Source organism: Cupriavidus yeoncheonensis, from assembly GCF_905397275.1.
GTDB lineage: Bacteria > Pseudomonadota > Gammaproteobacteria > Burkholderiales > Burkholderiaceae > Cupriavidus > Cupriavidus yeoncheonensis.
The window spans coordinates 1-55,518 of record NZ_CAJPUY010000030.1; the positions used below are offsets into that span (position 1 = coordinate 1).

At 60.2% G+C, this 55,518-nt stretch carries 52 protein-coding genes and 4 pseudogenes; 22 read left to right on the forward strand and 34 right to left on the reverse strand.

The window, feature by feature from the left end:
- Positions 1-569 precede the first annotated feature (569 nt).
- Both KHO22_RS28715 and KHO22_RS28720 read right to left on the reverse strand, forming a co-directional pair.
- Positions 570-830, reverse strand: coding sequence for a hypothetical protein (locus tag KHO22_RS28715; protein WP_211950577.1), 261 nt, complete (start codon positions 828-830; stop codon positions 570-572).
- A gap of 85 nt (positions 831-915) precedes the next feature.
- The gene (locus tag KHO22_RS28720) at positions 916-1,128 is read right to left on the reverse strand and encodes a hypothetical protein (RefSeq protein WP_211950578.1); all 213 of its coding nucleotides are present in this window, start codon (positions 1,126-1,128) and stop codon (positions 916-918) included.
- On the opposite strand from KHO22_RS28720, the gene KHO22_RS28725 reads away from it, so the two are divergent.
- The 3 genes from KHO22_RS28725 to KHO22_RS28735 all read left to right on the forward strand — a co-directional run bounded on the left by KHO22_RS28725 (position 1,127) and on the right by KHO22_RS28735 (position 3,568).
- On the forward strand, positions 1,127-2,125 hold the full coding sequence (locus tag KHO22_RS28725; protein WP_211950579.1) for a tyrosine-type recombinase/integrase: 999 nt from the start codon (positions 1,127-1,129) through the stop codon (positions 2,123-2,125). The two genes, KHO22_RS28720 and KHO22_RS28725, sit on opposite strands and share 2 nt — an antisense overlap.
- A 63-nt stretch (positions 2,126-2,188) precedes the next feature.
- Positions 2,189-2,542 carry a hypothetical protein gene (locus tag KHO22_RS28730; RefSeq protein ID WP_211950580.1) on the forward strand — a complete coding sequence of 118 codons (354 nt, stop codon included), beginning with the start codon at positions 2,189-2,191 and terminating at the stop codon, positions 2,540-2,542.
- A gap of 468 nt (positions 2,543-3,010) precedes the next feature.
- On the forward strand, positions 3,011-3,568 hold the full coding sequence (locus KHO22_RS28735; protein ID WP_211950581.1) for a hypothetical protein: 558 nt from the start codon (positions 3,011-3,013) through the stop codon (positions 3,566-3,568).
- A gap of 115 nt (positions 3,569-3,683) precedes the next feature.
- Here the strand turns inward: KHO22_RS28735 and KHO22_RS28740 are convergent, their stop codons facing one another.
- The 5 genes from KHO22_RS28740 to KHO22_RS28760 all read right to left on the reverse strand — a co-directional run bounded on the left by KHO22_RS28740 (position 3,684) and on the right by KHO22_RS28760 (position 8,398).
- Positions 3,684-4,292, reverse strand: coding sequence for a hypothetical protein (locus KHO22_RS28740; protein WP_211950582.1), 609 nt, complete (start codon positions 4,290-4,292; stop codon positions 3,684-3,686).
- A gap of 59 nt (positions 4,293-4,351) precedes the next feature.
- Positions 4,352-4,753: a hypothetical protein gene (locus tag KHO22_RS28745; protein ID WP_211950583.1), complete on the reverse strand. Its 402-nt coding sequence runs from the start codon at positions 4,751-4,753 to the stop codon at positions 4,352-4,354.
- Between the two features lie 856 nt (positions 4,754-5,609).
- Positions 5,610-6,362 carry an SDR family oxidoreductase gene (locus tag KHO22_RS28750; RefSeq protein WP_211950584.1) on the reverse strand — a complete coding sequence of 251 codons (753 nt, stop codon included), beginning with the start codon at positions 6,360-6,362 and terminating at the stop codon, positions 5,610-5,612.
- A 143-nt stretch (positions 6,363-6,505) separates the two neighbouring features.
- Positions 6,506-7,846 carry an MFS transporter gene (locus KHO22_RS28755; RefSeq protein ID WP_211950627.1) on the reverse strand — a complete coding sequence of 447 codons (1,341 nt, stop codon included), beginning with the start codon at positions 7,844-7,846 and terminating at the stop codon, positions 6,506-6,508.
- Between the two features lie 180 nt (positions 7,847-8,026).
- Positions 8,027-8,398: a tautomerase family protein gene (locus KHO22_RS28760; protein ID WP_211950585.1), complete on the reverse strand. Its 372-nt coding sequence runs from the start codon at positions 8,396-8,398 to the stop codon at positions 8,027-8,029.
- Between the two features lie 695 nt (positions 8,399-9,093).
- Here KHO22_RS28760 and KHO22_RS28765 point away from each other — a divergent pair.
- From KHO22_RS28765 to KHO22_RS28795, 7 genes and pseudogenes are all read left to right on the forward strand, one after another.
- A pseudogene (locus tag KHO22_RS28765) lies at positions 9,094-9,201 on the forward strand (short-chain dehydrogenase); the annotation flags it as partial.
- Between the two features lie 137 nt (positions 9,202-9,338).
- Positions 9,339-9,539 (forward strand): hypothetical protein, encoded by a 201-nt coding sequence (locus KHO22_RS28770; RefSeq protein ID WP_211950586.1) that lies wholly within the window; start codon positions 9,339-9,341, stop codon positions 9,537-9,539.
- A gap of 106 nt (positions 9,540-9,645) precedes the next feature.
- Positions 9,646-10,632: a tripartite tricarboxylate transporter substrate binding protein gene (locus KHO22_RS28775; RefSeq protein ID WP_211950587.1), complete on the forward strand. Its 987-nt coding sequence runs from the start codon at positions 9,646-9,648 to the stop codon at positions 10,630-10,632.
- Positions 10,633-10,659: 27 nt separating this feature from the next.
- Positions 10,660-11,316 (forward strand): flavin reductase family protein, encoded by a 657-nt coding sequence (locus tag KHO22_RS28780; RefSeq protein ID WP_211950588.1) that lies wholly within the window; start codon positions 10,660-10,662, stop codon positions 11,314-11,316.
- A 321-nt stretch (positions 11,317-11,637) separates the two neighbouring features.
- Positions 11,638-12,372: pseudogene (locus tag KHO22_RS28785) on the forward strand (SDR family oxidoreductase).
- Positions 12,373-12,408: 36 nt separating this feature from the next.
- Positions 12,409-13,416 (forward strand): NAD(P)H-dependent flavin oxidoreductase, encoded by a 1,008-nt coding sequence (locus KHO22_RS28790; RefSeq protein ID WP_211950589.1) that lies wholly within the window; start codon positions 12,409-12,411, stop codon positions 13,414-13,416.
- A 49-nt stretch (positions 13,417-13,465) separates the two neighbouring features.
- Positions 13,466-14,068, forward strand: coding sequence for a 2-hydroxychromene-2-carboxylate isomerase (locus tag KHO22_RS28795; protein WP_211950590.1), 603 nt, complete (start codon positions 13,466-13,468; stop codon positions 14,066-14,068).
- A gap of 499 nt (positions 14,069-14,567) precedes the next feature.
- Here KHO22_RS28795 and KHO22_RS32685 read toward each other — a convergent pair.
- The 10 genes and pseudogenes from KHO22_RS32685 to KHO22_RS28845 form a co-directional block, all read right to left on the reverse strand.
- Positions 14,568-14,751, reverse strand: a pseudogene (locus tag KHO22_RS32685) (IS110 family transposase); the annotation flags it as partial.
- Positions 14,752-14,761: 10 nt separating this feature from the next.
- Entirely contained in the window at positions 14,762-16,309 is a 1,548-nt protein-coding gene (locus tag KHO22_RS28805; RefSeq protein WP_211950591.1) for an AMP-binding protein, read from the reverse strand.
- Between the two features lie 8 nt (positions 16,310-16,317).
- Positions 16,318-16,878 carry a Clp protease/crotonase-like domain-containing protein gene (locus KHO22_RS28810; RefSeq protein ID WP_211950592.1) on the reverse strand — a complete coding sequence of 187 codons (561 nt, stop codon included), beginning with the start codon at positions 16,876-16,878 and terminating at the stop codon, positions 16,318-16,320.
- A gap of 310 nt (positions 16,879-17,188) precedes the next feature.
- Positions 17,189-18,658: an NAD(P)(+) transhydrogenase (Re/Si-specific) subunit beta gene (locus KHO22_RS28815; RefSeq protein ID WP_211950593.1), complete on the reverse strand. Its 1,470-nt coding sequence runs from the start codon at positions 18,656-18,658 to the stop codon at positions 17,189-17,191.
- Positions 18,655-19,011, reverse strand: a complete 357-nt coding sequence (locus KHO22_RS28820; protein WP_211950594.1) for an NAD(P) transhydrogenase subunit alpha part 2 — start codon at positions 19,009-19,011, stop codon at positions 18,655-18,657. Before KHO22_RS28820 ends, KHO22_RS28815 begins: the two co-directional genes overlap by 4 nt.
- A gap of 10 nt (positions 19,012-19,021) precedes the next feature.
- Positions 19,022-20,140 carry a Re/Si-specific NAD(P)(+) transhydrogenase subunit alpha gene (locus KHO22_RS28825; RefSeq protein WP_211950595.1) on the reverse strand — a complete coding sequence of 373 codons (1,119 nt, stop codon included), beginning with the start codon at positions 20,138-20,140 and terminating at the stop codon, positions 19,022-19,024.
- A gap of 154 nt (positions 20,141-20,294) precedes the next feature.
- Complete coding sequence (locus KHO22_RS28830; RefSeq protein WP_211950596.1) at positions 20,295-20,918, reverse strand: 2-hydroxychromene-2-carboxylate isomerase; 624 nt, start codon at positions 20,916-20,918, stop codon at positions 20,295-20,297.
- Between the two features lie 435 nt (positions 20,919-21,353).
- Positions 21,354-22,538 (reverse strand): acetyl-CoA C-acyltransferase, encoded by a 1,185-nt coding sequence (locus KHO22_RS28835; RefSeq protein WP_211950597.1) that lies wholly within the window; start codon positions 22,536-22,538, stop codon positions 21,354-21,356.
- 169 nt (positions 22,539-22,707) lie between these two features.
- Positions 22,708-23,442, reverse strand: a complete 735-nt coding sequence (locus tag KHO22_RS28840) for an SDR family oxidoreductase (RefSeq protein WP_211950598.1) — start codon at positions 23,440-23,442, stop codon at positions 22,708-22,710.
- 377 nt (positions 23,443-23,819) lie between these two features.
- On the reverse strand, positions 23,820-24,398 hold the full coding sequence (locus KHO22_RS28845) for a TetR/AcrR family transcriptional regulator (RefSeq protein WP_011295832.1): 579 nt from the start codon (positions 24,396-24,398) through the stop codon (positions 23,820-23,822).
- A gap of 555 nt (positions 24,399-24,953) precedes the next feature.
- On the opposite strand from KHO22_RS28845, the gene KHO22_RS28850 reads away from it, so the two are divergent.
- The 3 genes from KHO22_RS28850 to KHO22_RS28860 all read left to right on the forward strand — a co-directional run bounded on the left by KHO22_RS28850 (position 24,954) and on the right by KHO22_RS28860 (position 29,716).
- The gene (locus tag KHO22_RS28850; protein ID WP_211950599.1) at positions 24,954-26,633 is read left to right on the forward strand and encodes an AMP-binding protein; all 1,680 of its coding nucleotides are present in this window, start codon (positions 24,954-24,956) and stop codon (positions 26,631-26,633) included.
- A gap of 66 nt (positions 26,634-26,699) precedes the next feature.
- Positions 26,700-28,469 (forward strand): acyl-CoA dehydrogenase C-terminal domain-containing protein, encoded by a 1,770-nt coding sequence (locus KHO22_RS28855; RefSeq protein ID WP_211950600.1) that lies wholly within the window; start codon positions 26,700-26,702, stop codon positions 28,467-28,469.
- 377 nt (positions 28,470-28,846) lie between these two features.
- On the forward strand, positions 28,847-29,716 hold the full coding sequence (locus KHO22_RS28860; protein ID WP_211950601.1) for an SDR family oxidoreductase: 870 nt from the start codon (positions 28,847-28,849) through the stop codon (positions 29,714-29,716).
- A 224-nt stretch (positions 29,717-29,940) separates the two neighbouring features.
- Here KHO22_RS28860 and KHO22_RS28865 read toward each other — a convergent pair whose 3' ends face one another.
- From KHO22_RS28865 to KHO22_RS28880, 4 genes are all read right to left on the reverse strand, one after another.
- The gene (locus KHO22_RS28865) at positions 29,941-30,804 is read right to left on the reverse strand and encodes an AraC family transcriptional regulator (RefSeq protein ID WP_011295836.1); all 864 of its coding nucleotides are present in this window, start codon (positions 30,802-30,804) and stop codon (positions 29,941-29,943) included.
- Positions 30,805-31,210: 406 nt separating this feature from the next.
- Positions 31,211-32,134, reverse strand: coding sequence for a 3,5-dioxohexanoate:acetyl-CoA acetone transferase (gene kce, locus KHO22_RS28870; protein ID WP_011295837.1), 924 nt, complete (start codon positions 32,132-32,134; stop codon positions 31,211-31,213).
- Between the two features lie 395 nt (positions 32,135-32,529).
- Positions 32,530-32,901 carry a tautomerase family protein gene (locus KHO22_RS28875; protein WP_041680734.1) on the reverse strand — a complete coding sequence of 124 codons (372 nt, stop codon included), beginning with the start codon at positions 32,899-32,901 and terminating at the stop codon, positions 32,530-32,532.
- Between the two features lie 1,000 nt (positions 32,902-33,901).
- Complete coding sequence (locus tag KHO22_RS28880) at positions 33,902-34,483, reverse strand: TetR/AcrR family transcriptional regulator (RefSeq protein WP_211950602.1); 582 nt, start codon at positions 34,481-34,483, stop codon at positions 33,902-33,904.
- A gap of 152 nt (positions 34,484-34,635) precedes the next feature.
- Here KHO22_RS28880 and KHO22_RS28885 point away from each other — a divergent pair, with 152 nt between their 5' ends.
- The 4 genes from KHO22_RS28885 to KHO22_RS28900 all read left to right on the forward strand — a co-directional run bounded on the left by KHO22_RS28885 (position 34,636) and on the right by KHO22_RS28900 (position 38,755).
- Positions 34,636-35,730, forward strand: a complete 1,095-nt coding sequence (locus tag KHO22_RS28885) for an alkene reductase (RefSeq protein WP_211950603.1) — start codon at positions 34,636-34,638, stop codon at positions 35,728-35,730.
- Positions 35,731-35,832: 102 nt separating this feature from the next.
- The gene (locus KHO22_RS28890) at positions 35,833-36,621 is read left to right on the forward strand and encodes an SDR family NAD(P)-dependent oxidoreductase (RefSeq protein ID WP_211950604.1); all 789 of its coding nucleotides are present in this window, start codon (positions 35,833-35,835) and stop codon (positions 36,619-36,621) included.
- Between the two features lie 104 nt (positions 36,622-36,725).
- Positions 36,726-37,589 (forward strand): alpha/beta fold hydrolase, encoded by an 864-nt coding sequence (locus KHO22_RS28895; protein ID WP_211950605.1) that lies wholly within the window; start codon positions 36,726-36,728, stop codon positions 37,587-37,589.
- Between the two features lie 164 nt (positions 37,590-37,753).
- Positions 37,754-38,755 carry an NADP-dependent oxidoreductase gene (locus KHO22_RS28900; RefSeq protein WP_211950606.1) on the forward strand — a complete coding sequence of 334 codons (1,002 nt, stop codon included), beginning with the start codon at positions 37,754-37,756 and terminating at the stop codon, positions 38,753-38,755.
- A 700-nt stretch (positions 38,756-39,455) separates the two neighbouring features.
- Here KHO22_RS28900 and KHO22_RS28905 read toward each other — a convergent pair.
- Positions 39,456-41,177, reverse strand: a complete 1,722-nt coding sequence (locus KHO22_RS28905) for a tannase/feruloyl esterase family alpha/beta hydrolase (protein WP_211950607.1) — start codon at positions 41,175-41,177, stop codon at positions 39,456-39,458.
- Positions 41,178-41,991: 814 nt separating this feature from the next.
- On the opposite strand from KHO22_RS28905, the gene KHO22_RS28910 reads away from it, so the two are divergent.
- The 3 genes from KHO22_RS28910 to KHO22_RS28920 all read left to right on the forward strand — a co-directional run bounded on the left by KHO22_RS28910 (position 41,992) and on the right by KHO22_RS28920 (position 45,416).
- Positions 41,992-42,642, forward strand: a complete 651-nt coding sequence (locus KHO22_RS28910) for a TetR/AcrR family transcriptional regulator (protein ID WP_211950608.1) — start codon at positions 41,992-41,994, stop codon at positions 42,640-42,642.
- Between the two features lie 240 nt (positions 42,643-42,882).
- The gene (locus KHO22_RS28915; RefSeq protein WP_211950609.1) at positions 42,883-44,631 is read left to right on the forward strand and encodes an AMP-binding protein; all 1,749 of its coding nucleotides are present in this window, start codon (positions 42,883-42,885) and stop codon (positions 44,629-44,631) included.
- Between the two features lie 35 nt (positions 44,632-44,666).
- Complete coding sequence (locus KHO22_RS28920) at positions 44,667-45,416, forward strand: Crp/Fnr family transcriptional regulator (RefSeq protein ID WP_230427076.1); 750 nt, start codon at positions 44,667-44,669, stop codon at positions 45,414-45,416.
- A 67-nt stretch (positions 45,417-45,483) separates the two neighbouring features.
- Here the strand turns inward: KHO22_RS28920 and KHO22_RS28925 are convergent, their stop codons facing one another.
- From KHO22_RS28925 to KHO22_RS28940, 4 genes are read right to left on the reverse strand one after another with little or no spacing between them, the layout of a single operon-like run.
- Positions 45,484-46,686 carry an acetyl-CoA C-acyltransferase gene (locus tag KHO22_RS28925; RefSeq protein WP_211950610.1) on the reverse strand — a complete coding sequence of 401 codons (1,203 nt, stop codon included), beginning with the start codon at positions 46,684-46,686 and terminating at the stop codon, positions 45,484-45,486.
- A gap of 7 nt (positions 46,687-46,693) precedes the next feature.
- Positions 46,694-47,452 (reverse strand): SDR family NAD(P)-dependent oxidoreductase, encoded by a 759-nt coding sequence (locus KHO22_RS28930; RefSeq protein WP_211950611.1) that lies wholly within the window; start codon positions 47,450-47,452, stop codon positions 46,694-46,696.
- Between the two features lie 19 nt (positions 47,453-47,471).
- Entirely contained in the window at positions 47,472-48,842 is a 1,371-nt protein-coding gene (locus KHO22_RS28935) for an MFS transporter (RefSeq protein ID WP_211950612.1), read from the reverse strand.
- Between the two features lie 44 nt (positions 48,843-48,886).
- Positions 48,887-49,609, reverse strand: coding sequence for a nitroreductase (locus tag KHO22_RS28940; protein WP_211950628.1), 723 nt, complete (start codon positions 49,607-49,609; stop codon positions 48,887-48,889).
- Positions 49,610-49,845: 236 nt separating this feature from the next.
- Here KHO22_RS28940 and KHO22_RS28945 point away from each other — a divergent pair, with 236 nt between their 5' ends.
- Positions 49,846-51,504 carry an AMP-binding protein gene (locus tag KHO22_RS28945; RefSeq protein WP_211950613.1) on the forward strand — a complete coding sequence of 553 codons (1,659 nt, stop codon included), beginning with the start codon at positions 49,846-49,848 and terminating at the stop codon, positions 51,502-51,504.
- A 21-nt stretch (positions 51,505-51,525) separates the two neighbouring features.
- Positions 51,526-52,293: an enoyl-CoA hydratase gene (locus KHO22_RS28950; protein ID WP_211950614.1), complete on the forward strand. Its 768-nt coding sequence runs from the start codon at positions 51,526-51,528 to the stop codon at positions 52,291-52,293.
- A gap of 374 nt (positions 52,294-52,667) precedes the next feature.
- On the opposite strand, the pseudogene KHO22_RS32920 reads toward KHO22_RS28950, so the two are convergent.
- The 8 genes and pseudogenes from KHO22_RS32920 to KHO22_RS28985 all read right to left on the reverse strand — a co-directional run.
- Positions 52,668-52,811: pseudogene (locus tag KHO22_RS32920) on the reverse strand (type II toxin-antitoxin system PrlF family antitoxin); the annotation flags it as partial.
- Between the two features lies 1 nt (position 52,812).
- The gene (locus KHO22_RS28955; protein ID WP_211950615.1) at positions 52,813-53,058 is read right to left on the reverse strand and encodes a hypothetical protein; all 246 of its coding nucleotides are present in this window, start codon (positions 53,056-53,058) and stop codon (positions 52,813-52,815) included.
- Positions 53,055-53,489 (reverse strand): hypothetical protein, encoded by a 435-nt coding sequence (locus KHO22_RS28960; RefSeq protein WP_211950616.1) that lies wholly within the window; start codon positions 53,487-53,489, stop codon positions 53,055-53,057. Before KHO22_RS28960 ends, KHO22_RS28955 begins: the two co-directional genes overlap by 4 nt.
- Before the next feature lie 21 nt (positions 53,490-53,510).
- Positions 53,511-53,858: a hypothetical protein gene (locus KHO22_RS28965; protein ID WP_211950617.1), complete on the reverse strand. Its 348-nt coding sequence runs from the start codon at positions 53,856-53,858 to the stop codon at positions 53,511-53,513.
- Positions 53,858-54,193: a hypothetical protein gene (locus tag KHO22_RS28970; protein ID WP_211950618.1), complete on the reverse strand. Its 336-nt coding sequence runs from the start codon at positions 54,191-54,193 to the stop codon at positions 53,858-53,860. Before KHO22_RS28970 ends, KHO22_RS28965 begins: the two co-directional genes overlap by 1 nt.
- A gap of 12 nt (positions 54,194-54,205) precedes the next feature.
- The gene (locus KHO22_RS28975; RefSeq protein ID WP_211950619.1) at positions 54,206-54,658 is read right to left on the reverse strand and encodes a hypothetical protein; all 453 of its coding nucleotides are present in this window, start codon (positions 54,656-54,658) and stop codon (positions 54,206-54,208) included.
- Between the two features lie 18 nt (positions 54,659-54,676).
- Complete coding sequence (locus tag KHO22_RS28980; protein WP_211950620.1) at positions 54,677-55,045, reverse strand: hypothetical protein; 369 nt, start codon at positions 55,043-55,045, stop codon at positions 54,677-54,679.
- Between the two features lie 34 nt (positions 55,046-55,079).
- A complete protein-coding gene (locus KHO22_RS28985; RefSeq protein WP_211950621.1) occupies positions 55,080-55,481 on the reverse strand; it encodes a hypothetical protein in 402 nt (133 codons plus the stop codon).
- Between the last annotated feature and the right edge of the window lie 37 nt (positions 55,482-55,518).

Below are 55,518 nucleotides of genomic sequence, written 5' to 3' on the forward strand. Positions count from 1 at the left end.
CAACCCGGTGCGCTTGCACTCAACCCTGGGGTATCTGACGCCCACTGCCTACGAGGCGAAATCGTCAGTGAAAGAACCTATCTGCCTGTCCGAAATTACTTGACCACTACATTACCGACAAAAGAACTCAAATACCTCGTGCCTCCCCGTAGGCCAATGATCAAGCGCGTGGCAGACGGTTACTCGCAAGAGGTTAGGACTGTCGAGCGTGCCGATGAAGCCTCTAGGGCGGCACGTCGTCACATTGAGCGCAGCCCCCACATCCCGCGAGCACGGTGCGCTGCATTCAGGCACCGGATGGCCAAGATGGTCCGAATCTGGAGCCCGGATTGATCCCGTCGGCACGGTCGCCACTTGATCGCGACTGACGCCTGGACATCCGCGTCGCCACCAGGCCCCGCCGCCCCGCTAACGGCGCCGATGCCGCCCCGGAAAAATATCGACGAATTTAGCTTTCAGGAGCGCCAAGGCCAAGGGCGTGCACGGCGCGCCTTGCAGCGCCGCGGCCACTCGATCCGCCGATGGCCTCCCCCCAACGCCGATTCATAGCGACACATGGCTCGGTCATCTCAAGGCGAGACCGCCTCCATCGCATCGCAGATGCGCTTGCTGACTTCCAACTGCAACGTCGCTGCAAGCCAGTCGACGAAGGCGGAGCAGACATGTAGGGTCTCGCTGACAAGCAACCGGGCCGCCGCCCCGATGCGCCAGCGGCATTGGTCTGAGAGCCGGCTTACAGGACCGGCAATGATCCCGAACGAACGCGCTGTGCCAATTCGCCCGCGGGAAGTCCCCAACACCCCCGCGGCGTAAATCCTTGCCTTGTCCATGTTCCCCTCCTTGGCGCCGCCGTTCCCAACGCTCCGTTGTCAACGTCAACTGACACTTACCAGTTGGGGTTCACCGCCCTCACGCCTAGCGACTAGTCTCGACTACAAGCTCAAACACCAGGGCAAAGGTCCCGAGGAGTTTCGCGTCGGCACCAGCGTGCGGATCCTCTTCCCAGCGCGAAAGGCGTGGGAAGCCAAGGCATTGGTCATCGAGGACGGTCTCGGCGACTGCGGCGCCGTCTGCAAGCGGTGACACCCCCATTGCTTGAGTCGAAACCGTCAGTTGGAGGATCATCATGACTGCACTGTCCGGTCCGCATTGCCCGTCGACGTTGAGGCAACTCCTCGATACCACCTGTGTCGATCAGGCATTCGAGCACAGCAAATTTTGGCCGGAGCGCGTCCGGCGCTTCCAGGTTGAGGCCGCCGCCCTCCTTGACACGCCGCTTGAAGCGTTCAATCCCTCGGTGATCGAGGCCTGGCGACAATCCAGTCTTGCTGACGGCCTGACGCCACGGGCGCTCAACGGCCATGTTTCCCTGCTTCGGGTAGCCCTCCACCTTGCCGAGCGAAAGCATTGGATCCCGGAAAATCCGGCACGCCACATACGCCCGCTCACCACGCCTCCGCCAGTGGCGCCGCACGAGCAGCCGCCCGATATCCATGCGCGACTGGAAGCGGCGATCGCTGAGCGTAACGAAAGCCTACGAAGCCACCGCGATCAAACGAACACCGAACGGCTGCAGCGTCACCAACCCCTGATGCCAGACCTGCGTGCCGCCCCATATGTGAATCATCTCGAACCAATGTATCTGGTGATGCGGGATAGCGGCCTTACCATGGCTGAGTGTGCCAAGCTCGAGCGGGATGACCTCGATCTGGCATCGGGCCTTCTCCGGAGACCCTGCAAACGCGGTGGCCATCGCCAAGTGCCGCTCTCCGATCTGGCGCTGGACGTTTTCCATCGCTGGCAACCCCAGTGCGCCCCCGTCACCATTGAACCGAGCCGACGCAAGCCGAGCACATTGATCTTTCCCGGGCAATACCCCGGCACGCCGCTGAACATCTCGCATTCCTGGAAACACTTGGTCCAGTGCGCGGGCGTTCCGGACCTGACCTTGTTTGATCTCCGGCAGGACTTCATGATGCGCCTGATCAAGCAAGGTGCAAGCCCGTCGGACCTGCTTTATCTGGTGGGCCGCGCACCGGCACGAGGGTGGAGTTGGGACTGGACCAACATGGGCGCATTGCGAACGCTGATCAACAAGGCAAGCCAAGCCTTGCGACGGTCCTAGCGATGTCACTGCAACGCCCGTCTTTGATCGTACCGCCCACGGTTTGCCTTCAGGAGCCCGGACATGCGCCAGCCAATGACCCCGGCTCAATTGATTCAAGCCTGGGATACCCAGCGTCCACCCGCTCACCGTCATGAGCAGGTGACACGGGATGTCGTGCGCCAACTCGCCTCCGCGGTCGGCCCGGCGTTGCGGCTGCCGATGTTCGCGGCGGATGCCCTTTCTAGGAGGCGTTCTATGAGCACGTACCAGGAGCTGCTCGCGCGCCGGGAGGCGCTCGATGCCCAAATCGAGGCCTGCGTCGCCGGACGTGCGGCAGCCATTCAACAGATCCGTGACCTGCTGAACGACTATGGTCTGACGATCCAGGAGGTCATGGCGGAGCCCGCCGTCCGCCAGCCAGGAAGAGCGGCTTGACCTTGAAGGTTCCCACCGCGTGGCCGAAGAAGCTCGCCACGCTCGCTTTTCGTTTCGATTCACAGGCGCTCAGCTACCCCTTTCCCGCGCGGGTGATCCCCTTGCGGACGACTGGCCGAGTACCCAAGGTTGAGCGCAACCCGTCTGTTCGAGGAGATCAGGGCGGCTGGCTACGAGAATGGCTATACAGCCCCTTGCCTTGGCTCGACGCGCCAGAGACCCCGATGCATGTGCCCGCCATTGACTCAGCACCCTCGAAAGGTAAGTTTCCAAGTAAAACGGGCATCTCGTGTTTCCAAATGGAAACCCCCATCCCGCGCAGAGACGCGAGGATCAGCGACACGAGCGCCCTCTACGCAAAGCCGACTGCGCGTATTCATTCCAGAGCCCATGATGCCCTGCTCACACGCTGAACAACCGACCCCACGGCTTTTGCCGGTGGCGGCCTCCCCCAACGAGGTCTGGATCTTGCACCGCGTCGAGCTGGTCGACCGGTCCAATGGTCTCCTTGGACCTGTCCGGGTCGCGCTGATCGCCGACGGCTTCACCCAGCACGTCATCGCTGCGGGCGTCCAATCATGCGGGTACGTGTGCTGGCCCAGGGTGCTGCTGCACCGAACGATCGGCCAGCATGGCACCCCTACGCATCTCTTCACCACGGCGTTCCGCATCGATGTGCCGGCGGGCTGCGTGTCCGTGCGCCACCTCAGCCCACGCTTGGCCCCGGCTTTCCTGAGCGAGATCGACGCGTCGCTGCGCTGCCTTTGGCAGCCCTTCGAGCCACTAGGTCCGTGGGACGGCGCCGTCCTGCGGTTCCGAGCCAGGCTGGCGCAGTGGGTCGCCGACGGCTTACGGCAGGATCAGGGGCCGGTCCTCAGCAATACCGCGCCATCTCCGGACGGCGGGCCGCCCACCCCGGCGGACTGGCCTGCGGTCCGGTTTGACGCCCGCTCGCCATCGACACAGGATTTCGCCCTCGACGCCAGTCTGAAAAAATGGCGAATCCCCGCGCGAAATGGAAGCTGATTTGGTTGAAAGACACATTGGCAGCACCGGGCATATACGCTACTGCGCGGCTCACCCATGGCGTCCATGCGGCCTGCGGTGTCCTGTATTAATTTCTGAACGCCTTCGCGGCGCCTCACGCGGCCGGGATAGTCGGTTGTAAGCCAGCATTTTCTCGGTTGCCGAAGAATCCGCGCACCCAAGCCTCGGTCACTCGATATCGGCGGCCGATGCCCGCACTCCGCCAACCTCTGAGGCTCGTCATGCAGGATACCCCGCCACCTTCCGTGACAAGGTTGCGAACGTCAGGTGCGGGGACACAAAACAGCACGAAGTCCCCTTCCTCGTCATCCCGACGCTTGAGGAAGACGTCTCTTTCTCCCAGTAGAAACAGATATTCGTAGTTCTTGGGTCGAACCCGACCGCCCTGGAGGTTGCTCCATTGCCATTTGCGAGACGCGCTATATCGATCGGCGAGATTGGACTTGCTGGCCTTAACCTCAACTCGATGCCCACTAGCAGTGAGGATGTCAAAGGGCGCCTTGTTGTGCTGGATGACGCCGGCGGTCAATTCGGCGACCAATTCTTCACCGACTCGCCCGATATAGCGCTTTTGCATACTCGCCAGCGCTCGCCTTGCCTCGGCTAACTCCGCCGCCAGAATGCGCAGCTCACCTTTCAGGGACTTCGCCTCGTTCCGGCTGGTGGCTAGCAGCGACCTCACCCGCGGGTAGTCCTGCTGCATTTGCTCTGCCGTCATCGCTCCGACCGGGAGCAGTCGAGTCGACCGCCGTATGAGAATGCTCATTGGAAGCCTTTCCGTTGCTCGACGTAGTCGAGAACCAGGGTCCATGAGAACCCATGAATACGCGCCTCTAGCGTCTTGCGCATAACCGCGATCTCGGTCTGATCCATGCCGCGGGCGATCCAATCGGAGAGGATCCCCTCCGGCGACATGTCTGCCGACTTGTACCGCTCCGAATGAAATGGCCAACCCGCACGGTTGTGCCATTGGCTGGCCCAACTCCACCATGCCTCCTGGTCAGCAATCGTCATGACGTCCGACGGAAAGAGACCGATCTCGAGGTTCACCCTTCCGCAATCCCAAAGCAACACGGCATCCTCACGCGTGACTTTTCCGTCGATCAGTCGCTCTTTCGCCTGGCTCATGTCGAGGGCCGGACAACTATCAAAACTCTTATACATGCGCACTCCCTGGACTTGAAATGAGCATAACTATGACGGGGTGCCTGTATCCTTACAACCGCCTCGGCGTGCCTGATACGACGCCCCGCGCAATTGATTGCACTGGATTTGCCGTTTTTCATCAGGAATCGGAGGGTTTCTTTTGGAAATCAAAGAGCCCACTGGCGAGAAAAATATTTTCGCCATGTCGAACGTGAGCAACGAGTGCAACTTCCCGACAACGTATGCGCTGTTGCGCGGGCTTGGTGGCCGTCCAGCCAGGCGCATGGCCGCAGTGGCATACGGGTCCATAACGAAGTTACCGACCGCTTCCACCTAAATCCGGTGACACGAGCCGACATCTCTCGACGCGCCCGCGGGCAAATCCAATGACGACCTCCACCCTCCCTCTCCGTTGACCGGGTTCGGCCATCTTCCGACGTTGGCCAACGGCATCAAGCGGACATTCCAGAGTCTTGTGCGCCCCAGATAACGGACCTTGGTGCCGCTGGCAATTCCTGCGATCCTGTAATAGCCAGCACTCTTCAGCGGCGGTCGCTAACGGAGGCAGAACGAAGCCTACCTAGTTGGCTTCGTGCGTCGAGGTACGCGATCATCCGCATCGGCCGCTACGCCGCATCGTCCCCACCGACGTCGGATAGCAATTCTGCCATCTCCTAGCCTTATCTATTATGCTTGTGGTCAGTTGGCCAGCTCCGGCTGAGGGCCCTCAGGCGAACGCTACTCTCCAGATACGCAAGTGAAGCTGGTCTCTGCATTGGGATCACTAGTTCCGTTGTACTTGGGATACTGGGGATACTTCAAAGAGGGAATCAAGAATCTGCATCAGGGCCAGCTTCGCCCGACATAGGGATACTCAGATCTGGGCCTTACCACCGTCGACGAAAAGTTCAATACCGTTGACAAAGCTCGAATCGTTGGAGGCAAGAAAGACCGCCGCCTTGGCAATTTCGTCCGGATCGCCGACGCGGCCCATTGGGATCTGCGAGGCCAGAGCGTCGAGTATTCCCTGCTGCCGTGCGGCATCGGGACCGACTAGGTTAAACAAGCCTGGCGTCTTGGTTGGTCCGGGGCTGAGCGTATTGACCCGGATGCCGCGACCCTGCAGATCAAGAATCCAGTTACGGGCGAATGAACGTACTGCGGCCTTTGAGGCGGCATAGACACTGAATGCCTTGGTGCCGCCGCTGGCGGCGGTGGAGCCCGTCAAGATGACAGATGCACCGTCCGCTAGCAATGGTAGAGCCTTCTGTACAGTAAACAGTACGCCCTTGACGTTTCGGCAAAAGGTGTCGTCATACTGCTCCTCAGTAATATTCCCGAGCGGCAGCAGCGAACCGCCGCCGGCGTTGACGAACAGTACGTCGATCCGACCCTTTTCCGACTTCACCCGATCAAACAGCGCATCCAGTTCGGTCATGTTCGATGAGTCGACCCGGATGCCGGTAGCGTTACCGATCGCGGACACCGCGGCGTCGAGTTCGGCCTGTCGGCGACCGGTGACAATGACATGCGCTCCTTCGCTAGCGAACCGCTTAGCGGTAGCCAGCCCGATACCGGTGGACCCACCGGTAACGATTGCGATCTTACCTTCAAGTTTGCGAGACATGGAAGTTTCCTTGGTAGGTTGTGAGTCGGAGCAAGAACCTCGACTTCGTCCTCTGGCGCCCGGAGGCACGCGCTCGCTCTTCACAGCAGGCAGGTCGGCGAAAGGGCTCTCCACCAACTCGTACGCTCGCAAGGGGTCGGGCATCAAGGTCGCTGCCCGACCGCACTCGCGTCGTGGCTGTGCGAAGAGGCCGACGACCTGTGCTTGATCAGAGCAACCGCGACACCGCCGATCACCGCGGCCATTGCAATGGCGAGGAAGTTCTGGACGAGCGGAAGCTTCATCGAGACCAGCAGCCCGATCACGATTGGTGCCGCGATCGCGCCGATGCGCCCGATCCCCGAGGCAAAGCCGAGTCCCGTCGAACGGATCGACGTCGGGTAGAACTGCCCGGCATACGCGTACAGCAGGATTTGCGTGCCCAGCGTCGACGCGCCGACGACGGCAACGATGAGGAACAGCGGCTGCGCACCGTAGCCGAGCAGCGTTAGCGAGACTGCGGCGACCGAGAAGAATGCGGTCGTCACCCACTTGATGTTCAGCTTGTCGGCGAGCCATCCGCCACCGACGGCGCCGACGACCGCACCGGCGTTGTAGGCGAGCAGGAAGTTCAGCGCCGAACCGAGGCTGTAGCCGGCCATGCCCATCAGCTTGACCAGCCACGAACTGAGCGCATAGAGCATGAACAGGCACGTCATGTAGGCGACCCAGAACATCACCGAGCTGAAGCCGCGGCCGTCCAGGAACAGCCTGCCTACGGTCGGACCTTCCGCCTTGTCCTCGGCAGGAACGAGGAACTCCTCGTGAGCCTCCAGCCGCATGTCCGGTCGGATCTTCCGGACCACTTCGCGTAGATGCGTGTGGTCGTGCTGCTTGATCAGGAATGGCAGCGACTCAGGCATGTACTTCAGGATGAACGGGATCAGCACCACTGCGGCGCCAGCGGCGATGAACACAGATTGCCAACCATAGGTCTCAATGAACTGCTTGCCGAGCAGCGCGGCGAGGATGCTGCCGACCGCGTAGCCGCAGCACATCAGCGTGACCATCACGCTGCGCACCTTCTTCGGTGAGTATTCGGTCATCTGCGCGGCCGCATTTGGGATCGCGCCGCCGATGCCGAGCCCGGCGAGGAAGCGCAGCACGCTGAACGTGATAGGGTCGTTGGTAAACCCGGCGGCGGCGGTGAAGGCGCTGAACAGGAACACGCAGATCGAGATCGCCCAGCGGCGGCCGATCTTGTCGGCCAGCGCGCCGAGCGCGATCGCTCCGAACATCATGCCGAACAGCGCCGAACTTGCCATGAAGCCCGCGGTCGAGGCCTCGACATTCATCGCCTTCATGATCGACGGAAGCGCGGTGCCGGCGACCGCCAGGTCGTAGCCGTCGAGCACTAGGATCACGAAACACCAAATCAGCACGGACCAGTGAAAGCTGTTGAACTTGGCCTCGTCGGCCAGTTTGTGAACATCGAGCCGGTGCATGCTTGAATGTGCAGGTGCCAGCTCAGGGCCGACTGGTTTCATAGCCTTGTCTCCATTTATCATCGGTTTGAGGTTCAGCATGCGGCGCAGTAACCACATTCGGAGCCGGGACCTCACGGTCAACGCCCGCCCTTGCATAGAAAAGGGCGGTCCCCTCAGTCCGAGCAGGCCGCACCACCCTCAAACGCGAGGGGCTTCGGGCAGACGTTCACCGCCGCGCACGACGTATTTGGCGGGATACAGTGTGACGAGAACCTCGACTTCGTCTTCCGTTGCCCCGGTGCACGCGCTCCAAATCGCGCTCACCTTTTTGGCCAGCGATAGTATGGCGCCGTCACTACGCCCATCACGGATGTGGCAGAAGATCAGCGTTTCGGAAGTGGGCTCTCCCGAACGGTAGAGGTTGTCGGGCGTGGCTTCATGGAATACGACGCTAATCAAGTCGAGCGGCGAAAGGATGATCTCCCTGATCGCGCTCGTGAGCTCGCTGGCGATCCTGGCCTTGACGCCAGCTTCGATTCCGACCTTGCATTCGCAAACAATGATGGGCATGTTGTGTCTCCTTGAAGATAGGGCTGCTGAAGCCCCAGTCTCTCGGAACGTCACCGCCTGCGATTGCATCGGGGTGCCACCACTTGCTTGGAAGTGCCATGACATGGCGTCGTGCCCCGCCAATCCAGGCCAAGCTCGTTTTCGGTGCCCCGGTGCCGGCCAGTGCGACGCATGTAGTGCCGCAAACATTGCCAACGCGTTGGGCACCTGCCAGATTGCACGTTGAGCGAGTCGGCCCTGGCGGAGTCCACCTCCGCGGTCGAGCAACTCACAGGCCACGCGCCCGCTGCGCTGACGCAGTGTCTGAACAGCCAGCCACAGGGACGCGCCGATCTGGCGCGTGAAGGCCGGCGCCACCTTCAACAGTCCGGGTAAGGGACGGTATCGGTGGAGAGTTCAGGCCAGAAAAGTCATATCGGTCAACGAAGAAAAGGCTACCTGCTCAGCAAGACATACGCGGCCGATTTGGCCTTTCGTGCAGAAAGTTCTTTCAGCGAGCACTGATGACCCCGATCCCCGGGGTCGCGGAAAGAATCGACGGGAATGCACGGCGACTCACACTCAAGAATGGATGGAGGAAACCCTTGTTGACAGGGGACTGACGGTAACATACGCTTCTTTTGCTAAACGTTCGTTTATTAAAAGCACCTCAGGTGCGGCCACGCGCCCTCTTACTCATCCATGGAGCAATTCACATGGCAGACAAGAAAGCCATTCTGGTGATTGGAGCCGGCGACGCTACCGGCGGCGCCATCGCCAAGCGCTTTGCCAAAGAAGGCTACATCGCATACGTTACCCGCCGCACTGTGACAAGCTGGGCCTTGATGTCGCGCAATGCCATGGGCGCGCTTCGCGTGAGCAAGCTGCCGACGCAGATTCCTTTTCTCTCGCGCGACGTGGAATTGTTCCCCGGCGTGCCCAAGACTGGGGCCTGGACTTCATGATCAACGAGAGTGCGGCGCTCACCGGCCGCAGTGCCGGTAGCCTGGCCTGGGCGGGACTGGCCAATACGAACTTCTGGATCGACCCCACCCTGAACATCGCAGGCCTGGCCATGATGCAGTCGCTGCCGTCCGTGGACCCGAGAACTGTGGACGTGTTCTACGGTTTTGAGAAAAGCGTTTACGCCTCGCTGAGCTGATCCCTGAAGGGCGGTCACCGCCCTTCAGGATCGAGGGCGTAGGGTCTATGACATGACTCCTTCCTTCACAACACTTTACCGGATTGACCGGCGCACGGAGACAAACATGAAAACACTAATTCGCAGACTCTTTGATGCGACTGTTGTAGTCGCGCTTTGCTACGCCGCCGCCGCGACGGCGCAGCCCTATCCAAACAAATCCATCCTGATCAAGGTCGCTTACCCGCCCGGGTTCGGGGTGGACGCTTCGGTGCGTCCATCCGCACCCGTGCTGGAACGCGCCCTTGGACAGACTCTCGTGATCGACAATATGCCCGGTGCAAACGGATCCATCGCGGCGATGAATGTGTTGAAGGCGTCGCCAGACGGATACACGCTGCTCGCGACGGCGGGCCCGGATTTACTGGTGGCGCCGCTCACGGTCGCTTCGGCCAAGTACAGGTTCGACAGCTTCAAGCTCATCGGTTCGTTCGGGATCTCGGACATGGTCCTCGTCAGTCATCCCGACCGCCCTTTCAACAACCTCACCGCGCTCCTCGAACAGATGCAAAAGCGTGGCGCGAAGGAGCTTTCCATTGCCCACTGGGGCCAGGGCACGCTCGCTCATCTCGCGGCCGCTGAATTCCAGCAGCGGGTCGGCGTCAAGTTATTGGAGGTGCCGTACAAAGGCATCGCTCCCATGGCCACGGCCGTCGCAGGTGGCGAGGTGGACCTCGCGTTTGTTCCTCTTGCGGGGCCAATCCTAGGAATGGTCCAGACCGGGCGGATCAAGGCCATCGCCTTCGCGAGCGCAAAGCGACATCCGCTCATGCCGGATGTCGCGACGCTGAGCGAGCACGCTCGATTCAAGAACTTCGAATTCGGCATCTGGACGGGCTTGTTCGCGCCCGCGCGCACAGCCGATGCCGTTGTCGCGCGCCTGAGCAAGGCCTTCCAGCAGTGGAACGATAGCCCGGAATTCCTCGCGCTCGCGACTGCGCAGGGCTTTCGCAAGCTGGACTCAATGACGCCGCAGCAGGCAGCGGCCTTCTTGCGCGTAGAGAACGAAAAGTTTGTCAACATCGCAAAGACCCTTAATCTGGCGGCGCAATAACGCTGCCGCGCCGGAAAGGCCCATACTATGACCGTTCGAGACTTTCACTACTACGAGCCCGCGGAGGGCCACGGGCTGAGCCACAACCCGCTCAATGCGTTGGTGGCCCCGCGGCCCATCGGCTGGATCTCGTCACGCGACGCGGAGGGGCGGGTCAATCTCGCGCCCTACAGTTTCTTCAACGCGTTCAACTACGACCCACCGATCATCGGATTTTCTTCGATCGCCTGGAAGGATAGCGTTCAAAACGCATCGGAAACGCGTGAGTTCACCTGGAACCTGGTCACCCGCGAACTCGGTGATCAGATGAACCAGACCTCATCACCGCTTCCGCGCGGCGAGGATGAGTTCCAGTTCGCCGGCCTTACGGCCGTGGCGGGTCGCAAGGTCAACGTCCCGCGGGTGGGCGAAAGCCGCGCGGCTATGGAATGCAAGGTGATCGACATTGTGCAATTCCGAAACACCGCAGGCCAGAAGGTAGGTGGCTGGCTCGTCTTGGGCGAAGTGGTGGCCGTGTACATCGACAAGACACTCCTGAAAGACGGCGTGTACCAGACAGCCGAGGCATATCCGATCATGCGGTCCGGCGGACTGAATGACTATGTCCAGGTCTCGCCAGACAATGTCTTTCAGATCGCGCGGCTCGCGGGCGCCAGCAGCCCATCGTCGCACGGCAAGGGATAGCACCATCCGCAAGACGGCACATGCCAAGGAGATGCAACACCCCCATGCCGGCCTGGTGCTCCCGCAACCGCCGGCCAGGGACATGGGGAGCCATGGGCTGTATTCCACCGTGGGCGGATACTTGAAATTCATCCGAATGCCCGCGATACGCCTGAACCGCTGGGTGGTCGCGCGCCGATACGCTGGTCTGCTGGACGCCGCCTGAGCACGGTCCGGGCTTTACGAATGGAACTAGAGCTTTTTACATGAGAGAAGCCTTGACACTTGGTGTGCAAGCACGTACGTTTACATAACGATCGTTTATCAAAGAAAAGCGAGTTCATGGAACCCACTACTCCGAAAGTCGCGCTGGTCATCGGCGCAGGTGATTCGACCGGCGGAGCCATCGCACGCCGGTTTGCTCGTGAAGGGTTCGTTGTCTGCGCCACCCGCCGCGATGCCGAGAAGCTCACGCCGCTGCTTGAAGAGATCCGCGACCAGGAAGGCAAGGCCTACGGCTTTGGTTCCGATGCCCGCAAGGAAGAAGATGTTGTCGCACTCATCGAGAAGATCGAATCGGAGATCGGTCCCATCGAGGTGCTCGTGTTCAATATCGGCGCCAATGTGCCGTGCAGCATCCTGGAAGAGACCGGTCGCAAGTACTTCAAGATCTGGGAGATGGCGTGTTTCTCGGGCTTCTTGAACGGTCGCGAAGTGACTCGCAGAATGGTGGCGCGCGGCCGCGGAACAATCCTGTTCACCGGCGCTACGGCCGGCATTCGCGGCGCGGCCAACTTCGCCGCCTTTGCAGGTGCCAAGCATGCGCTGCGCGCGCTGGTTTAAAGCATGGCTCGCGAACTGGGTCCGAAGAACATCCACGTCGCCCATGTTGTCGTCGACGGCGCCATCGACACCGAATTCATCCGCAACAATTTCCCCGAGCGCTATGCGCTCAAGGAGCAGGACGGCATCCTCAATCCTGAGCACATCGCGGAAAACTACTGGTACCTGCACACGCAGCCGCGTGATGCCTGGACCCACGAACTCGATCTCAGGCCCTACATGGAACGCTTCTGAGATGGAGCCAATCCACAACCATTACGACTCAATCCCATGAAAACACGGATCACCGAGCTGTTCGGCATTCGACACCCGATTGTGCAAGGCGGCATGCACTTCGTTGGCCTGGCCGAGCTGGCGGCCGCAGTCTCGAACGCCGGCGGGCTGGGCGTCATCACCGCGCTGACGCAGCGCACGCCAGAGTTGCTGGCGAAGGAGATCGCCAGATGTCGCGAGATGACGGATCAGCCTTTCGGCGTCAACCTCACATTCCTTCCGACTTTCTCCGCCCCGCCCTATCCCGAGTACATCCAGGCGATCGTGGAGGGTGGCGTGCGCATCGTTGAAACGGCTGGGCGCAGCCCTGAGGAGTACATGCCGGCGATGAAGGCGGCCGGAATTAGGGTGATCCACAAATGTACGTCAGTCCGGCATGCTCTGAAGGCCGAGAGGATCGGGTGTGATGCGGTGAGCGTGGACGGCTTCGAGTGCGGTGGCCATCCCGGCGAGGACGATATCCCAAATATGATCCTGCTGCCCCGAGCTGCCGATGAGCTCAAGATCCCGTTTGTGGCTTCCGGCGGCATGGCTGACGCCCGTAGCCTGGTGGCCGCCCTCGCCCTTGGCGCCGACGGCATCAACATGGGCACGCGATTCGTGGCGACCAAGGAAGCACCTGTTCACGAGAACGTGAAGCGCGCCATCGTCGCGGCCACCGAACTCGACACGCGACTCGTGATGCGCCCATTGCGCAACACGGAGCGTGTGCTGAAGAACGCTGGCGTCGAGAAGATCCTGGATATCGAGCGCGACAAGGGTGAGCAGATCCAGATCTCCGACATCCTTGAGCAGGTCGCAGGCGTCTATCCGAAAGTGATGCTCGACGGTGAGATGGATGCAGGGGCCTGGAGTTGCGGGATGGTCGCCGGCCTCATCGACGACATTCCGAGCGTACGCGAGCTCATCGATCGCATCATGGCAGATGCCAGCCACCTGATCGGGCAGCGCCTCGCCGGGATCCTCGAGTCAGAACAAATTCCCGGGGAAAGCGTTGCCGCCTGAGGAAGCTCGAGGTACACGTCGGAAATCCATCAGCCCAAGGAGAAAACTCATGTCCAAGACCGCGGAGTTCTATTTCGACGTCGGCAGTCCGGCATCGTATCTCGCATGGACGCAATTGCCGACGATCTGCGAAGAAACCGGTGGCACGCTTGTCTACAAGCCCATATTGCTCGGTGGCGTATTCCAGGCCATTGGCAATGCCTCGCCCGCGGCAATTCCAGCCAAGGGCGCATACACCAACATCGATTACGCCCGGCACGCAAGGCTCTACGGCGTTCCCTATCAGTGCAACCCGCACTTTCCCATCATCACGCTCACGCTAATGCGAGCCGTCACCGGCGTACAGATGAGAATGCCCGACCGGTTCCAGGATTTCCTGCGCAGCGTCTTCCATGCGCTGTGGGTCGATGCGCTGAACCTCAACCAGCCCCAGCTTGTCGCCAAAACGCTGGTCGACGCGGGGTTCGACGTCGAGGCGATTATGGCACTCACTAACGATGCCGAGGTGAAGTCGCAATTGCGCTCGACGACGGAAGAGGCCGTCAAGCGTGGTGTGTTCGGCGCTCCGACCACTTTCGTCGGCGAGCATATGTTTTTCGGCCAAGACCGCCTCGAATGGGTCTGTCACGCGCTGCAAGGCAAGCCCCTGTGATTGATCCGGCCGTCTCCGGCGGCCCGGCTCTGACCCGGCATCCAGGCTTCCCATGGCAATCTCCCATCCCAGCGACCTAATGCGTTTTCGTCCGACCGGCTGAGGGGCATCCGGCGTGGCGTCGAGAAAGAGTCGCTGCGTGTGCGTCGCGCCGGCAGCCTTTCTGTGACGCCCCATCGGTGGCGCTGGACTTGGCCTTGACACACGCTTGCATCACCACAGATTTCAGCGGAGTCGCAGGTGGAGTTCGTTCGACGAGCCGTAGCGTGCGATCGGAATAGTCTCATCGGAAGCAGGCCGCATGGCATGCTCGCCCTCCGGAACATCTCGTCTCCCATCGCGCGGTAGACTGGTGGTGAAAGCGCGAGACGATCTCGGGACGTCCGCAACCAGCCGTCGGCCCGCGTTCTGACGGCCATGTCTGTCGAGCTCAGCGGTTCGCACGTGGATTCCACCCGCTCGCGCAGCGATGCGAATCAACGTGCCTGTTCTGGCTTGCGCGCGCCGCCAGTTTGCAATAGCGGCGACATTGCCGCAGGTGCGCGTCCCCGGCACGATCGATGATGATCTTCGGGATGCCTTCGTGCCGACGCTGGATCTTGAGCCTCACGCGTGCCGGGGTGCGGGTAGCTCAATGCTGCCGCGGCGAGAAGCTTCCTTGCGGAGCTGTTGCCGGTCTTAGTGTTATGCGGCTCAAATGCCCGCGGACGAAGGTTGCATCGAGCGAATTAATGTGTCCCGCAACAGCTTCTTCTGAAGCTTTCCCGTGGGCAGGCGCGGAAATTCGAGCACAAACGAGAAGGACCGTGGAACCCTTAGCGGACCTAGCTTGCTGCGACAAAGGTCCTTCAACTCCCCGGCTAACGCGTGAGGGGCGCCTGGTTGCCGCTCGACCTGAACCACTGCGTGGACCGCTTCCCCGTACTCGTCATCGGGCAGGCCGAAGACAGCCACGTCGAGCACGCGCTCATCGGTTACAAGAATGTTCTCTATCTCTTGTGGATAGATGTTCACACCGCCGGATATGATCGTAAAATCGCGGCGGTCCGAGAGGTATAAGTATCCCTCTTCGTCGAGATGGCCTATATCACCGTAGGTCCACCACCCCTGCTTGCTTCGGCTCGCCGCAGTTTTTCCGGTATCGTTCCAGTATGCAAACTTGGCGTCCGACTCAAAGTACACCGTTCCTGTCGAGCCAGAAGCTACTTCGTTCTCATCGTCGGCAAGGATATGAACGATTCCCTCGACGGCTCGACCCACTGACCCCTTGTGAGCGAGCCATTCAAGCGAACTGATCGAACAGGCGCCGATCCCTTCTGTTCCCGCGTAATATTCCTCCAGGATTGGCCCCCACCATTCGATCATTGTCTCTTTGATATGAATGGGGCAAGGTGCGGCGCCGTGCATCGCTAAGCGATGACTGGAAAGGTCAAACTGCATGCGCAGGCCCGCATCAAGGCGCAGCAATCGATGGAACATCGTCGGAACCCATAAGCTGTGGGTAACCCGGAATTTTTCCATGGCATGGAGCGCCTGAACTGCATCAAAGTGCTCCATTACCACAGCGGTACCGCCGAAGGCCAGGGTCGCCGAGACGTTTCGGTGCGGCGCGGCATGATACAGAGGTGATGTGCAGAGATAGACCATGGACGTATCGACGCCCGGCTTGCTGGCAAACGAAGCATCGCGCGGGTCCATGTCATGGAACGATATGGGAGGAATCGGCTTGCGCACACCTTTTGGCCGCCCGGTGGTCCCGGACGAGTACATCATCTCCCTGCCGCGAGCCGGATCATGGATTGATGTCACGGGGCACGCACGAAGCGCGTCCTCGAGTCGCTCAAAACCGGGAATATCGCCCCCAAGGGCGAAACATGCTGCGGAACCAAAATCGGCCGCTAAGAGACCGGCGCTGCTGACGGCGGCGACTGAAACGAACACAGCGCGCGCTCCGCAATCGCGCGCGATATAGCGTAGGTCCTCGGCGCTTAACTTGGTTGACGCCGGCGTAAAAACGACGCCAGCGCGCTGACACCCCCATCCCAGATACAGGAACTCGGGGCAATTCTCGACGCAGAAGAGCACAGCGTCTCCGGTCTTGATCCCGGCACTGCGGAGAAGATTGGCAACCCGATTGGCCCCCTCTTCCAGTCGGAGATACGTGATTTCGCGCCCGCCAGGTATGAAGACTGCCGCAATCTTATTGGGCATGGTTTGCGCGTAGTGCGATGGATGAGCCATGTCGCCTCTCACGAGAAAAGGGAGAAGCCAGGCGCACGACGCGCGAAAAAGGCCGCGAGCGCGTTCTTGGGATCGGCGGACCTGACACGCCTGGCAAACTCTGGCAGTTTGAGGTCGGTAGGATCGAGCTTTTCCTCTTCTTCACTTCTGCGAAAGAGCGAACGCGTTGGCCGAATCGCGGGAAGCTCCATCGTGTGCGCTAACGCTGTTCCCGCGGGAATGTTGAACAGGCCGCATTCAGCCTGCTCTTGCACGGTGCAGGGCTCGGCAAGCGGAAGCAACTCAGTCGCCTTAGGCGTCCCGACGTTGTTCGGCGGCAATTGACATGACTTGAACTCCGGGCAAAGTCCGAAGCTCGATGTTGCTTCTGAGGCATCGTCATTTCCGCTCGCGAATGCTTCTTCGCTGTCGTGTATCACCACAGCGCGAACTTCGCCGCGTCTGCCAGTGTCTCTGATTGACTCAGCAAGGGCTCCGTGCCTATCAAAAGTGATGGCATTCTTCCCCTCCAGTCTGTAAAGGCCAATGAGCATGACGCCACGGTCGGATACGACTTCTATGTACTCCATTGCAGTCTCCTAAACACCGCGCCGATTTGCATCGGCTTAATAGGGTCGCCAGCCCGTTATAGGCGACGATGGGTATTGCACTGGACACCGAGCCGTCCCTGCGGGATCCGCCTCACCCGCTGTGCCACTATTGGTCTGGCGATCGAGGGTGCTGCTCACCGTAGCCAGTCCTTTCTGGATGGCGGCCGCGCTGATATTTGAGCAGCACCACATCGAAACCTGCCGCTTCGTCTTGGCGGCATGGCGCAATCGAAGAAGCGGCCAACTGGGGGCGGGCTGGGGCCGGTTCGCCGACCGTCAGCACATGCGGCTATCCCGCGGCCTTGACCATGTCCTCGACCACCTTCTTGGCGTCGCCGAATACCATCATGGTCTTGTCCATGTAGAACAGCTCGTTATCGAGGCCCGCGTAGCCGGCCGCCATTGAGCGTTTGTTCACGATGATGGTCTTGGCCTTGTACGCCTCCAGAATAGGCATGCCGGCGATTGGAGAGTTGGGGTCGTTCTTGGCCGCCGGGTTGACCACGTCGTTGGCGCCCAGCACCAGCACCACGTCAGCCTGGCCGAACTCGCTGTTGATGTCCTCCATCTCGAACACCTGATCGTAAGGCACCTCGGCCTCGGCCAGCAGCACGTTCATGTGGCCCGGCATGCGGCCTGCCACCGGATGGATCGCGTACTTTACCGTCACCCCGTGCTCCGTCAGCTTCTCGGTAAGTTCCTTGAGCGCATGCTGGGCGCGCGCCACCGCGAGGCCATAGCCCGGCACGATGACCACCGTCTCGGCATTGCTCATCAGGAAAGACGCGTCATCCGCCGAACCCGACTTGACGTTGCGCTGCTCGGCACTGCCGCTGGCCGCGGCCGTCCCCGCACCGCCAAAGCCGCCCAGGATCACGTTGAAGAATGAGCGGTTCATGGCCTTGCACATGATGTACGACAGAATCGCACCGCTCGATCCCACCAGCGATCCGGCGATGATCAGCATCGGGTTGTTCAGCGAAAAGCCGATGCCGGCCGCCGCCCAGCCCGAGTACGAGTTCAGCATGGACACCACCACCGGCATGTCGGCGCCGCCGATCGGGATGATAATCAGCACGCCGAGCACGAATGCGATCGCCAGCATCAGCAGGAACGGCTGCCAGTCCTGCGTGAGGAAGAACGCCACGCCAAAGCCGAACATCGCCACGGCCAGCACCAGGTTCAGCATGTGCTGGCCGGCGAAGACCACCGGCGCGCCTTGGAACAGGCGGAATTTGTAGCGCCCGGCGAGCTTGCCGAACGCGATCACCGAGCCCGAGAACGTGATGGCACCGACGAAGCAGCCGATGAACAACTCGACGCGGTTGCCCATCGGGATCGCATGCGAGCCCGCTGTGCCGATGCCGAAGGCCGCTGGCTCGGCGACTGCCGCCACCGCGATGAACACCGCCGCCAGGCCGATCAGCGAGTGCATCGCCGCGACCAGCTCAGGCATCTTGGTCATCTCGACCTTCTTCGCCACGTAGGCGCCGATGCCGCCGCCTACCACCAGCGCGCCGAGAATCAGCGCCACGCCCGTGCCGACCGATGACTGGCCAGCGCCGGCGGGAAGGAATTCCTGCTTGAGCTTGACGATCAGCGCCACGGTAGTCACTGAGGCGATCGCCATGCCGGCCATACCGAAAGCATTGCCCTTGCGGGCCGAGGCCGGGTGCGAAAGGCCCTTGAGCGCCTGGATGAAGCAGACCGAGGCGGACAGGTAGAGCAGCGTTACCGAATTCATGGACAGAAAGTTCATCGCGCCGCCTCCGCCACCAGGTCATCGGCCACGGCCTTGGTACCGGCCTGGGGCGCTGCCTTGGGCGCCTTCTTTCGGAACATCTCCAACATCCGCTGGGTCACCATGAATCCGCCGAACACATTGACCGCGGCCAGCGCCACGGCTAGCGCGCCCATGATGCGGCCGGCGGGACCTTCGGTAAGGCCTGCGGCCAGCATCGCGCCGATGATGATGATGGCCGAGATTGCATTGGTCACGGCCATCAGAGGCGTATGCAGGGCGGGTGTGACCGTCCAGACCACGTGGTAGCCCACGTAGATCGCGAGCACGAAGATGATCAGGTTGATCACCGTGTGGTTCACCATTTCCATTAATGTCTCCTTAACTGGCCAATGCCATCTTGTCGCGCCGGGTCGTCAGGCAGGCCTCGACAATGTCGTCTTCCAGGTTGATGGCGAGCTTGCCTTCCTTGTCGATGATGAGCTTCAGGAAGTCGAGCACGTTGCGGGCATAGAGCGCCGAGGCGTCGGCCGCGACCATGCTGGCCAGGTTGGTATGGCCAACCAGCACCACGCCATGCCGCTCGACCACCTGGTCGGCCACCGTCAGCGGGCAGTTGCCGCCTTGCGCGGCGGCCAGGTCGACCACCACTGAGCCGGGTTTCATCGCCATCACGGTCTCTTCCTCGAGCAACACCGGCGCCGGGCGGCCCGGAATCAGCGCGGTGGTGATCACGATGTCGGCCTGGCTGGCGCGCTGGTGCACCAGCTCCGCCTGGCGGCGCATCCAGTCCGGCGGCATCGGGCGGGCATAGCCACCCACGCCCTGCGCGATCTCGCGCTCCTCCTCGGTCTCGAAAGGCACGTCGAGGAACTTGGCGCCGAGCGACTCGATCTGTTCCTTGACCGCTGGGCGCACGTCGGAGGCCTCGATCACCGCACCCAGGCGCTTGGCCGTGGCAATCGCCTGCAGGCCGGCCACGCCGGCGCCGAGGATCAGCACGCGCGCGGCCTTGACGGTGCCGGCGGCGGTCATCAGCATCGGCATGAAGCGCTGGTAGTGGTGGGCGGCTTCGAGCACTGCCTTGTAGCCGGCGATGTTGGCCTGCGACGAAAGTACGTCCATGCTCTGCGCGCGTGTGGTGCGGGGTGCCGCCTCGAGCGCAAAGGCGACGATGCCGGCCGCAGCCATACGCGCGTTGTTTTCGGCGTCGAAGGGATTGAGCATGCCGACCAGCGTGGCACCGGGCTTCATCTGGCCAAGTTCGGCCTCGTCCGGCGCGCGCACCTTCAGCACCAGTTCGGCGCCGAGTGCCTGCGCGGCGGTGCCGATGCGGGCGCCCGCGGCCTCATAGGCCGAGTCCGGCTGGCTTGCCCTAACTCCGGCGCCCGCTTGGACAATGACTTCGTGACCTTGCGCGACGTATTTCTTGACCGTCTCGGGCGTGGCGGCAACACGGGTCTCGCCGGCCCGCGTCTCCTGCGGGATACCGATCTGCATCTCGTCTCCTTATGATGTTTTTTCCTGGAGTGGTACCCGGCGGGGCCAGCCTTCCATTCTAGATTTTTCTGCCCCTCTTAAGGGCCATCGTTGTCGCTCACCGTGCGTGCACGCTGTCCCTGCATCGTGAGGCGCGCCGTGGACAACGGTTCGCTTACCTTAGTCGAGCTTTCGCGTTCTCAATTTCTTCCTCCAAATCGCGCAACTGATCCTTCCCAAAATACATCTCGTCGCCGACAAAGAACGTCGGGGAGCCAAACGCACCGCGTTCGAATGAGTTCTGGGTATTCGCCAGCAAGATCTGCTTGACCTCGGGATCCGCAATGCGGGCCTCGAAGCCTTTTCCGTCCAAACCGGCGACGTCCAGGGCTGCCGAGATGACGGCGGGATCATCCATCTTCAAACCTTGTTCCCACATGTTTGCGAACACGGAATCTACGTAGGGCATAAAGGTGCCGTTCTTCTCGGCAGCCACAGCCCCGCGCATGATCTGCAGTGTATTGACGGGCCAAAATGGATTGTCCCGATAGGCGGTCAGTCCGTGCTTGGTGATGAAGCGCTGGATCTCCAAACGCCCAAATTCCGGCTTGTTCTTGATACCCGCAAAAGCCTCCGCGGGAGAGCGATTCCCGGTTAGCCTGAACAGTCCCCCAAGAAGCACCGGAATATATTCGAACTTGACGTCCTGCCGTGCCTCAATAGTCGGAATGACTTTGTGGCTAAGGTAGGAATTCGGGCTGCCGAAATCAAAGTGGAATTGAACTCTTACACCGCTCATGGTGTCTCCTAATAGATGACGTGGTGAAATTTTGGTGGAAGGTTTAGCAAAGCCCGCTTACCTGTTGCGGATCTGACGACGGAAACTGCACGATCCCTGTCGAAATCGGCGCAAGCTTTGCTAGCGCGGCTATACAGCCTGCCCAGGTACGGGACTCACCGACAACAAGTGCTGGCGAGCAGATCGGGCAACTTCGAATTTTCCTCGCGCATCGTCTGCCGATTCCGCCGCTACCGTGATGACACCTGCCAGCTCGAATTCAGCGTTTAATACAAAGAGGGAGAATATCTGTACTGCCTGGTGCGTAACGTCCCCATTTCCACACGCCGTGTCTTTCATTACTATCCCCGGTTGGATCCTCTGTATGCTGGCATCCAATCGCCGCGATACCAGTTATTGATCTGATGTGACCGAATACCGTGTCCCAATGGCGATTTACGCTACCTCGAACAGCCCCGCTGCCCCCATACCACCACCGACACACATCGTGACGACAACGTATTTCTCTCCACGGCGTTTGCCCTCAATCAGGGCGTGAGCCACAAGCCTTGCACCCGTCATGCCATACGGGTGCCCGATGGAAATCCCGCCACCGTTCACATTCAATCGGTCCGGATCGATTCCGAGGCGATCGCGACAGTAAAGAACTTGGCACGCGAACGCTTCATTCAGTTCCCACAGACCGATATCGCTAACCTTCAACCCATGCCGCTCCAGGAGTTTCGGGACCGCAAAAACTGGGCCAATACCCATTTCCTCGGGCGCACAGCCCGCCACCGCGATGCCGCGGTAGATACCAAGAGGCTGCAATCCGCGCCGCTCGGCCAGGCGGCGATCCATCAGGACCGAGGCCGAGGCACCATCCGAAAGCTGACTTGCGTTTCCTCCGGTGACGACCCCGCGGTCGATGACTGTCCTGAGCTTTGCCAACCCCTCCACCGTTGTGTCGGGACGGTTCCCTTCGTCGCGGTCCAGTAGCACGTCACGGAAACTGATCTCTCCTGTCTCCCTATCCTGGATGGCCATGGAGGTTTGGAAGGGTACAATTTCGGCCGTAAAGCGGCCCATCTCCTGGGCAAGCGCCGTACGGCGCTGTGATTCCGCCGCGTAGACATCCTGCGCCTCTCGGGAAATGCCATACCGCCCTGCGACGAGTTCAGCGGTCTGCAGCATCGGCATATAGGCATGTGGAACCCGCTCGATCAATTCCGAGTCGGCCGCACTCGTCATCCATTCGACAAAACGGTCCTGAACCAACGAGATGCTCTCTTGCCCTCCTGCCACCACCACATCCATCTCGTCCACAATGATTTGCTTTGCTGCGGTGGCCATCGCCATCAAGCCAGAGGCGCATTGCCGGTCGATGGACTGACCCGCGACGCTGACCGGAAGTCCGCCGGCTAACGCACTAAGACGGCCGATGTTCATGCCGGCCGTGCCTCCCGGCATCGAGGTACCGATCACTACATCCTCAATCTCTTCCCCGGCGATTCCGGCACGCTGAACCGCATGCGATATAACGTGCCCCATGAGGGTCGGCGATTTGGTGTTGTTCAGCGAACCCTTATAGGCGCGACCGATCCCGGTCCGTGCCGTCGAGACAATGACTGCTTCCCTCATGCTGCCCTCTTGATGATGTGAATACCGGGGTGGACATCCCGCTATGACCGCGTCTCGCTGACGCATCGCGAAGCTTGGCAACCAACAGACCGAACGGAAAATCTCTTCGGGTGGCAAGGCATTGCGATCGTGCGGAAGCGGTCTCTATCCCATTGTTTAGACGTTTTGATTACCAGGTCTCAGTCCAGGGACGCAGGTCGAGTTCAAAGGTCCAGGCGTCGCGTGGTTGCGAATGAAGGTACCAGTAGTTCTGCGCGATATGCTCCGGATTCAGGATGCCATCCTGGTCTTTCAATGCATAACGATCCGGAAAATTGGTGCGGATAAAGTCAGTGTCGATCGCACCGTCCACCACAATATGGGCTACATGGATGTTCTTCGAGCCGAGTTCGCGGGCCATGCTTTGCGCAAGCGCGCGAAGCGCATGCTTGGCGCCCGCAAACGCGGCATAATTTTCCTTGCCTCGCAGACCCGCAGTAGCGCCGGTAAAGAGAATCGTGCCGCGTTGACGCTGTACCATGCGCTTGGCAACTTCCCTTGCGTTCAGAAATCCTGCAAAGCAGGCCATCTCCCAGATCTTGAAGTACTTTCGCGCTGTCTCTTCAAGGATGGAAGAAGGCACATTGGCGCCAATGTTAAACACGAGAACGTCAATTGGACCAATCTCCGACTCGATCTTGTCGATGAGGGCGACCACCTCCTCCTCCTTACGCGCGTCCGTGCCAAACGCGTAGGCGATTCCGCCGGCATCGTGAATGGAGTCAACCAGCGGTTGAAGCTTGTCCGCTGTACGACGCGTCACACAAGCGACCATGCCTTCCGCGGCGAAACGCTTGGCGATTGCACTACCCGTGGAGTCCCCCGCTCCGATCACGAGCGCAACCCTCTGCTCTTTGACATCCATCACTGCCTCCTTTATTGACAAACGATCGTTTAGTAAATAGAGAGTATTTCATCACGGTGCAGGAGTCAAGGGCGACTTACGCTAACGCACCTACAGCGAGAAAGCTCAGGAGTACGCTCTGCGCGGCACGCGCAGTGGCGAGGCTGGTAAGGATGGAAGAAGAAAAAGGGGCGACGGCGCTTGGATGGATGGCTTCGCGCGCCGAGGCCCGGACTGGAAGCATCGACAGCACGTGCGGTGCGGTCGGGTTCCGCAGTCGAAGCCGTCGCAATGAAAGCGCGGTACCGCGGCATGCACGCACATATCTGCGCGCATCGAGAAGAACTCGCAAGGGCGCAGAACTGCGCCCGGAGGGGTGGGTGCTACATTGGCACCGCTTAGGTCTTGCTGAGGGGTTCGAGCCGCTCAATAGACCGCCCGAGAAAGCGACGGCTGGAAGCGAGAATCTGCTGCCTGGTCCGGTCGGTTTCAACCACCCGGGCCAGCAAAATGGCACCCACGCACTGCGCAATCAACGCCCAAGCCGCATCCGGATCGTCCAAACGCTGCTTCCAACTGCTCTGCAGCTTTTTCGCGCTTTCCTCCACTGAGGCGCGGACTGCTGGCCCAGACCTCGCGATTTCAGGTCCCAAGGTCGGCAGGACGCAACCTGATTCCGGATGCAGCGCATGAGAACTGCTGAGATAGCTTCTGATGCGCTTCACGAAATGATCTTCGGCCGTCTCATCGTCGCCAGCGAGCATTTCAGCGCTGTTGGCCAACTCCCGCCGGACCACTTCCGCGAACAGTTCTGCTTTGGAGTCAAAATGACTATAGAAGGCCCCCCCCGTGAGCCCGATGGCCCCCATCAGGGCATCGACCCCAGTTGAATCGAATCCACCCTTTTTGGCAATCGCTTGACTACTGTTAAGGAGTTTTTCCCGCGTCTCTTGCTTGTGTGTGCTTGAGTAGCGCATTTTTGGCTCACTTCGAACTCAGGACATGGCAGGAATTATAGCATTACGATCGTTCAGGAACGTTCTGCCTCAGTTAAATGCCTGCGGCGCACGTGCTGCAGCCTCCCAAGATACTTACCTGCGCTCGAAAGCGCCGGGAGCCGCGAGTGCCGTCCTGTACATCGGCCGTGGGAGTTGGTCTAAGCGCTGCGCTCTTCGCGGCCGGCCTAAGTGCCATCCTCCGGACACGAAGTCCAAGCTCACACTCCTGTGATGTCGTGCGCCCAACGGCATGCGCAGATCAGATCACCAACCGTGAATACTTGTTGACATCGCCCAGTGTGTAACCTAGCATCGTTTGACAAACGATCGTTAACTAACGAATCATGCGGGAGCTGTTGGCGCCAATCCCCGGGACGGGTACTCGGCCGGCAGGTCCATCAGTGAGCTGCGCGTTCGTCACGATGCTTCTCGCCACACGGCGTCGATTTCATTCGGGGAAACCGTGGGGGAGATGGCAAAAAAGCGAAATAACCCTGAATATTAAACAGGGTATAACAACTGGGAGACATCAATATGGAAGCCAGACGCTGGCATAGTTCCTATCCCTCCGGGATACCGCTTGAAATTGATGTGGACGCGCAAGCGACACTGGGGTCCATGATTGTACGCGCGGTCGCCTCGTTCGCCATGCGTCCTGCGGTAACCTGCCTGGAGGAATCACTAAGTTATGCGGAGCTCGGCATTCTGTCTGAGGCGCTTGCGACTTTCCTGCAGCAGTCCGGATTGAGAAAGGGGGATCGTGTAGCGTTGATGCTGCCAAGTTGCCCAGCTTTCCTGATAGGTTTGGCAGCGATATTTCAAGCAGGGATGGTGGCGGTTCCAGTCAACCCTTTGTATACGCCGCGTGAATTGAAGCATCAGCTACAGGATTCTGACGCCACCTGCATTATCGTCGCCGACCAACTACAGCAGCCGTTGCAGCAAGTGCTGGAGGAAACCAGCATTGTTCAGGTGCTTACGGCGCCGGTTGTTGGAATGAAACCTATTGTCGGTCAACTCGTGGCACTAGCAAAACACGCTGGGGAAGTTCAGCAAGCCGGCACGGCCGGTGGTGGTCGCACGTGCCAACCTTTAGTCGATGCGATTCTACAGGGAGGCAGGGGGGGCAGTCTTTCCCCAGTCGCACAGACCACTGAGGACATCGCCATTCTGCAATACACCGGTGGCACGACGGGTGTGTCCAAGGGGGCGGTCCTCACGCACAAGTCAGTTTGCGCAAGTTTGGCGCAAATTTTGACCTGGGTTGGACCAACGTTAGCGGGCTCAGAGGCATCGATGGTGACACCGCTGCCTCTGTATCATATCTTCCCGCTTGCAACGGCATTACTGGCGCTATCGCTTGGTTGTGAGAATCGCTTGGTTCCCAATCCGCGTGAGGCTGGTTCTGTGCTTGCTGAATTGAAGCGGCGGCCGTTTCAGATGCTTGTCGGGGTCAACACCTTGTTCAACAGCTTGGTGAACACACCGGAACTCATTTCCGTAGACTTCAGCGCTACCCGTTTGGTGATTGGCGCCGGGGCGTCAATCCAGGACGCTATCGCAAAGCGATGGCTCGCGGCCGGTGCTCCCCCTGTTACTGAAGCCTATGGTCTTACAGAGACCTCACCGAGCGCCACCTTCAATCCTCCTGGGCGAAGCGGCTCGATCGGCATTCCTGTGCCTTCGACCGACGTTCGCCTAGTAGATGAAAGTGGGCACGACGTCCCACTCGGTGTTGCAGGCGAACTTCTGATCAAGGGACCACAACTCTTCAGCGGCTACTGGAACCAGGAGGCCGAAACACGGAAAGCGTTCCTTGATGGTGGCTGGTTCAGGACGGGCGACATTGTGGTCATGGACGAATTGGGATTCATGACAATGGTCGACCGCAAGAAGGACATGATTCTCGTCTCAGGCTTCAACGTTTATCCGAATGAGATCGAGGCCGTCGTCGCAATGATGACCGATGTCCTCGAGGCCGCCTGTATCGGCGTGCCTGATGACCGTTCCGGCGAGGCCCCACACCTCTTCATCGTGCCACGCAATATGACGCTCACCCCGGAACAAGTGGAGGCACACTGTCGCTCCCATCTTGCGGCCTATAAAGTGCCACGACACATTACGCTTATCGATGCCCTGCCCAAATCAACGGTGGGCAAGATCCTGCGTAAAGACTTGCGTTCGCGCTTGGCTGCCGAGCAAAGCAATGCATAGCGCCCTGCTGGGCCCTTCTCGATTTCTCTCTGGCCTGCCATGCGGCTGCCAGCACACCCGAACCCTATGAACTACTATCATGCTCCCCTCCGCGATCTTCAGTTCGTGCTGCATGAGCTGCTCGACGTGTCCACGGGCTCCGCAATTGCAGAAATTGCCGATCCCGACACGATCAATCAGGTAATCGAAGCCGCAGGTCAGTTCGCTACAGAGATTCTGGCGCCCTTGAACGGCATTGGAGACCTCCAAGGCTGCACCATGCCTTCTTCAGGTGTGGTGACGACGCCAGATGGATTCAAAAACGCGTACAAGCAATTTTCTGAGGCAGGCTGGACCGCACTGGCATGTCAAGCGGAGCATGGTGGTCAGGGACTGCCGAACGCGGTCAACGCGGCTGTCATGGAGATATTCGCTGGCGCTAACATGGCCTGGGCGGCTTATCCTGGTATGTCGCAGGCGGCTTACACATGCCTGGCGGCTAATGGCTCGGACGCCCAGAGGGCGCTCTACCTGCCGAAGCTGGCTTCCGGCGAATGGGCGGGAACCATGTGTTTGACCGAACCGCATTGCGGCACCGACCTCGGACTTTTGCGCACCCGTGCAGTACCGAATGCCGATGGCAGTTTCGGCATAACCGGTACGAAGATCTTCATTTCGGGAGGGGAACACGACTTCACGGACAATATCGTCCATTTGGTACTCGCCCGGTTACCGGACTCGCCCCCCGGCGTCAGGGGAATCTCCCTCTTCCTTGTTCCAAAGGTCCTGGTGTCGCCTGAAGGAGATCTGGCCGAACGCAACGCAGTCACTTGTGGCTCCCTGGAGCACAAGATGGGCATCCATGCGAACGCCACCTGCACGATGAACTTCGATGGTGCAACAGGCTATCTGGTGGGCGAGCCGGACAAAGGGCTCGCGGCTATGTTCGTCATGATGAACCACGCGCGCCTCCTTGTCGGGGTCAATGCAATCGGACTGATGGAGGCGGCGTACCAGAAGGCACTGGGCTATGCAAAGGACCGCACACAAGGAAGGTCCCCAACAGCATCGGCCCGTAACAGCCCAGCGGATCCGATTATCGAGCATGCTGATGTGCGCCGTATGCTGCTGACTCAGAAAGCCTATATCGAAGGAACACGAGCATTCGCGCAGTGGGCGTGTCAGTTGGCCGACACCCAGCACTTCGGCAATGACTCGGAAATTCGGCATCACGCGGCAGAACTCTCTGCGCTGGTTACACCGATCGTTAAAGCATTCAGCAGCGACCTCGCCGTCGAATGTACAAGCCTGGCAATGCAAGTCCTTGGTGGACACGGCTATATCGTGGATAACCAGGTCGAACAGCATCTTCGTGACGCACGTATCATCCCGCTCTACGAAGGTGCCAACGGCATTCAAGCCATGGACCTCCTTGGACGCAAAGTTCTCCCCGACCAAGGCACCCGGCTGGAGATGTTCCTTGCGATCGTCAACGAATTCATCGGCGCGAATGCAGATAATCCAGTCCTGCGCGAATTCACCGCCCCGCTTTCGAGCGCGACCGATGTGTTGCGGAATGCGACGCACGAAGTATCGATGCAAGCCAAGGCAGATCCTCATGTGTTGGGAAGCGTTGCTGCATCATACCTTCGACTTGCCGGTCATGTCGGTCTAGCATGGATGTGGGCACGTATGGCTGCGATCGGGCTCGTCAACGCCGCCTCTGCCGACCCGATCTATGCATCGAAAGTCGCGACGGCGCGCTTCTATTTCAAGAAGCTGCTACCGGAAATACAATCTTTGGCAGCGGCTATCGCTGCCGGCTCCGGTCCGATCATGGAGCTCGATTTCGGCTAACGCTTCTACTTTCACTATGGTCTGTTTGGCGGCAGCCGCAACAGAATGCGCTGCCGCCAGAACATACAGAGTTTGCTGCATGCCGAGCGCCGAAGAAGTTGGTCTCTACAACCAAACGCAGTATCGGGTAAATAAGACAATGCCGAGTTCCAATTCTGGATATACACGGCGCATGGGAACGAGAGTGACTCGGGTTAGCATTGCTGCCAGAGCCGCATTGAGTGTGGAATCTGCCACCGAAATCTTGAACCATACCGCCGGGTTCTCATAGCGCTAGGTTCTGCCGGGGAAGTACGAATACTCCAACCCGTAAGCGCCGTTTGATTTGAGACGGTAGTGGATCGTTCATTCCGTGATACATCTTAAAGGTACTGACCATGCTCAACCCCTCAAAGCCCCGGATCGCCATCGCGGGGGCAACAGGACGCGTTGGCGCTACATTGACGGCGTTGCTCGCCGCTGACCCGATCGACCTGGTCGCACTAACGCGCCAACCCAGCACAGCGCGACTGCCCGAAGGGGTGGTTACATTCAAGGTCGACTTCAAACGCGCGGACATGCTCGAGGGAGCCCTGCGCGGTATCGACCGGCTCTTCATCGCGCATGGCACCTCCCTCGAACAAGTCGCAAACGAAATCGCGTTGATCAATGCAGCAGTCGCATCAGGCGTTCGGCACATCGTCAAACTGTCCGCCCTCGGTCCCGCGACCCGACTTCTTCCCATCGCTTGGCACATGCAGATCGAAGCGCATTTGGCGCAGCAGCCGATCGCATCTACCGTCTTGCGCCCTAGCACTTTCAGCCATGTGCTCAAGCGTCTGGGGCCACACATCGCCGCCGGTTCCTGGACCGGCGCAGCAGGTAATGGGCGTGTGAACTTCATCGATACCCGTGACGTTGCTGAAGTAGCCCGCATTGCATTGCTCGAGGAGATCGAGCCCGCGTCGCAACGTGCGTACCACCTGTCTGGTCCACGTGCGTGGACCATGGACCAGGTGGCAGAGGAGTTGGCCCGCCTACTTGGACATCCGGTTACTTACGTCGACCGTCCGCCTGCCGAGCAGAGAGACGCTCTGCTCGGCGCCGGACTTGCTCCGCTCGTAGCCGATCTTTTGGTTGGACTCGACCAAATGTTCCGCGAGTCTGTGATCGCCGAAACGACGTCGACGGTCGAGGAACTGACCGGAAAGGCCCCACGTTCGTTGACCGAATGGTTGACCGACAACCTTGACGTATTTCGAGCGTGAGCTCTCCATCGGTTGGTGTCCAAGGAGTGGGGTAAGTCCTGTGCCACAGGCTGCGCGGCAAAGCGTGCAGGGCGTAGCAAGAAGCGGCTTGCCGCGCGGCGGCCACTCCCTTCGGGAGTGGCCATCGTGAAGTCTGGATTAGTTCGATGCGATCCGCCGAACTTTGACCTTGAAGTAAATCACGATGACCAACGCCACTACGGCACCAACGGCCGCGTAACGCATTAGCGCGTCGCAGCCCTGCGGAAATCGGACGGTGTGACGCCGGTAGCCTTCTTGAATGCAGTGCTGAAGTGCTGAGCGTGGCTGAAGCCGCAATCCAGCGCCACTTCAGTTGCGGAGCGACGAGGATCCAAGAGGAACTCTTTGGCCCGTTCGAGACGCAGACCGTACACAAAGCGCAAGGGCGTCTGCCCGGTACTTTCGCGAAAAGCCCGCATGAAATGCCGGGGACTGACACCGGCAACTTGCGCCAAGCCGTTGATTGTGAACGGCCGCGACAGGTCGGCCTCAATGTAGTCGATAACGCGCCGCAAGCTGCTCGGTGGGAGGCCACCGCACGGCCGAATGGCGGCCGCCTGGCTGCCGTCGACCCGCGCCAGCAGGGCGAGTGCTTGCATCGCCCAGCCCTCGGCGAACAACCCGTAAAGGCTGTCTGCGTTGCGCGCCTCTCGGCATAGGACTGAAAGGCCACGTTGCAGATCTTCGTTGCCAAAGGCGATCAACGGCCGATTGAAGTGGCAGCCGGCTTCGGAGCCAATGGCCGCGTCAAGGAAGACCACCGTGTAGTCGAAGCTCGGGGCTACGTCAAACTCGCCTTCGACGGAAATCGAGGCCGGGAACAGCGCAAGATTTGTTCCTTGTTTTATTCCCGAGTGGATGCGGCGGCCGTCGAGTTCCAGATGCAACTCTTTGAGGCCTTTCCGAAACCAGAACAGCGCGAGCCGCGGTTGACGAAAACGCCAAGAGATGGGCCCCGTCGCCCGACGCGCGAGGACTTCAACATGGGTGGTGCGCGAGTCAACAATGGTGCCGGATATGAGTTCGCCCCCAACCTCGCGGTATTCAGCTTGTGAGTCTGGGTGCATTGCTTACCTCCGCTTCGACCTTGCATCCGGCCTCATTGTGCGCGCGGACGCGTGACCTCGCAAGCGAATCAGTCGCGGGTGAATATCCCTTATGGGGACGGTCGCTGACGCATGGACGTCAACCGCGTTCGCTTTGTCCCCGCGCATCGTACACCTTGGCTCTACTCCTGCCGGTCAGAAGCGACGGCGATGCGATAAGCCAAGACAACGGGCCCGCGAGGGGCCCCGAATCAAGCACAGTAGACCGGCGACTTAGGTCTAGCCACGGCGTCGCCACATCTCGGTGAAGGGCACTGCTGCCGATTGCAGCGTCGGCCGCACCGGGCGCGCTTGATCTTGGCGCGCTGACCCATGGACCTCGCAACGCGGTTGGCTTGGGCAAAAAACGCCGCCCCAATTCCTTCTCTCAGAACTTCACTTTCTCAATGCCCTTCAATTGCAAGATTTCCCGGGCTTCGTTCGGGCTGGCGATTTCGAGTCCAAGTCCCTCGATAATCTGGCGCGCCTGCCGCACCTGCGCTGCATTGCTCTCGGCCAGCGTACCCCGTCCAAGCCACAGGCTGTCTTCCAATCCGACGCGCACATTGCCGCCCATACTGGCAGACATTCCTGCAAGGCGAAGCTGATCTTTGCCCGCCCCCAACACCGACCAGCGATAGTCATTGCCGAACAGCCGGTCGGCCGTCCGCTTCATGTGCGACACGTCTTCAGGATGCGTGCCGATACCTCCCAGGATGCCGAACACGGTTTGAACAAAGAACGGCGCCTTGACCAGACCGCGCTCGACGAAGTGCGCCAGGTTGTAGAGGTGGCCCACATCGTAGCACTCGAATTCGAAGCGCGTGTCATTGGCGGCACATTGCGCCAGGGCGTATTCAATATCCTTGAAGGTGTTGCGGAAAATCAGGTCACGACTGGCTTCGAGCGCTTCGCGCTCCCAGGCATGTTTGAACTCCTTGAAACGCGCCAGCATCGGGAACAGCGCGAAGTTCATGGAGCCCATGTTCAGTGAAGCCACCTCGGGCGCAAAGCGCATTGAGGGCTGAATGCGCTCCTCGATCGTCATGTAGGGCGAGCCGCCACTGGTGATATTCAACACTGCATCGGTGCGTGCCTTGATTTGCGGCAAGAATCGGCCGAATGCATCCGGGCTCTGGTCCGGCTTGCCCGTGACAGGATCGCGTGCATGAAGGTGAATGATCGCGGCGCCCGCTTCGGCCGCGCCGACCGAGGCTTCGATGATTTCTTCCGGTGTGACCGGTAGATACCGGGACATTGAGGGCGTATGAATCGCACCGGTGACGGCACATGTGATGATGACTTTGCTCATGATATGAATCAGGAAGTCCACAGCAGGTGGCCAGCTCGGGAGCCAGCGTGCCTTACGATCGATTCTTGGACGCTTGCAAGCTTAAACCGGCTGTCGCCAGCTTTAGGATGGGTTGACTTCATTGACTTGTCTGTTATCTTCGGTACGAGGTTTTAGGATGCGGCGGGGCCGAGACCTCGCTCCCGTTAGTCCGAGCATGCATGGCGCGCGCTGAACCTAATGGCGCGGCGCAAGCGCTCTTCGAGGCGCATGGTTAGCGAATCGTCGGTCGGTAGATTCACGACTCAGTTGGAGCGCCCCTGGGACCGCTGCGTGGTCGGCTCGAATCGCTTGGTAATGCGATCCGGCTGGCGGGCTCTCGGTCGCCGCATGCACTGCACGATGGCCGCACCACCTCACACGCGAGGGGCTTCGGGCAGGCGTTCACCGCCGCGCACGACGTATTTGGCGGGATAAAGTGTGACGAGAACCTCGACTTCGTCTTCCGTTGCCCCGGTGCACGCGCTCCAAATCGAGCTCACCTTTTTGGCCAGCGATAGTATGGCGCCGTCACTACGCCCATCACGGATGTGGCAGAAGATCAGCGTTTCGGAAGTGGGCTCTCCCGAACGGTAGAGGTTGTCGGGCGTGGCTTCATGGAATACGACGCTAATCAAGTCGAGCGGCGAAAGGATGATCTCCCTGATCGCGCTCGTGAGCTCGCTGGCGATCCTGGCCTTGACGCCAGCTTCGATTCCGACCTTGCATTCGCAAACAATGATGGGCATGTTGTGTCTCCTTGAAGATAGGGGCTGCTGAAGCCTCAGTCTCTCGGAACGTCACCGCCTGCGATTGCATCGGGGCGCCACCACTTGCTTGGAAGTGCCATGACATGGCGTCGTGCCCCGCCAATCCAGGCCAAGCTCGTTTCCCGTGGCCGCAGGGCGACGTATGGAGTGCCCCAAACAGGGCCTTTGGCACCCGCTAGTCAATCTCGCGCAATTTCGTCGAAAGGCCGCCAGATTGTGCCAACGCTGCTGTCAGCCGCTCCTTTATGTCGGTTGCTCGCTGACCACGGGATAGGTGCGTAAGTGGGCAACGACGTGCACGTCCCCTACAGCACAGTTCACGAGTTCTCCTCGTTGGCTATGTGCCGCTCCATGGCGCCTCGCCATCGCTGCAACAAGCACTTACCGAAATCGAGGTGTCGTCCCGCACACGGGCGACCAGAAGCGGCTGAGCCGCCCACCCTGGACCGGAAGGCCGGAATTAGCTGACTGTAGTGCACTTCTCGCTGACGCGGAGCCAGGATCTTGTCGTACTGACGGGGCATGCTCAAGAAATCGGCGAGGCGGCTCGCCCGCAACCGCGATGCCTGGCGGGCTCTCGCGGAACGACTCTTTGACGTCGAAGATCTAATTCGGGCATGCGTTCCGGCATTCCGGCATTCCGGCGTGGCGGCTGTCCTCGGAAGAGCGATTAAGGGCGCCCCCAAGCTGGTCCAAGCGCCCAGGTACGGCGTGCCAGGGAGGACAGGCGGCGGGCAGGAAGCGACGTGGCGATGTCGCCCCGACCGTGCCATTCAGATGACCGCTTCGCCCAGGAAGCTGCCATTGTCGACGCGCATGTTCCAGTGACCGCAGTGGGTCGGGTACGGCCGGCCGCATAAGGCGGCAGACGAGAAGGCGACTATCGCAAATGTCGTCGGTCTAGCATCCGGATGTCGCCTCCCCACTGCAACGACTATCGAGCCGCGAAAAGCGAGCAATCTTTAATTGGCACGTCCGGCTATGCATCAACCGGCGGCGATAACTGCGACAGGATCGCCAGGCGGCAGACCTCCAGTATTTCATCAGCGAGCGGTGAATCGTCGGGACACGCCCGCGATAACATGATCGCCCCTATTGCATGCGCAATCGTGTCAATCCGCCTGGCACGCGTCTCGCGCCGCACGTGAGCGTCTAGCGCGCCATCATCGCGGCTCAGCGTCGCTAACAAGCTTTCCAGCCCGGCCGCAAAAGCCGCCCTCATCGGCTCCGGCTGACGCGCCGCATCTCCGCAAAGCGCCGCCATCGTGCATCCATCCCTGGGGTTGTCGCGGTGCTCCCGCGACAGATATTGCTGCACAAACGCGACAGCGTCGGCGCCCTCGGCTTTCTCCGCAGTCTGGGCAAAGCCGCAAGCAGCAGCCTCGGCCATCAGATCGGCCTTGGACCCGAAATGCTTGTAGAACCCGCCGTGGGTGAAGCCGGCTGCCGCCATCAGATCCGCAACGCCAATCCCGTCGTAGCCACGCTCACGAAAGAGCGTCGACGCCGTTTCGACGATGTGTGCGCGATTCGCCTGCGCTTGCGCCTTGGTGATTTTCATACCGGGAAGACTCTTCGTTCACGTCTGCAGGTGCTCACTATACATTGATGTCGATCATAATCAAAACTCTTGACATCAATGATTACGCTCATCATCATTATAAGTGCACATCCCACTCTTCCGATCTCACACGTCCACCCAACAGGCACAACATGCCCGATAAGACACTTCTAGAACCCTATTCCCTCGGCTCCCTGACGCTGGCAAACCGCGTCGTCATGGCCCCGCTGACCCGCAACCGCGCTGGCGCTGGCCTGGTACCCAGCGACTTGGCCGCCACTTACTACGCCCAGCGCGCGTCCGCGGGCCTGCTGATCACCGAAGCTACGCAGGTTTCAGCGCAGGCCCAGGGCTACCAGGACACTCCCGGCCTGTACACGCAAGAGCAGATCGACGGCTGGCGCAAGGTCACCGACGCCGTACACGCCAAGGGTGGGCGGATCTTCGTGCAGTTGTGGCACGTCGGCCGTGTCTCGCATGTGGCCCTGCAGCCAGGGGGAGTCGCCCCGGTCGCGCCCTCGGCCATCCGCGCCGTGACCAAGACGTTCGTCAACAACGGCTTTGCGGACGTGTCCGAACCGCGCGCGCTGGCACTCAATGAATTGCCGGGAATCGTGAGCGACTTCCGCCAGGCCGCGGCCAACGCGATCGCTGCTGGCTTCGACGGCGTGGAGATCCACGGTGCCAACGGCTACCTGCTGGAGCAATTCATCAAGGACGGTGCCAACCAGCGCACCGACGCCTACGGTGGCTCCGTCGAGAACCGTGCGCGCTTGCTGCTGGAAGTCGTCGCCGCCGTGGCAAAGGAAATCGGTGCCGAACGCACCGGCGTACGCATCTCGCCGGTTTCGCCGGCTAACGCTATCTCCTGCAGCGACCCGCAGCCGCAGTACGACTACATCGCCGAGCAGCTCAGCGCACTAGGCATCGTCTACCTGCATGTCGTCGAGGGCGCCACCGGCGGCCCGCGCGACGTGGCCCCCTTCGACTACGACGCGCTGCGCAGCCGCTTCAAGCAAACCTACCTGGCCAACAACGGTTATGACCTGGCACTGGCGAGCGCCCGGCTCGCCGAGGGCAAAGCGGACTTGTTTGCCTTCGGCCGCCCGTTCATCAGCAATCCAGATCTCGTCGAGCGCCTGAAGAGCGGCGCGCCACTCGCGGCGCTGAACCCGGCCACGCTCTACGGCGGCGGCGCCGAGGGCTACACCGACTACCCCACGCTGGCCGACGCCAGCGCCGAGTAAGCATCACAACACAGACCTCATCCCGTGCCATTGCGGCCCGGAAATCCCCCTCCGCCCACGCCGGGGCCCGAAGGGCCTTGAAATGCTCTTGAGAAAACACACATGACCAGCAATACCACCGTCCTTATCACCGGCGCTTCCAGCGGCATCGGCGCCACCTACGCCGAGCGCTTCGCGCGGCGTGGCCACGACCTCGTGCTGGTCGCGCGCGACAAGTCGCGGCTGGACGCGCTCGCCGCGCATCTGCGCAAGGAAACCAATGTCGCCGTCGACGTACTCCAGGCCGACCTGACTCAGGCGGCCGATTTGGCCACCGTCGAGTCGCGTTTGCGCGCAGATACCAGCATCACCATCCTCATCAACAATGCCGGCATCGCCCAATCGGGCGGCTTCGTCGAGCAGACCGCCGACAGCATCGAACGCCTGATCACGCTCAACACCACCGCCCTGACGCGGCTGGCCGCAGCGATCGCCCCGCGCCTGGCGCAAGCCGGCGAAGGCGCGATCGTCAACATCGGCTCGGTCGTTGGCCTGGCGCCGGAGTTCGGCATGTCGGTCTACGGTGCGACCAAGGCTTTCGTGCTGTTCCTGTCGCAGGGCCTGAGTCTGGAGCTCTCGCCCAGGGGCGTCTACGTGCAGACGGTGCTGCCTGCGGCTACACGCACCGAGATCTGGGCGCGCGCCGGCATTGACCTCAATACGCTGCCCGAGGTGATGGAAGTCGGCGAGCTGGTCGACGCAGCGCTGGTTGGATTCGACCGGCGCGAGTTGGTCACCATCCCGCCGCTGCACGAAGCTGCGCGCTGGGACGCGCTGGATGGCGCACGCCAGGGGCTGCTCTCAGACATTCGGCAGGCGCTCGCCGCCGAGCGCTATCGGGCGACTTCCTGAGCCCGGAAGCTTCTGCGGGAGCTTGAGCATCGTGACTATCTTGCCGTCATGCCCTGCGACATCGACACTCGTCCCCGCGCCGAACAGGACCCAGGGAGTCAACAATGACCCGTTCCGAAGTGCGTACCGAATCGGGCGCGTCTTACGTCCATGCGCCGAACCGCTCCATCGACGTCGCCGGAACTGCCTTCGCCTATCGCGAAATTGGCCCAGGCGGCGGAGTACCTCTTATCCTGCTCAACCATTGGGGTGCGGTCCTGGACAACTTCGACCAGAGGATCATCGATGGCCTTTCCGGCCGGCATCGCGTCGTCGCCATCGACTACCGGGGAATCGGCGCGTCTGGCGGTACAGCACCGGTGACGGTCGAGGAGATGGCGCTTGACATCATCGCCGTGATCCGCGCGCTGGGCTTTGCACAAGTCGACCTGCTCGGCTTCTCGCTAGGCGGCTTCGTGGCACAGGACGTAGTGATGAAAGCTCCCGCCCTGGTGCGCAAGCTCATCCTCACCGGCACGGGGCCGGCCGGAGGCTGGGGTATCGATCAGGTGGGAGTAGTCTCCTGGCCGTTGATACTCAAGGGACTGCTCACGCTACGCGATCCCAAGTACTACCTGTTTTTCACCTCGACGGCCAATGGCCGACGCGCCGCGGGCGCCTTCCTGAAGCGGCTGAAAGAACGCAAGTCCAATCGCGTCAAAGGCCCCACGCCCAGCGCCTTCCTGCGCCAGCTCCGGGCGATCAAGGCATGGGGCCGGCGGGCCCCCCAGGACCTGAGCCGCGTCCGTGCGCCGGTCCTGATCGCCAACGGTGACAACGACATCATGGTGCCCACCGCACTCAGCCACGATATGGCCCGCCGGATTCCAGATGCGCAGTTGATCATCTACGAGGACGCCGGGCATGGCGGCATCTTCCAGTACCACACCGACTTTGTGTCGAAGGCCTTGGCATTCCTCACTGAATGACGCAATGGCACTCCCATTTCCCTACAACAGACCGGACCACGTCCAGGAGAGTCCTGCCATGTCCATCGCGAAACTCGAACCCTGATTCAGCGCGCGGGTCCGGGCGGAATGAGCGCAATCGCAATTCCGCCAACACTAGCGCTCAGAAGAAAGAACCTAAACCCATGAAAGCCTTCATCATCAATCGTTACGGCAAGCAAGAGAGCGGCCAGATCGCCGAAATGCCGGAGCCCGAACTGCGTGACGATGACGTCCTGATCCAGATCCACGCGGCGGGTGTCAATGCACTGGACTCGAAGATCAGGAGCGGCGAATTCAAGCTGGTCCTTCCCTATCGATTGCCCCTAATCCTTGGCAACGACGTGGCCGGCACGGTCGTGCGGGTCGGCCCCCGTGTGAGCCGTTTCAAGCCGGGCGACGAGGTTTATGGCCGTCCCGATCAGGACCGCATCGGCACCTTTGCCGAATTCATCGCGGTCAAGGAGGAAGCGCTGGCACGCAAGCCTGCAAACCTGTCCATGGAGGAAGCCGCTTCCATCCCCCTGGTCGCGTTGACCGCCTGGCAAGTGCTGGTCGAAGTTGCAAAGCTGAAGCAGGGGCAGAAGGTGCTGATCCAGGCGGGCTCTGGCGGCGTGGGCACCATCGCCATCCAGTTGGCCAAGCATCTGGGTGCCTTCGTTGCCACCACCACAAGCACGGAAAATGTCGAGTGGGTCAAGACGCTAGGCGCGGACGTCGTCATCGACTACAAGAAGCAGGACTTCGCAACCGAGCTGCGCGACTACGATGTGGTGCTGAACAGCCTCGGAAGCGACGAGCTGGAAAAGTCGCTGCAGGTGCTTAAGCCAGGCGGACACCTCATCTCCATTTCCGGTCCGCCCACACCCGAGTTTGGGGTCGAGCAGGGATTGGCCTGGCCGCTGAAGCTGGTGCTGCGCCTGCTGAGCCACGGCATCAGGAAGAAGGCCAAGCAGCGTGGCGTCACCTACGCGTTCGTATTCATGCGCGCCGAAGGAAACCAACTGCGCGAGATCACCTCGCTGATCGAGTCGGGATCCATCCGCCCGATTGTGGATCGCGTGTTCCCTCTCGACGCGGCGGCAAATGCTCTGACCTACGTCGATCTAGGACGCGCCAAGGGCAAGGTCGTCGTCAAGGTGAAATAGACGCGAGCAGACCGAGCTTGGACATTTCGCCTGGCACTATGCGTTTCGACACTTCCGCCATCGCAGCCCTGCTTTCGCCCCCTCAAGATCGCCATGAGAGCTCCCTCTCGATCATCACAGGCAGTATCTGGCAGCGCCGCTCCAGTTGCGCGGGCCTGGTAGAAGGCTTGTGTCTTGGAAAAACTGGGACAGCAATTCCTACTCTCACTCCTTGCACAGCCGGCAACTTCCTCCCGTGGTTGCCCTTGCCTTGTCCGTTCCTGCCAATAGGTGCCTAGCGGGTCTGCCTCGATAAGGATTTCGCGAGGTAGACCGACCAGAAATAATGGGAGTGCCGATGGTAGCGCACACATCTTCACGGCAAACAGGCGAACTCGGTCGGCTGCATCGGACGGTAAAACCAAGCGCCCGGAGGATGTCGGTGCTTCGAGTAAAGCTGGCCAAGTTGGGGCCGGTTTGAAATGAAAAGGAGCGGGACCGGTGCTTTGGAGCGAACGCTTCTTCCCGGCTTACCCGTAAAACTTGCGCAAAGCTCGCGTACGTCTGAGGTCAGGCGTCCCATTAAAAAAAATGCCTAGCGCTAATCCTAGCGCTAGGCGACGAAGGTCTTAAGGCCTCGAACAAGTATGATTGAGTGTCTTGACCTTTGAGTCGCGGCGCCGAAACGTCTCGCCGCGGGAGAGTTCAACTTGTTTCCATGCTATTGCGTGCAGGTAAAGCTTGCAGCGGAATTCACGTCGCCACTAATGTACTTGGGCCACGCCGGATACTCGCAGAGCGGGCGGGTACGGCCCGCAGTTGCCCCGTTCAAGTCTGTGATGACGAGTTTGTTAGGCGGATTTCCGCTCGTAACCCAATTGTCAAGGACAGTCAGGGCGTCATAGCCACCTTCGAATTGGCCGCCAAAACCGTGGGCACCCCCTGGCACCAAATAGAACTTCACGAACTCGCCTACGGTTGCTTGTCCATATCGCGTCACTAGCCGATTGTAGTAATCGATCGACATTTGGGCGGGGATGAACTGATCCGACTGTCCGTGCTGAAGAATTAACTTTCCGCCTCGTTGTTTGAATGTCGTCAAGTCGGTGCTTGTAGCATCCACCATGTTGCTGACCGCTTGCGTCCGTGCCGTCAGGGCGCCGGGGTCGGAAAAGTCAAACGACATGATGTCTACAAGCTGGGTGCGGGCGATCGCGAAATTCACAAGCGCGTTCGGGAACGCGTAGAAGAACGATGCCTGGCCCGAGGCAGGATCCGATACCGCCGCTGCCGGGGAAAGTCCCAAGGGGGGAAAATAATAGGAGTTCCAAAAATCGGTGCCCGAGAGAATATTGTAACCAGCGATGGTGCGGATTCCGTTAGCAAAATCAAACTTGGTTGCCAATGGTGTAGCCATGGTGTTTACGGTATTGAGTTGTGCGTCGGACAGACAAGTGTCGCCAGTATCTGCCCCCCCTGCACACCGCAATGTCGACGGATCGAAGCTGCATGCCCCCGGATTGCTGATGATGCCATCCGTCGCTCCGTCAAGGGCATCGCATTGGGTCATCACAGCCGCCGTGAGAACCTTCGCCTTTGCCGATGTAATGAATCCTCCGGGCGCGAGCGAGGCTTTCGAGACCCGTCCCATGGCAAATGAGAGCCCTAGAAGCTCGCTGGCCGGGAAAGTTGAAATTACCCCATCGTAGTCTGCGGGATATCGTTGAGCAGCAACCAAGCCTTGCCTTCCCCCTCCCGAACCACCAACGTAGTAGCTGTGAGCGAACGACTTGCCATAGCGGGTTCGTGCAAGATATGCCGCGACGTCGTGAGTCTTTTTGACGTGTTCACCTGCGTAGTTGGCCAGCGCTTCATCGTTCTTCAAGAACGTGCCTTCAGAGGCGTTTCCTTGGTGTCCGCTATCACTCCCCAGTGTCACGAATCCCCGAGCCAACGGGGTCTTGACCGTTTTTAGTTCTCCCAAGAAGGACAGCGAGGAAGTAGCGTAACCAGTAGTCGTCGGAATGGTGCCGTCCAGACCGCCACCACCAAAGTGGACAGATTTCTCATTCCAGTTGCTGGGAAGATCAACTTCAAAACGGATGTCGGGCGCTTGAAAATCGACCGGATGAACTTTTCCTAGCACCTTGCAATATTCGCCCGAAATATTGCCGGTTTCAGTTGACGCCACCAACGTAGCGCTGGATACCGTTCCGCCCGTCGTGGGAAGACCGATCGCCGAGGCGGGAATTTCGAGGTTCTCAAGACCTGCACACATTTCGGCTGCCGTCTTGCTTGGCGTGCTGGGGCTACTTGGCGACGTCGTGGTCGCTGCTGATGAATCCGGCTCACCGTCTCCTCCGCATGCCGCAAGCATTGCGGTCGATCCGATTGCAAGAATAATGCCCTTGCGGATCGTGTGTATCAATGCGTGGTACTTCATTTGTCCTGTCTCCTCTGATTGTATGTAGCAATCGTCAGCCATCCATCTCCGACCCTTGCCTCGCGTGAAGACGCTTCAGTTTTTCGGCTGCTCATCTGGATAGGCGTCAGGCTCAACGCTACCGCGCGCTGTGGCGCCACATTGTCATGTGTGAGACAGTGCGTACGCGTGCGTCAGTGGACTCTGGATCGGAGGCCTCAAGGAGTTGAAAGACCGAAGGAAGTTGATCGGTGTGGAGAGGTGCGGCACATTCGCCACGAGTGTGAGATGCACTCGGGATCATTGCGTCGAAATTAAGTGCCATACAACGTCGCGACTCGGGCCCCTATAATTCAGTTGAGCTTGCGCCGGATGACAGTCTCTGGACTTTAGCGACCTCGCGGTTCGGCTAGTCAACAGGGCAATCAGTTTGCGCAGCAGCGATTCGCCAAGCCAAATTAGTGTTCGACTGTCTCGATCGAGACAATGTCTGCCTGCCTCGGAACCACACGAAGGCTGCTTCAGAGTTGTCACGCTTGAGCGACGCGACATTCGCATTAGCCCGGCGCTAGGGGTAGCGCAGGGCTACTTCTTCATTTGCACGGACTGGGCTTATCGTAGCAAATTGTGCGGCCGGAGAGCTTTGGTCACCGAATTCGTTGCGTACGCCACTGCACCCGATATCGATCACGCATATGGCAGCAACGGGTAGGCCTGCCCAAGGGGACACTCGGATGCCTACCACGACGCCTCTACGGTGCAGTGGCATAATGTCTGCCACTACGGTTGGCAACGACAATCTCCAACTACTTGAACTGCCGGCTCAACGGATGACATGGAAGATATTTTGAATCCTCCTCGCGTGCGCATCCGACGCCGCGGCGCCGACAAGCATCCCTTGATCTTGAAAGCTGCTCGCGAGCTCGTGGCCCAGTCAGGGTTTCGTGAAGCACAGATGACCGTTATAGCGGATGCTGCCGGGATCGCGATCGGAACGCTGTATCGATATTTTCCGTCCAAGACCGAACTCATGGTCGAGGTCGTCAAGTCGACCGCTCAACGCGAGGTGGACGTGGTCGCAGGCATTGCCATGCGCGACGGGTCCGCCTGTGAAAAGCTTGGCGCCGCTGCGTGGACTTTTGCCAGCCGTGCGCTGCGTGGCCGAAGACTCGCGCACGCGCTTGTAGCCGAACCTGTAGAGCCGGAAGTGGAGGCTGTCCGTCTGACTTACCACCGTGCGCTTTCCCGGGTCTTCAAGACAATCATTGAACAGGGCGTAGAAAACCACGAGTTTCCAACGCAGAACGCTGCCGCGTCGGCCGATTGCATTGTCGGCTGCCTGTTTGAAGGCTTGGTCGCACCGCTGAGCAACGGCGCCGCCGATGCATCCACGTCCCTCAGTTCCCACGCCGCGTCGATCATAACGTTCTGCCTTCGCGGAGTCGCCGGACGCATGCTCACCTTTCCGCCCATGCCTGCAGGCTAGTCATCGGCCGTCAGTTTCCCAGGATTTAATCCCGAATCATCATTTCACTTAAGGGCGGCACACTGTCGAAATGTAGTCGACTAGACACTTGTGATGCGCGCGCCCTCTTTCCATGCTAGTACTTTCCCTGTGAGCGCAAGGCTTGACAGACGTACAGGTGCAACTTAGGCTTAAGTGAAATCTTGATTCACTTAAGGCCAGCGACTGGACCGACGACCACCCGTGTATGGAGACACACTCATGAGTACGTTAGAACTCAATTCGGGGCTGGATGAGCGGGTCGCCGAGTTGGTTTCGGAATACTCAGCGCCTTCGGCGTGCCTGGCGTGGTTACTGTGCGACCGCCACCCTGCAGACAAGGTTGCCTATGACGTCCTCGACTCTCAAGGCAACACGGAGCGCCTAACCTATGGCGAACTGAAACGACGATCCGAGGCATTTTCGGCGGGGCTCGCAAGCATTGGCGTCCGGGCGGGAGATAGAGTCGCGACGCTTTCAGGAAAGAGTGTGGAATACTTGATTGGTCTCGTCGGGATCTGGCGCCTGGGAGCGGTTCACGTCCCGCTATTTACAGCGTTCGCGCCGCCCGCCATCGCACAGCGTCTCGCCGGCAGCAAGGCAAAAGTCGCGATTTGCGACGCATCCCAAGTTGGCAAGCTCGTAGCAACTGAAGGGGACGAACAGCCCATCGCCGTTACCGACCTTGTCGTCATTGGCCGCGATGACACTTCCCTTGCCGGTTGGCAGATTCATAAATTCGACGATCTCGCAGCCGAGGGACGCCCGAAAGTGCCTGCTGCGGTCCTGGGAGGAGACGCACCGTTTATCCATATCTACACTTCTGGGACTACGGGCAAGCCAAAGGGGGTGGTTGTCCCCATACGCGCCATTGCTGCGTTTAGAGCTTATATCGAGTTTGGCATTGGACTGCGCCCAAGCGATGTGTATTGGTGCGCGGCCGACCCAGGCTGGGCGTATGGACTTTACTTCGGGGTCATCGGCTCTCTGAGTACTGGGGTCCATAGCCTCCTGCTCAAAGGCGTCTTCGATGCTGCGGCCACCTACCAAATCCTCGCAGAGCGCAACGTCACAAATTTCGCAGCCGCTCCGACCGTCTATCGATCCCTCATGTGCTCAGAAGTCTCTCCGCCTCAGGACCTCAAGCTGCGCTGCGCATCAAGCGCTGGGGAGCCGCTCACCCCAGACGTGAACGAATGGGCACAGTCGGCCTTGGGCACCCTCGTCTTTGACCACTACGGCCAAACAGAGGCGGGCATGCTCATTAACAACCACCACGATCCTCGCCTCGCTAGGGAAGTCCGGCCTGGATCGATGGGGATATCAATGCCTGGGTGGAAGGCCGTCGTTCTGGACCGCAGCGAAGATGTCGAACTTCCGACTGGCGAGATCGGGCGTGTCGCCTTCAACCTCGCGGAGAGCCCGCTTGCGTGGTTCCACGGGTACGACGCAGCCCCCGAAAAGAGTGCGGAGAAGTTTTCCGCGAACCGGGAATACTATCTCTCCGGCGATCTGGGAAAAATGGATGCTGACGGCGCCTTCTTTTTTTCTGCGCGAGAGGACGACGTCATCATCATGGCCGGGTATCGCATCGGACCATTTGAGGTCGAGTCCGTGATTGCCGCCCATCCGGCGGTTGCGGAATGCGCCGTCATTGCCGCTCCCGACAAGATCCGCGGAGAAGTGGTGGAGGCGTATGTCGTACTGCGTCAGGCATTCGCTCCAAGCCCTGCAATGGCCGAGGAGATCCAACAGTGGGTCAAGACCCGCTATGCCGCTCACGCCTACCCCCGGCGGGTGCATTTCGCAACCGAACTCCCCAAGACCCCTAGCGGAAAGATCCAACGATTCGTGTTGCGTGCAGCACGGAACGCCGGACTTGCTAACCCCGCCAATAGCCAAAAGAATGCTGACGACTGTGTCGACACATTCGACACACGCATTCGTTCTTATTTGCACGGCAAACCGTGACGACTCGCCTCAGCGGCACCCGGAGAGATTCACACATGCAAACGCTATCCCACGACAGGAGCCAGGTCACCGCACGACCACCTTTCTCCGAGCGTGTTTCGCGTCCGGCCCTGGCGTCTTTCTTCGAGAACTCCGCCTGGTTCGGCCATCTCACGGATCAGGAAAGAACGCGCGTTATGGCCGATTCTTTTGAGAAGCGCTTAGTCGCTGGCGGTACTGCATGCCACCGGGGTGCGCCAGCCGACCATTGGCTCGGCGTGGTGGAAGGCATCGTCAAGGTGGACACGGCTTCCGCATGCGGGAGAGCTATCACGTTCGCCGGCGTTCCCGCAGGTGCTTGGTTTGGCGAGGGAGCTGTACTGAAGAACGAACCACGGCAGTATTCCGTTGTCGCGCTGAAGAACAGCCGGGTTGCCTATGTTCCTAAGGACACCTTCCTTTGGCTACTGGAACACAACCACACTTTTAGCCGCTACGTCATCGATCAACTCAACGCGCGTTGCGGCTACTACGTCGGGCTGGTGCATAACCTGAGGCTTCACGAAGCTGCAGGCCGCGTGGCGTTCTGCCTTGCCGAACTGTTTCACCGCCAACTCTATCCCGTCACCGACCGGACCTTGGGGCTGTCCCAGGAAGAAATTGGACGCCTCTCCGGCCTGTCGCGCCAGAACACGAATCGAGCCCTACGCGAACTTTCAGATGCCGGCATGATCGCGATGGAATACGGCGCAATCCATATTCTGAATCTCGAAGGACTCCGACAATTCGCTCACATGGGCGATTGATCTGGCAACTTGTCCCGACCGTTCGGCATTGCATCCGCCCCACGGGCCGGCTGCAATGCCGCTCTCCCTACACCATCTCTACCGCTACGGCGGTGGCTTCACCACCGCCAATGCACAGGCTTGCAATTCCTCGGCGGCCACCGGTCCTGCGAAGCGCACCGATAAGCGTTACCAGGATTCGCGCACCAGATGCGCCAATGGGATGGCCGAGTGCACATGCCCCGCCGTGAATGTTGACCTTCTCCCGGTCTAGTTGCAGGTCCTGCACGACGGCCATCGCAACAACCGCAAACGCTTCGTTAATTTCCCAAAGATCGACCGCGGATGCGGCCCATCCCAATCCGTCGAGAAGCTTCCGGATCGCGCCAATCGGAGCGGTGGTGAACGTCGCCGGAGTCTGCGCGTGCGTCGCATGGCCCATGATCCTAGCAAGCGGCTGGAGTTGCTTCTTGTCGGCAATGGACTTCCGGGTAAGGACCATCGCCGCGGCGCCGTCCGAGATCGAACTCGAATTTGCTGCCGTCACGGTCCCCTCCCTCTTGAAGGCCGGCTTCAAGGTGGGAACTCGATTCAGGTCAGCCTTCAGCGGCTGTTCATCACGCGTTACCGATACCGGGCCCTTCCTGGCATCTACGGTAAGGGGCACCGTCTCCCACGCGAAACTACCCGCGTCGATCGCAGCCTGCGCCCGCAGCGTCGACATCACCGCCCATTCGTCCTGGGCCTCCCTCGTGAAGCCATACGTCGCCGCGCAATCCTCGGCAAACGTACCCATCAGGCGCCCACGCGTGTCCTCGCTGTACTGGTCCTCAAGACCGTCCAGAAACATGTGATCCATTACCTTGCCATGGCCGAGCCGATAGCCGGCTCGCGCTTTTGGCAGCAGATAAGGCGCATTCGACATGGATTCCATGCCGCCGGCGATCATGATGTCGTTGCTGTTTGCCAGCAACAGATCATGGGCCAACATGACCGCCTTCATCCCGGATCCGCAGACCTTGCTGATAGTGGTGCAAGGCGTAGCCAGCTCCAGGCCCCCGCGGATACCTGCCTGCCGCGTGGGCGCCTGTCCAACGCCCGCTGGGAGGACGCACCCCATGAGAAGTTCCTGAATGCAGGAGGGAGTCAGGCCGGCACGTTCTACGGCCGCACGGATTGCTGCCCCTCCCATCTCCGGAGCAGTCAAGGAGGACAGCTCGCCTTGGAACCCACCGATAGGCGTACGCGCCACCGATAGGACGACGACTGGATCGTTTGTCGAGTTCACCATGAGTACCTCACTTCGCTGCCATACGGATGGCACCGTCGAGACGAATGACCTCACCGTTGAGGTAAGGATTGCCGATAACGTGCTGCACAAGATCTGCAAACTCCTGTGGCCTGCCCATGCGCTGGGGAAACGGCACGGATGCCCCAAGCGACTTCTGCACCTCGTCAGGCATGGCGAGCAACATGGGGGTTGCCATGATCCCCGGCGCGATCGTTACCACCCGTACGCCAAATCGCGCCAGTTCGCGCGCCAGTGGCAGTGTCATTGCCACGACTGCGCCCTTCGAGGCGGCATATGCGCTTTGGCCGACCTGGCCGTCGAAGGCAGCAACCGATGCCGTGTTGACGATGATGCCGCGTTCGCCGTCGACCGACGGCTGCTGCTCTGCCATCAGTGCCGCCCCAAGGCGGAGGACATTAAACGTTCCTGCAACGTTGATCTGAAGCGTGCGGCTGAACGATGCCAGGGCATGCACGTCGTTCTTGCCAATCACTTTTTCAGCAGGAGCAACGCCAGCACAGTTGACGAGTCCGCGCAAAGATCCCAGCCCGGCAGCGAAGTCGAACATCTCCTTCACACTGTCTTCGTTTGTGACGTCTGCCCGGACAAAGACGCCGCCTGTCCTGCGCGCGACCTCTTGTCCGGTGTTCGAATCGAGGTCGACGATAACGACTTTCGCCCCCTTCTCAGCAAGTGCTGTTGCGGTGGCAGCACCAAGACCGGAGCCGGCCCCGGTCACCACAAATACGTTGTCCTGAATCTGCATGTCTACGGAAATACTTGGTTCAGCGGTTGGTGGATGCGTGCACATCGAGCGAGGAAAGTGAAGCTTCCTGCGGCGGTTGCACGGATGCGCTTTGACGGTGATCGATGAGCATGACCGCCAGGGTCCCGACCAGGCCGGCAAAGCCGATGGCCAAGAAATTCTGTTCAAGTGGAAGCTTCATTGCCACGAGTGCGCCGATGAGCACAGGTGCCGCGATGGCGCCGAGCCGTCCGATGCCCGAGGCGAAGCCCACGCCAGTGGAACGAATGGAGCCCGGATAGAACTCCCCCGCATAGGCATAGGCGAGCAACTGCGTGCCGAGCGTCGAGGCGCCGACAACGAACACGAGTACGAACAGCAGTTCGGTCACCTTCGTGTATCCCATGAGGGAAAGCGACACAGCACCCGTGGCATAGAACGCCACCAGCACGTGCTTAATATTGAAACGGTCCCCCAGCCAGCCGCCACCGACCGCGCCGCATACAGCACCGATGTTGAATACCAGTACAAAGTTCAAGGCAGAACCGAGGCTGTATCCGGACATCGCCATGAGCTTCGTCAACCACGAACTGAGCGAATAGACCATGAAGAGGCCGGTAAAGAAGGCGACCCAGATCATCAGAGTGCTCACGGCGCGCCCACGGGCGAAAAGCGCCGCGACGGGGGCATTGGACGCCATCGCTTCCTGGGGCACGACCAGACGATCCTCCGGCGCAATCTGCAGCGAGGGGGCGAGCTTGCGAACCACAGCACGAAGCGAGTCGTCCCGCTGCTTTCTTGCGAGAAACGCCATGGATTCCGGCATGGTCCACAGGATGAACGGAATGAAGAGCACCGGCAGCCCGGCAACGAAAAACACCGCCTGCCAGCCATATACTTCGATCAGGCCCTTGCCGGTCAGGGCAACCAGAATCCCGCCGATCGAATACCCGGCAAATACGATGGTTACGAGCCGAGCCCGGATCTTGCTGGGTGCAAACTCTCCCATCTGGGCCGTCACGACAGGCAGCACGCCGCCGATACCGAGGCCTGCCAAGAAACGCGTCACACTGAAGCTGATCGGGTCCGTCGTCAAGCCGGCGGCAGCAGTAAAGACGCTAAAAAGTCCGACGCACACGCAGATGGACAACTTGCGGCCTATCTTGTCGGCGAGCGTGCCGAGGTAGATCGCGCCAAACATCATGCCGAACAGCGCAGAACTCGCCATGAATCCGGCCCTCGTGGCATCGACTCCCATCTGCTTCATGATCGACGGCAGCGCCGCACCCACTACCGCCAGGTCGTAGCCATCCAGCACCAGGATCATCACGCACCAGAAGAGAATCATCCGGTGAAAGCCAGAGAACTTGGCTGTGTCTGCTACTTTTTGAACGTCAATTTCTTTTGTCATTGTCTCCTCCATTTTTGATGGGTCAAATCATTCGTGAACTGCGGTTATTCCTTGTGAAACGTCGTAAAGCTGGAGGCGGGTTCACGCTCTGATGCCAGTGAGTTCTCGATGCGCTCCTCATCGGCATATCCCAGACTCATCCCGACCACGAACTTCTCCTGGGCACCAAGTGCCAACTCCTGTTCGATGATCCTGTGGTACTTCATGAACGCAGCCTGAGGGCAAGTACTCAGGCCGTACGTGCGCGCCACGACCATGATGTTTTGCAGGAACATCCCGTAGTCCAGCAGGCTTCCCTGGTTCATCATTCGGTCAACCGTGAAGAAGAGGCCGACGGGCGCATCAAAGAACTGATAGTTCCGGCCGTGCTGGGCGTGCATGCTGGCCTTGTCGCCCTTCTCGATGCCAAGGAGGCTGTAGAGCTGCCAACCTACCGCGCGACGGCGATCGAGATACGGGGACGTCCATTCCAGCGGGTAATACGCCCATTCGTCGCCGTGCTCTGCGGCAAGCGCCGGATCGTCATCCACGTTCCGAATCGCCGCGCAGACACGGTCCTTGGCGGCACCCATCAGCACGTGCACCTTCCATGGCTGCATATTCACCCCGGTCGCAGCGAACCGCGCGGTGTTCAGGATCGCCTCGACGACGTCGGTGGACACGGGCTCCGGAAGGAAGGCACGGACGCTACGGCGCGTCGTAATCGCCCATTCGACCGCGCGACGCACGGCTGGAAGCTCCCCAGGAGGGGGACTCAATCTGTTCAGGTTCACGCTAACGCTCTCTACTCAAAATGGCTGCATCAGCCTTTCGGGTAAGAGACTAGGTTTCGCGTTGAACAGGTACTGTCACATAGCCGACAATTCCGGATTATTCCTGTTCTCGACGGCGAGCGCGTCAGCACTGTCCTGTGCAAGACAGTGTCGCAAGAGGAATCGGCTTACTTTCCGGGTTCCATTTGTGCGCATAGCGCAGTACTCATAGAACTCGGAAGGAGACAGTCGTGAACAACAACATTTACGAAATCGGCCTGGAGCGCACCAACGCCAATCACGTGCCGTTGACCCCGCTGCACTTCTTGGACCGCTGCGCCGAGCAGTATCCGGACAGGGACGCCATTGTTCATGGCAACCTCCGCCAGTCGTGGAGCACGACCAGGGAGCGCTGCCGACGCCTGGCGAGCGCCCTCATCAAGCTCGGCATCGGAAAAGGCGACACCGTGTCGATCCTTGCCCCGAACACTCCGGCAATGGTGGAAGCCCATCATGGCATCCCCCTGAGTGGGGCTATATTGAACGCTATCAACTGCCGGCTTGATGCGGATGGTGTGCGGTTTATCCTGAAGCACGGCGAAGCCAAGGTCCTGCTGGTGGATCGGGAATTTTCCGCTCTTGCAGCGGCCGCCCTCGAGGGACTCGACAATCCTCCCCTGATCATCGATATCGCCGATACGTTGGCGCCCGAATACGAACTGATCGGCGAACATGAATATGAGCAGTTCCTCCGGCAAGGCGATGCCGACTTTCCGGGAATCTATCCCAAGGACGAGTGGGATGCCATCGCGCTGAACTACACCTCCGGAACCACATCCGATCCCAAGGGAGTCGTCCCGAGCCATCGGGGTGCGTACCTGATGAGCTTGCTGCAGCTCACCGATTGGGGCATGCCGCGCGGCCCTAAGTACTTGTGGACGCTGCCGCTATTCCATGCAAATGGTTGGTGCTTCGCGTGGGCCATTACCGCAGCAGCCGGCACTCACGTGTGCCTGCGCAAAGTGACGGCCGCAAACATCTTCCATGCGATTGAAGCGCACGGCGTGGACCATTTCTGCGCGGCACCCATTGTGCTCGCCTCCCTCGCCACAGCAAAAGAGGGAGAGCGCCGAGCGTTCTCGCATCCCGTTCGCATCCGTACGGCGGGCTCGCCACCTCCTGCAACCGTACTCAAGGCCGTGAGCGAAATGGGCTTCGACGTCGAGCATGTGTATGGGATTACGGAGGCTTCCGGCACACCGGTCAGTTCGTACGCCAATCCCGCCTGGAACTCCATGTCGCCGGACGCCAAGGCTCGTCTGATGGCACGCCAGGGAAACCGTGCGGCCGCGCTAGAAGGGTTATACGTCGCGGATCCCGACACAATGCGCGCGGTACCGTGGGATGGCCGAACACAAGGCGAGCTCTTGTTGCGGGGCAACATCGTCATGAAAGGCTATTTGAAGAACCCCGAAGCCACCGAGCGGGCCTTTGGAGGGGGGTGGTTCCACACTGGCGACGTGGCAGTAGTGCACTCTGACGGGTACATCCAGATTACCGATCGATCCAAGGACGTGATTATCTCAGGCGGGGAAAACATCTCATCCGTGGAGGTAGAAGATGTCCTCCATCAACACCCGGCCGTCCTGATTGCTGCGGTCGTCGCCCAACCCCACCCGAAATGGGGAGAGTCGCCCTGCGCATTCATCGAGCTCAAAGACGGCTACGCCGAGCCATCCGAGGCTGAAGTCATTGCCTTCTGTCGTGATCGACTGGCGCACTACAAGTGCCCTGTTCGCGTTGTCTATGGTGCGCTACCGAAAACCGGTACCGGAAAGATTCAGAAATTCCGGCTGCGCGAAATGGCCCGAAGCCGCGAGGCCATCACCGATTTGGCCAGCTCACGTTAACCCTTCTTGCAGCACTGAACTATGATCGATTGCATTGTTGACGGGCATACCGCACTGGTAACGCTCAAGCGCCCGCCGGTTAACGCCTTCAATATTGAGAGCCTTGCCGCATTGGAGGCGCTGATCGGCCGACTGAACGCCAATGCGGACGTGCGGGCAGTTGTAATCACGGGCGAAGGGAAGTTCTTCAGCGCTGGCGCCGACCTCAAGGAGATCGCGAATAGCGATCCCAATCATCCCCGATTAGTCGCCCAGCACTTTGGGCGAGCGTTCGAAGCGCTTCAGAACGCCAGGCCTGTGATCATTGCCGCAATCAATGGGTACGCCCTGGGAGGCGGCCTGGAATGTGCGTTGTCTTGCGACATCCGCATCGCCGAAGCACACGTCCAGAAGGCGCTGCCCGAAAACGCGGTCGGGCTTCTGCCCGCCGGTTGCGGAACCCAGACACTGCCTGCACTCGTGGGGGAAGGCTGGGCGAAGCGCATGATCCTGTGCAATGAGCGCGTGGACGCCGAGACGGCGTTGAGGATCGGTCTGGTTGAAGAATTTGTCCCAACCGGGACGAGCCTGGAGACCGCGATCGCACTGGCGCAGCGAGCGTCCTCGGTGAGTCCTACCGCAGCCGCGGCAAGCAAGAAGCTGATCCAACTGGCGAGAAAAGGTGTACCGAGAAAAGCCGCTCTGGCCGTCGAGCGCGAGCAGTTCCTTCGCCTGTTTGATGGTGAGGATCAGAAGGAAGGCGTGGCCGCCTTCCTCGAAAAAAGATCGCCGCGCTGGCGCGGCCTGTAGTCGTCGCAACGGCTTTGATCGGAGGATGCCGTTCGATCAAGGCCGGAGTTCCAATTCCTCCACATCCCCGGGACTGCGCTTTCGAGGACCTAGTTGTAGCGTGGCTTGATGCCTTCGCACGCAGCCCGTGTCCATCAGTAATCCCGCGGCTTCCGCCTCCGTCGGTCCCTGCAGGATCCCGCCAGGGTGTCCAATTCTTCGCCAATACTTCCAATGGATTTCGCCCCATCAAATCGTTGCTGATCGCCAACCGTTCGGAGATCGCGATACGCGTGATGCGCGCCGAGAAGGGCCGTTCCCGGCCCGAGAGCAGCCGTTCGTTGTGACAAGGATGGATGCCCAAAATGGGTCGTACTGCGACCCACAGGGGTCAGCAGATCAACTTCGACGCCACCGACTAGCGACTCGAGCCGTTGGACGAGATCAGCATCCAAGGCTTGCAGGTGTTCAGGGTGGCTGGCGATGTCGCAGGCCAGGCCAAAAACTCCAGGAGCCGTGACGACTAGCGCATGACACACGTTAGTCCATCCGCAGGATCAGTTGCGCAACGAAGGCGACTTCGGCGGGATTGGCGTTGTCCACCATGCGCTGGGCGGTCTGCGGCCGCTCCGCCTTGAGCGCGAGCCACGCTGAGTGGGCGTTTCGATCGCCGGTCAGTGCGGCTCCTTTGTCCTGCCAGACCGCCCGCTGCTCATCGGTGAGGCAGTGGTGCCACGCCAGTCCGGCAACCATTTCGCGCGCGGTGACTTCCAGGCTATCGTTCATCGCTGGCCAGCCAGGAAGTCGTCCCAATCCCAAGCAAACGCCATCCCGGCTCCGGGGGTGCCTGAGCCACGCAGGTTTTCCTCGAAGAAGGTCCGGGTCGGTTCTGGGATCTCATCCAGGCGGACGAACGGCATGCGGCCATCGCAGGTATGCACTGGCACCTGCGGTCGTTGCGGCCGCGGGGGCAGTTCTTCCTTGCCCGTCAGCGCAATGGCAATGCAGCGCGCGACGAGGTCGCACACGCTGGCGGACCAGCGGGGATAGTCTCGCAGCGCACCGCTCCAGATTTGATCCGGCAACAGCCCTTCTTCCATCTCGACCTGGTAGTCCGCCAGAGCGCCGGAACGAATCCGACCAATGTCGGCCGTGGCCAGCGTCTGACGGCCCTGCACTCGGCCACCCGGAAGCAATTCGACGGTTACACGCAGCATGTGCATCCTCTCCCGTGTGGGTTACTGCAGGTAATCGGATCCGGACAAATAGGCCCGCATCGCCGTCTCGTACTCTTCCGTGACATCGCGCCACCCCAGCACGGCATGGTTACGACACCAGAGTCCCCACGCCAGATAAGCCTCCATGGGGACATTGCCAATGCCTCGAAGCGAGTAGACATGGCCGGTTTGGGTGGTGACCTGCATGGTGCTCGCGTCCAGCGTCTCGATGGCGCTGCTGACCCGAGCGCTTCCTCTGGACAGGTTGATCCCCACCAGGTGTCGCTCGCCAAGCTCCGTCTCCATCACCAGCCAGCCGGCCAGTTCAATCGATTGATCCGTTGGCACGACCGGGTGTTGTCGAAACATCAATGCTTCCTCCGATACACTTCCATGGCCGGCTCATAGTCCTCGGTTACGTCCCGCCATGACTGCACCGCATTAAAGGTCGCCCAGCGATCCCACGCATAACGAGCATCGTCCGCTAAGTGGCTGGCGTCGCGCATCCGATAGAGCCGGCCACTGACCGTTCTGAACGCCATGTCGCTCGCATCGAAGACCGCAATGGCACTGCTGACCTGCCCCGCCCCGGTTGCCAGGTCGATTCCGACCAGGTGCCGTTCCCCCTTGTCGGTCTCGACTACCGCCCAGCAAGCCAGATCGATCTCGGGCTTTACCGCCACGTCAGGTGTTTGCCAGAACATCAATTCCTCCTCTCATCTCAGGCCCGCGAGAAAGTCGTTCCAGTCCCAGGAATAGGCACATCCGAGCGGATCCGGTGCTTCGTCGATAATGGGTCGCGTGGAGGCTCGAATGTTGTGGGCGAAGTAGCTGCGCGTCGGTTCCGGAATCTCATCCAGTCTGACATAGGAAGTCCGGTCCGCCGAAAGGTGAACGGGCACCCGTGGCTGAACCGGCCGCGGGGGCAACTCTTCCTTCCCGGTCAGCGCGACCGCAATGCTGCGCGCCACCAGATCCCACACGCTGGCAGACCAGCGGGGATAGTCCTGAAACATCCCGCTCCACGGGTTCGGCAACAGATCCTCCTCCATATCGATTTGATAGTCCGCCAGCGCGCCGGAGCGAATCCGACCGATATCAGCCGTCGCCAAGGTGCGTCGGCCCTGCAGGCGGCCGCCGGGCATCAATTCAACGGTTATGCGTAGCATGGATTCATTCTTCCCTTTTCAAGTTTCCGAACCATCGATGGCATCGGCGGTCAATTCGTAAGACCAGCGCATTTGAGCCACGATCCAGTCGACCTCCGGCCCACCGAGTTGCCAGACAGCCTGCTTGTTGCGCACGCCACGTTCCACCCAGTCGAGCAATTCATTCGGGCTTCGGGTTGGTTGCTCAAGTGCTTTGCGTCGGCAGTACGCGACGAGCTGCTCGACCAGATCCAGGCACATTGCGTAGCGCTCGGCGCGCTCGTCGTCGGTCAGTCCAACGACGCATCGGCCGTTGATCCTCCGGGCAGCAACCTTGGCCTGTGTGCCGGCGAGGCTCGCCGGAAAAGGATCGCGCGGAAAATCGTCGGGCACCTTGGGGTTGTGCATTGCTGTGTTCCTACTAGGAAGCCTTGCCGCGAACTCACTCTATGACGGCGAGACATTGCTTGTCCGCCAGCGCGGGCAGTTCGCCCCAATAGGGAATCAATTCCGCACGATGGTTCACAAACGCGAATCGCCGCGTGGCGGCGCCAGGGACCGTGTACTGCCAGATCTCGCGCACGCGCTCGGCGACACCGTCGCGCATGAGGTGCACGGTCGCGCCGACACGATTCTTGGGCGGCAGACTCTCCCACACCTCCAGGAGCGACTCAAAGGAGGTGGGAGTGAAGTTCCGAACGAGTTCCGTCGCTGGCAAGGAAGCCGGGCAAAGCTGAAGCACGAACAACGGACCGTCTGCCGCGGCAACGCGCCACGCAAAGTATGGCGGCACCGGATCCTGCCCGTTGGCAGTATCCAGCCACGCCTTTTCAGTTAACAACATAGATTTACTAATAGCTCGCAAGGAAAACGGCGTTTCG

What these genes read in the sequence shown, in the direction of transcription:
- KHO22_RS28910 (WP_211950608.1), top strand. Translation starts at nt 41,992, where the DNA reads ATGGAAGATATTTTGAATCCTCCTCGCGTGCGCATCCGACGCCGCGGC.
- KHO22_RS28835 (WP_211950597.1), bottom strand. Translation starts at nt 22,538, where the DNA reads ATGAGGGAAGCAGTCATTGTCTCGACGGCACGGACCGGGATCGGTCGC.
- KHO22_RS28955 (WP_211950615.1), bottom strand. Translation starts at nt 53,058, where the DNA reads ATGAACGATAGCCTGGAAGTCACCGCGCGCGAAATGGTTGCCGGACTG.
- KHO22_RS28960 (WP_211950616.1), bottom strand. Translation starts at nt 53,489, where the DNA reads ATGCTGCGTGTAACCGTCGAATTGCTTCCGGGTGGCCGAGTGCAGGGC.
- KHO22_RS28730 (WP_211950580.1), top strand. Translation starts at nt 2,189, where the DNA reads ATGCGCCAGCCAATGACCCCGGCTCAATTGATTCAAGCCTGGGATACC.
- KHO22_RS28755 (WP_211950627.1), bottom strand. Translation starts at nt 7,846, where the DNA reads ATGCACCGGCTCGATGTTCACAAACTGGCCGACGAGGCCAAGTTCAAC.
- KHO22_RS28780 (WP_211950588.1), top strand. Translation starts at nt 10,660, where the DNA reads ATGACCGTTCGAGACTTTCACTACTACGAGCCCGCGGAGGGCCACGGG.
- KHO22_RS28915 (WP_211950609.1), top strand. Translation starts at nt 42,883, where the DNA reads ATGAGTACGTTAGAACTCAATTCGGGGCTGGATGAGCGGGTCGCCGAG.
- KHO22_RS28750 (WP_211950584.1), bottom strand. Translation starts at nt 6,362, where the DNA reads ATGTCTCGCAAACTTGAAGGTAAGATCGCAATCGTTACCGGTGGGTCC.
- KHO22_RS28855 (WP_211950600.1), top strand. Translation starts at nt 26,700, where the DNA reads ATGAACTACTATCATGCTCCCCTCCGCGATCTTCAGTTCGTGCTGCAT.
- KHO22_RS28965 (WP_211950617.1), bottom strand. Translation starts at nt 53,858, where the DNA reads ATGTTTCGACAACACCCGGTCGTGCCAACGGATCAATCGATTGAACTG.
- KHO22_RS28845 (WP_011295832.1), bottom strand. Translation starts at nt 24,398, where the DNA reads ATGCGCTACTCAAGCACACACAAGCAAGAGACGCGGGAAAAACTCCTT.
- KHO22_RS28820 (WP_211950594.1), bottom strand. Translation starts at nt 19,011, where the DNA reads ATGGAAATGGTGAACCACACGGTGATCAACCTGATCATCTTCGTGCTC.
- KHO22_RS28815 (WP_211950593.1), bottom strand. Translation starts at nt 18,658, where the DNA reads ATGAACTTTCTGTCCATGAATTCGGTAACGCTGCTCTACCTGTCCGCC.
- KHO22_RS28890 (WP_211950604.1), top strand. Translation starts at nt 35,833, where the DNA reads ATGACCAGCAATACCACCGTCCTTATCACCGGCGCTTCCAGCGGCATC.
- KHO22_RS28790 (WP_211950589.1), top strand. Translation starts at nt 12,409, where the DNA reads ATGAAAACACGGATCACCGAGCTGTTCGGCATTCGACACCCGATTGTG.
- KHO22_RS28950 (WP_211950614.1), top strand. Translation starts at nt 51,526, where the DNA reads ATGATCGATTGCATTGTTGACGGGCATACCGCACTGGTAACGCTCAAG.
- KHO22_RS28930 (WP_211950611.1), bottom strand. Translation starts at nt 47,452, where the DNA reads ATGCAGATTCAGGACAACGTATTTGTGGTGACCGGGGCCGGCTCCGGT.
- KHO22_RS28895 (WP_211950605.1), top strand. Translation starts at nt 36,726, where the DNA reads ATGACCCGTTCCGAAGTGCGTACCGAATCGGGCGCGTCTTACGTCCAT.
- KHO22_RS28875 (WP_041680734.1), bottom strand. Translation starts at nt 32,901, where the DNA reads ATGCCCATCATTGTTTGCGAATGCAAGGTCGGAATCGAAGCTGGCGTC.
- KHO22_RS28865 (WP_011295836.1), bottom strand. Translation starts at nt 30,804, where the DNA reads ATGCACCCAGACTCACAAGCTGAATACCGCGAGGTTGGGGGCGAACTC.
- KHO22_RS28810 (WP_211950592.1), bottom strand. Translation starts at nt 16,878, where the DNA reads ATGGAGTACATAGAAGTCGTATCCGACCGTGGCGTCATGCTCATTGGC.
- KHO22_RS28840 (WP_211950598.1), bottom strand. Translation starts at nt 23,442, where the DNA reads ATGGATGTCAAAGAGCAGAGGGTTGCGCTCGTGATCGGAGCGGGGGAC.
- KHO22_RS28935 (WP_211950612.1), bottom strand. Translation starts at nt 48,842, where the DNA reads ATGACAAAAGAAATTGACGTTCAAAAAGTAGCAGACACAGCCAAGTTC.
- KHO22_RS28920 (WP_230427076.1), top strand. Translation starts at nt 44,667, where the DNA reads ATGCAAACGCTATCCCACGACAGGAGCCAGGTCACCGCACGACCACCT.
- KHO22_RS28925 (WP_211950610.1), bottom strand. Translation starts at nt 46,686, where the DNA reads ATGGTGAACTCGACAAACGATCCAGTCGTCGTCCTATCGGTGGCGCGT.
- KHO22_RS28880 (WP_211950602.1), bottom strand. Translation starts at nt 34,483, where the DNA reads ATGAAAATCACCAAGGCGCAAGCGCAGGCGAATCGCGCACACATCGTC.
- KHO22_RS28885 (WP_211950603.1), top strand. Translation starts at nt 34,636, where the DNA reads ATGCCCGATAAGACACTTCTAGAACCCTATTCCCTCGGCTCCCTGACG.
- KHO22_RS28805 (WP_211950591.1), bottom strand. Translation starts at nt 16,309, where the DNA reads ATGGCTCATCCATCGCACTACGCGCAAACCATGCCCAATAAGATTGCG.
- KHO22_RS28860 (WP_211950601.1), top strand. Translation starts at nt 28,847, where the DNA reads ATGCTCAACCCCTCAAAGCCCCGGATCGCCATCGCGGGGGCAACAGGA.
- KHO22_RS28970 (WP_211950618.1), bottom strand. Translation starts at nt 54,193, where the DNA reads ATGTTCTGGCAAACACCTGACGTGGCGGTAAAGCCCGAGATCGATCTG.
- KHO22_RS28850 (WP_211950599.1), top strand. Translation starts at nt 24,954, where the DNA reads ATGGAAGCCAGACGCTGGCATAGTTCCTATCCCTCCGGGATACCGCTT.
- KHO22_RS28830 (WP_211950596.1), bottom strand. Translation starts at nt 20,918, where the DNA reads ATGAGCGGTGTAAGAGTTCAATTCCACTTTGATTTCGGCAGCCCGAAT.
- KHO22_RS28760 (WP_211950585.1), bottom strand. Translation starts at nt 8,398, where the DNA reads ATGCCCATCATTGTTTGCGAATGCAAGGTCGGAATCGAAGCTGGCGTC.
- KHO22_RS28980 (WP_211950620.1), bottom strand. Translation starts at nt 55,045, where the DNA reads ATGCACAACCCCAAGGTGCCCGACGATTTTCCGCGCGATCCTTTTCCG.
- KHO22_RS28725 (WP_211950579.1), top strand. Translation starts at nt 1,127, where the DNA reads ATGACTGCACTGTCCGGTCCGCATTGCCCGTCGACGTTGAGGCAACTC.
- KHO22_RS28905 (WP_211950607.1), bottom strand. Translation starts at nt 41,177, where the DNA reads ATGAAGTACCACGCATTGATACACACGATCCGCAAGGGCATTATTCTT.
- KHO22_RS28745 (WP_211950583.1), bottom strand. Translation starts at nt 4,753, where the DNA reads ATGTATAAGAGTTTTGATAGTTGTCCGGCCCTCGACATGAGCCAGGCG.
- KHO22_RS28715 (WP_211950577.1), bottom strand. Translation starts at nt 830, where the DNA reads ATGGACAAGGCAAGGATTTACGCCGCGGGGGTGTTGGGGACTTCCCGC.
- kce (WP_011295837.1), bottom strand. Translation starts at nt 32,134, where the DNA reads ATGAGCAAAGTCATCATCACATGTGCCGTCACCGGTGCGATTCATACG.
- KHO22_RS28825 (WP_211950595.1), bottom strand. Translation starts at nt 20,140, where the DNA reads ATGCAGATCGGTATCCCGCAGGAGACGCGGGCCGGCGAGACCCGTGTT.
- KHO22_RS28770 (WP_211950586.1), top strand. Translation starts at nt 9,339, where the DNA reads ATGATCAACGAGAGTGCGGCGCTCACCGGCCGCAGTGCCGGTAGCCTG.
- KHO22_RS28985 (WP_211950621.1), bottom strand. Translation starts at nt 55,481, where the DNA reads ATGTTGTTAACTGAAAAGGCGTGGCTGGATACTGCCAACGGGCAGGAT.
- KHO22_RS28900 (WP_211950606.1), top strand. Translation starts at nt 37,754, where the DNA reads ATGAAAGCCTTCATCATCAATCGTTACGGCAAGCAAGAGAGCGGCCAG.
- KHO22_RS28775 (WP_211950587.1), top strand. Translation starts at nt 9,646, where the DNA reads ATGAAAACACTAATTCGCAGACTCTTTGATGCGACTGTTGTAGTCGCG.
- KHO22_RS28795 (WP_211950590.1), top strand. Translation starts at nt 13,466, where the DNA reads ATGTCCAAGACCGCGGAGTTCTATTTCGACGTCGGCAGTCCGGCATCG.
- KHO22_RS28975 (WP_211950619.1), bottom strand. Translation starts at nt 54,658, where the DNA reads ATGCTACGCATAACCGTTGAATTGATGCCCGGCGGCCGCCTGCAGGGC.
- KHO22_RS28720 (WP_211950578.1), bottom strand. Translation starts at nt 1,128, where the DNA reads ATGATGATCCTCCAACTGACGGTTTCGACTCAAGCAATGGGGGTGTCA.
- KHO22_RS28740 (WP_211950582.1), bottom strand. Translation starts at nt 4,292, where the DNA reads ATGCAGCAGGACTACCCGCGGGTGAGGTCGCTGCTAGCCACCAGCCGG.